The organism is Paraburkholderia phenazinium (assembly GCF_900142845.1).
Taxonomy (GTDB): Bacteria; Pseudomonadota; Gammaproteobacteria; order Burkholderiales; family Burkholderiaceae; genus Paraburkholderia; species Paraburkholderia phenazinium_A.
In genome coordinates, this window is record NZ_FSRU01000001.1 from 858,606 (window position 1) to 916,276 (window position 57,671).

Annotated in this window: 51 protein-coding genes (1 of these 51 only partly in view); 30 read left to right on the top strand and 21 right to left on the bottom strand. The window is 62.4% G+C overall.

The annotated features are described in order from the left end of the window. Nucleotides 1–142: 142 nt before the first annotated feature. The gene (locus tag BUS12_RS03715) at nt 143–1,060 is read left to right on the top strand and encodes a CHAD domain-containing protein (protein ID WP_171991591.1); all 918 of its coding nucleotides are present in this window, start codon (nt 143–145) and stop codon (nt 1,058–1,060) included. A 42-nt stretch (nt 1,061–1,102) separates the two neighbouring features. Here the strand turns inward: BUS12_RS03715 and BUS12_RS03720 are convergent, their stop codons facing one another. The 3 genes from BUS12_RS03720 to BUS12_RS03730 all read right to left on the bottom strand — a co-directional run bounded on the left by BUS12_RS03720 (nt 1,103) and on the right by BUS12_RS03730 (nt 3,536). Beyond that, the gene (locus BUS12_RS03720) at nt 1,103–1,324 is read right to left on the bottom strand and encodes a hypothetical protein (protein WP_074294297.1); all 222 of its coding nucleotides are present in this window, start codon (nt 1,322–1,324) and stop codon (nt 1,103–1,105) included. 224 nt (nt 1,325–1,548) lie between these two features. Further along, the gene (locus BUS12_RS03725) at nt 1,549–2,472 is read right to left on the bottom strand and encodes an NADP-dependent oxidoreductase (RefSeq protein ID WP_074294298.1); all 924 of its coding nucleotides are present in this window, start codon (nt 2,470–2,472) and stop codon (nt 1,549–1,551) included. Further along, nucleotides 2,469–3,536, bottom strand: a complete 1,068-nt coding sequence (locus BUS12_RS03730) for an alkene reductase (protein WP_074294299.1) — start codon at nt 3,534–3,536, stop codon at nt 2,469–2,471. The genes BUS12_RS03725 and BUS12_RS03730 overlap by 4 nt, the downstream gene beginning before the upstream one ends. A 101-nt stretch (nt 3,537–3,637) precedes the next feature. On the opposite strand from BUS12_RS03730, the gene BUS12_RS03735 reads away from it, so the two are divergent. Further along, nucleotides 3,638–4,534, top strand: a complete 897-nt coding sequence (locus tag BUS12_RS03735; RefSeq protein ID WP_074294300.1) for a LysR family transcriptional regulator — start codon at nt 3,638–3,640, stop codon at nt 4,532–4,534. Nucleotides 4,535–4,564: 30 nt separating this feature from the next. Here BUS12_RS03735 and BUS12_RS03740 read toward each other — a convergent pair whose 3' ends face one another. The 6 genes from BUS12_RS03740 to BUS12_RS03765 all read right to left on the bottom strand — a co-directional run bounded on the left by BUS12_RS03740 (nt 4,565) and on the right by BUS12_RS03765 (nt 10,909). Next, nucleotides 4,565–6,049, bottom strand: a complete 1,485-nt coding sequence (locus BUS12_RS03740; protein ID WP_074294301.1) for a M81 family metallopeptidase — start codon at nt 6,047–6,049, stop codon at nt 4,565–4,567. Between the two features lie 135 nt (nt 6,050–6,184). Further along, nucleotides 6,185–6,886, bottom strand: a complete 702-nt coding sequence (locus BUS12_RS03745; protein ID WP_074294302.1) for an ABC transporter ATP-binding protein — start codon at nt 6,884–6,886, stop codon at nt 6,185–6,187. Next, entirely contained in the window at nt 6,883–7,650 is a 768-nt protein-coding gene (locus BUS12_RS03750; RefSeq protein ID WP_074294303.1) for an ABC transporter ATP-binding protein, read from the bottom strand. The genes BUS12_RS03745 and BUS12_RS03750 overlap by 4 nt, the downstream gene beginning before the upstream one ends. Beyond that, nucleotides 7,647–8,696 carry a branched-chain amino acid ABC transporter permease gene (locus BUS12_RS03755; protein WP_074294304.1) on the bottom strand — a complete coding sequence of 350 codons (1,050 nt, stop codon included), beginning with the start codon at nt 8,694–8,696 and terminating at the stop codon, nt 7,647–7,649. The genes BUS12_RS03750 and BUS12_RS03755 overlap by 4 nt, the downstream gene beginning before the upstream one ends. Continuing rightward, entirely contained in the window at nt 8,693–9,553 is an 861-nt protein-coding gene (locus BUS12_RS03760; RefSeq protein ID WP_074294305.1) for a branched-chain amino acid ABC transporter permease, read from the bottom strand. Before BUS12_RS03760 ends, BUS12_RS03755 begins: the two co-directional genes overlap by 4 nt. A gap of 147 nt (nt 9,554–9,700) precedes the next feature. Then, nucleotides 9,701–10,909, bottom strand: coding sequence for an ABC transporter substrate-binding protein (locus BUS12_RS03765; RefSeq protein ID WP_074294306.1), 1,209 nt, complete (start codon nt 10,907–10,909; stop codon nt 9,701–9,703). Nucleotides 10,910–11,119: 210 nt separating this feature from the next. Here BUS12_RS03765 and BUS12_RS03770 point away from each other — a divergent pair, with 210 nt between their 5' ends. The 8 genes from BUS12_RS03770 (at nt 11,120) to BUS12_RS03805 (ending at nt 20,947) form a co-directional block, all read left to right on the top strand. Beyond that, the gene (locus BUS12_RS03770) at nt 11,120–11,965 is read left to right on the top strand and encodes a FadR/GntR family transcriptional regulator (protein ID WP_074294307.1); all 846 of its coding nucleotides are present in this window, start codon (nt 11,120–11,122) and stop codon (nt 11,963–11,965) included. 138 nt (nt 11,966–12,103) lie between these two features. Beyond that, the gene (locus BUS12_RS03775) at nt 12,104–12,550 is read left to right on the top strand and encodes a hypothetical protein (RefSeq protein WP_074297052.1); all 447 of its coding nucleotides are present in this window, start codon (nt 12,104–12,106) and stop codon (nt 12,548–12,550) included. A gap of 49 nt (nt 12,551–12,599) precedes the next feature. After that, entirely contained in the window at nt 12,600–13,298 is a 699-nt protein-coding gene (locus tag BUS12_RS03780) for a DJ-1/PfpI family protein (RefSeq protein ID WP_074294308.1), read from the top strand. Between the two features lie 529 nt (nt 13,299–13,827). Further along, complete coding sequence (locus tag BUS12_RS03785) at nt 13,828–17,373, top strand: type VI secretion system Vgr family protein (protein WP_083640232.1); 3,546 nt, start codon at nt 13,828–13,830, stop codon at nt 17,371–17,373. After that, on the top strand, nt 17,363–18,784 hold the full coding sequence (locus BUS12_RS03790) for a hypothetical protein (RefSeq protein WP_143788249.1): 1,422 nt from the start codon (nt 17,363–17,365) through the stop codon (nt 18,782–18,784). Before BUS12_RS03785 ends, BUS12_RS03790 begins: the two co-directional genes overlap by 11 nt. 1 nt (nt 18,785) lies before the next feature. Continuing rightward, nucleotides 18,786–19,076: a PAAR domain-containing protein gene (locus BUS12_RS03795; protein WP_253189997.1), complete on the top strand. Its 291-nt coding sequence runs from the start codon at nt 18,786–18,788 to the stop codon at nt 19,074–19,076. 12 nt (nt 19,077–19,088) lie between these two features. After that, complete coding sequence (locus tag BUS12_RS03800) at nt 19,089–20,498, top strand: hypothetical protein (RefSeq protein WP_074294311.1); 1,410 nt, start codon at nt 19,089–19,091, stop codon at nt 20,496–20,498. After that, on the top strand, nt 20,495–20,947 hold the full coding sequence (locus tag BUS12_RS03805) for a hypothetical protein (protein ID WP_074294312.1): 453 nt from the start codon (nt 20,495–20,497) through the stop codon (nt 20,945–20,947). Before BUS12_RS03800 ends, BUS12_RS03805 begins: the two co-directional genes overlap by 4 nt. Nucleotides 20,948–21,000: 53 nt before the next feature. Here BUS12_RS03805 and BUS12_RS03810 read toward each other — a convergent pair whose 3' ends face one another. The 3 genes from BUS12_RS03810 to BUS12_RS03820 form a co-directional block, all read right to left on the bottom strand. After that, on the bottom strand, nt 21,001–21,801 hold the full coding sequence (locus BUS12_RS03810) for a family 1 encapsulin nanocompartment shell protein (protein ID WP_074294313.1): 801 nt from the start codon (nt 21,799–21,801) through the stop codon (nt 21,001–21,003). Then, the gene (locus BUS12_RS03815) at nt 21,794–22,867 is read right to left on the bottom strand and encodes a Dyp-type peroxidase (protein WP_143788250.1); all 1,074 of its coding nucleotides are present in this window, start codon (nt 22,865–22,867) and stop codon (nt 21,794–21,796) included. The genes BUS12_RS03810 and BUS12_RS03815 overlap by 8 nt, the downstream gene beginning before the upstream one ends. Nucleotides 22,868–23,126: 259 nt before the next feature. Continuing rightward, nucleotides 23,127–25,118, bottom strand: a complete 1,992-nt coding sequence (locus BUS12_RS03820; RefSeq protein ID WP_074294314.1) for an FUSC family protein — start codon at nt 25,116–25,118, stop codon at nt 23,127–23,129. Here BUS12_RS03820 and BUS12_RS03825 point away from each other — a divergent pair. From BUS12_RS03825 to BUS12_RS03870, 10 genes are all read left to right on the top strand, one after another. Next, nucleotides 25,117–25,530 carry a hypothetical protein gene (locus BUS12_RS03825; protein WP_074294315.1) on the top strand — a complete coding sequence of 138 codons (414 nt, stop codon included), beginning with the start codon at nt 25,117–25,119 and terminating at the stop codon, nt 25,528–25,530. The genes BUS12_RS03820 and BUS12_RS03825 overlap by 2 nt on opposite strands. Before the next feature lie 427 nt (nt 25,531–25,957). Next, a complete protein-coding gene (locus BUS12_RS03830) occupies nt 25,958–27,106 on the top strand; it encodes a porin (protein ID WP_074294316.1) in 1,149 nt (382 codons plus the stop codon). 477 nt (nt 27,107–27,583) lie between these two features. After that, entirely contained in the window at nt 27,584–29,158 is a 1,575-nt protein-coding gene (locus tag BUS12_RS03835) for an ABC transporter substrate-binding protein (RefSeq protein ID WP_074294317.1), read from the top strand. Between the two features lie 111 nt (nt 29,159–29,269). After that, nucleotides 29,270–30,223 carry an ABC transporter permease gene (locus BUS12_RS03840; protein ID WP_074294318.1) on the top strand — a complete coding sequence of 318 codons (954 nt, stop codon included), beginning with the start codon at nt 29,270–29,272 and terminating at the stop codon, nt 30,221–30,223. Between the two features lie 74 nt (nt 30,224–30,297). Further along, nucleotides 30,298–31,212: an ABC transporter permease gene (locus tag BUS12_RS03845; protein ID WP_253189998.1), complete on the top strand. Its 915-nt coding sequence runs from the start codon at nt 30,298–30,300 to the stop codon at nt 31,210–31,212. 1 nt (nt 31,213) lies between these two features. Next, nucleotides 31,214–33,082, top strand: a complete 1,869-nt coding sequence (locus BUS12_RS03850) for an ABC transporter ATP-binding protein (protein WP_074294320.1) — start codon at nt 31,214–31,216, stop codon at nt 33,080–33,082. 107 nt (nt 33,083–33,189) lie between these two features. Next, nucleotides 33,190–35,256 carry a hydantoinase/oxoprolinase family protein gene (locus BUS12_RS03855; RefSeq protein ID WP_074294321.1) on the top strand — a complete coding sequence of 689 codons (2,067 nt, stop codon included), beginning with the start codon at nt 33,190–33,192 and terminating at the stop codon, nt 35,254–35,256. Nucleotides 35,257–35,269: 13 nt separating this feature from the next. Next, nucleotides 35,270–37,264 (top strand): hydantoinase B/oxoprolinase family protein, encoded by a 1,995-nt coding sequence (locus tag BUS12_RS03860; protein ID WP_074294322.1) that lies wholly within the window; start codon nt 35,270–35,272, stop codon nt 37,262–37,264. A gap of 65 nt (nt 37,265–37,329) precedes the next feature. Next, a complete protein-coding gene (locus BUS12_RS03865; protein WP_083640233.1) occupies nt 37,330–37,713 on the top strand; it encodes a cupin domain-containing protein in 384 nt (127 codons plus the stop codon). 167 nt (nt 37,714–37,880) lie between these two features. Further along, on the top strand, nt 37,881–38,336 hold the full coding sequence (locus BUS12_RS03870) for a hypothetical protein (protein ID WP_143788251.1): 456 nt from the start codon (nt 37,881–37,883) through the stop codon (nt 38,334–38,336). A 452-nt stretch (nt 38,337–38,788) separates the two neighbouring features. Here BUS12_RS03870 and BUS12_RS03880 read toward each other — a convergent pair whose 3' ends face one another. The 8 genes from BUS12_RS03880 to BUS12_RS03910 all read right to left on the bottom strand — a co-directional run bounded on the left by BUS12_RS03880 (nt 38,789) and on the right by BUS12_RS03910 (nt 47,001). Then, complete coding sequence (locus BUS12_RS03880) at nt 38,789–39,538, bottom strand: hypothetical protein (RefSeq protein ID WP_074294325.1); 750 nt, start codon at nt 39,536–39,538, stop codon at nt 38,789–38,791. 1 nt (nt 39,539) lies between these two features. Further along, nucleotides 39,540–39,989, bottom strand: coding sequence for a hypothetical protein (locus tag BUS12_RS38010; RefSeq protein WP_143788252.1), 450 nt, complete (start codon nt 39,987–39,989; stop codon nt 39,540–39,542). Between the two features lie 264 nt (nt 39,990–40,253). Beyond that, nucleotides 40,254–41,228 carry a M14 family metallopeptidase gene (locus tag BUS12_RS03885; RefSeq protein ID WP_074297059.1) on the bottom strand — a complete coding sequence of 325 codons (975 nt, stop codon included), beginning with the start codon at nt 41,226–41,228 and terminating at the stop codon, nt 40,254–40,256. 46 nt (nt 41,229–41,274) lie between these two features. Beyond that, on the bottom strand, nt 41,275–42,756 hold the full coding sequence (locus tag BUS12_RS03890) for an NAD-dependent succinate-semialdehyde dehydrogenase (RefSeq protein ID WP_074294326.1): 1,482 nt from the start codon (nt 42,754–42,756) through the stop codon (nt 41,275–41,277). 95 nt (nt 42,757–42,851) lie between these two features. Next, entirely contained in the window at nt 42,852–43,334 is a 483-nt protein-coding gene (locus tag BUS12_RS03895) for an Lrp/AsnC family transcriptional regulator (RefSeq protein ID WP_074294327.1), read from the bottom strand. 182 nt (nt 43,335–43,516) lie between these two features. Next, complete coding sequence (locus BUS12_RS03900; RefSeq protein WP_074294328.1) at nt 43,517–44,896, bottom strand: aspartate aminotransferase family protein; 1,380 nt, start codon at nt 44,894–44,896, stop codon at nt 43,517–43,519. A 276-nt stretch (nt 44,897–45,172) separates the two neighbouring features. Then, nucleotides 45,173–46,108, bottom strand: a complete 936-nt coding sequence (locus BUS12_RS03905) for a 2-hydroxyacid dehydrogenase (RefSeq protein ID WP_074294329.1) — start codon at nt 46,106–46,108, stop codon at nt 45,173–45,175. A gap of 29 nt (nt 46,109–46,137) precedes the next feature. Beyond that, on the bottom strand, nt 46,138–47,001 hold the full coding sequence (locus BUS12_RS03910; protein ID WP_074294330.1) for a GNAT family N-acetyltransferase: 864 nt from the start codon (nt 46,999–47,001) through the stop codon (nt 46,138–46,140). 213 nt (nt 47,002–47,214) lie between these two features. On the opposite strand from BUS12_RS03910, the gene BUS12_RS03915 reads away from it, so the two are divergent. The 10 genes from BUS12_RS03915 to BUS12_RS03960 all read left to right on the top strand — a co-directional run bounded on the left by BUS12_RS03915 (nt 47,215) and on the right by BUS12_RS03960 (nt 56,829). Next, on the top strand, nt 47,215–48,696 hold the full coding sequence (locus BUS12_RS03915) for an aldehyde dehydrogenase family protein (protein WP_074294331.1): 1,482 nt from the start codon (nt 47,215–47,217) through the stop codon (nt 48,694–48,696). A 457-nt stretch (nt 48,697–49,153) separates the two neighbouring features. After that, nucleotides 49,154–49,822 (top strand): haloacid dehalogenase type II, encoded by a 669-nt coding sequence (locus tag BUS12_RS03920; protein WP_074294332.1) that lies wholly within the window; start codon nt 49,154–49,156, stop codon nt 49,820–49,822. A 23-nt stretch (nt 49,823–49,845) separates the two neighbouring features. After that, nucleotides 49,846–51,123, top strand: coding sequence for an NAD(P)/FAD-dependent oxidoreductase (locus tag BUS12_RS03925; RefSeq protein WP_074294333.1), 1,278 nt, complete (start codon nt 49,846–49,848; stop codon nt 51,121–51,123). Nucleotides 51,124–51,211: 88 nt separating this feature from the next. Then, entirely contained in the window at nt 51,212–52,021 is an 810-nt protein-coding gene (locus BUS12_RS03930) for an ABC transporter substrate-binding protein (protein WP_074294334.1), read from the top strand. Between the two features lie 21 nt (nt 52,022–52,042). Next, entirely contained in the window at nt 52,043–52,699 is a 657-nt protein-coding gene (locus tag BUS12_RS03935) for an amino acid ABC transporter permease (protein WP_074294335.1), read from the top strand. Between the two features lie 17 nt (nt 52,700–52,716). Next, complete coding sequence (locus BUS12_RS03940) at nt 52,717–53,523, top strand: amino acid ABC transporter ATP-binding protein (RefSeq protein ID WP_253189999.1); 807 nt, start codon at nt 52,717–52,719, stop codon at nt 53,521–53,523. Next, nucleotides 53,520–53,825, top strand: coding sequence for a (2Fe-2S)-binding protein (locus tag BUS12_RS03945; RefSeq protein ID WP_074294336.1), 306 nt, complete (start codon nt 53,520–53,522; stop codon nt 53,823–53,825). The genes BUS12_RS03940 and BUS12_RS03945 overlap by 4 nt, the downstream gene beginning before the upstream one ends. Next, complete coding sequence (locus BUS12_RS03950) at nt 53,810–55,201, top strand: FAD/NAD(P)-dependent oxidoreductase (RefSeq protein WP_074294337.1); 1,392 nt, start codon at nt 53,810–53,812, stop codon at nt 55,199–55,201. Before BUS12_RS03945 ends, BUS12_RS03950 begins: the two co-directional genes overlap by 16 nt. Further along, nucleotides 55,198–56,352, top strand: a complete 1,155-nt coding sequence (locus BUS12_RS03955) for an NAD(P)/FAD-dependent oxidoreductase (RefSeq protein WP_074294338.1) — start codon at nt 55,198–55,200, stop codon at nt 56,350–56,352. The genes BUS12_RS03950 and BUS12_RS03955 overlap by 4 nt, the downstream gene beginning before the upstream one ends. Before the next feature lie 129 nt (nt 56,353–56,481). Continuing rightward, nucleotides 56,482–56,829 (top strand): helix-turn-helix domain-containing protein, encoded by a 348-nt coding sequence (locus BUS12_RS03960; RefSeq protein WP_074297062.1) that lies wholly within the window; start codon nt 56,482–56,484, stop codon nt 56,827–56,829. Between the two features lie 80 nt (nt 56,830–56,909). Here BUS12_RS03960 and BUS12_RS03965 read toward each other — a convergent pair whose 3' ends face one another. Next, on the bottom strand, nt 56,910–57,671 hold the 3' portion of the coding sequence (locus BUS12_RS03965) for a tartrate dehydrogenase (RefSeq protein ID WP_074294339.1). It continues 333 nt past the right edge of the window; 762 of the gene's 1,095 nt are visible here — the last part of the coding sequence; the start codon falls outside the window, past its right edge; the stop codon is at nt 56,910–56,912.

Below are 57,671 nucleotides of genomic sequence, written 5' to 3' on the forward strand. Positions count from 1 at the left end.
TGCGGGTAAAGCTGCGGACAAAGCGGGGCAGCACGCAGGATTGCGAGGGCCGAATGAAACGGTGCTTTTGATGGTTTCGACTTTACCCAGGTATCGTGACAATATCCTTATCGCGGCATCTTTTCACAAGGCGCACCCCACCATGAGTTTCCGTCCCGGTGTAGCTGAAAGCTCAGAGACAGCCGCGCCGTCCCCAACGTCGGCCCAAGCGCGGGCTGGACTCATCGCCCCTTCGACGAGCGTGGTGGATGCGTTTGCGCTGCTTGCCACGTCGATTGCCGGAGAGGCCGTGGAGCGGGTGCGTAAGCTCGATGGCGGCGGCGCCCCCGAGGATCTGCACAAGCTGCGCGTGGCGCTGCGCCGGTTGCGCACGCTCTGGTGGGCGTACCAACCGCTGCTCGACAAAAAAGATGCGAAGCTGCAACGCCGCGAATTCAAGGCGCTCGCCGACGCAGCCGGCCGGACGAGGGACTGGGATGTCCTGCACGACCTGATCGCCGCGGCCAATCCGTCGAATCAGCACGACGCATTGGCCTTGCTGATCAACGCGATCGACGAACACCGTGCCGAGGCGCTGTCGTTCAGCCTGAAGGCCATCGGCAATGCGGGCGTCGAACGGATACTTGAGCAGGCCTTGACGAGCGCGCGTCAGCAACTCGATTTGCAAGGTGCCGGTCGGCCCATTGCAAGCTTCGCCGAAGAGCGTGTGCAAGCGGCCGAGCAGGCTCTGAAAAAGCGTGTCAGGCGAGCGGTATCGGCGCAGGCCTCAGACTATGCGGCGCTTCACGAGGTGCGGATCGCGGGGAAAAAACTGCGCTACCTGCTGCAGTTCTTTGCGCCGGTTCTGGGTGGCGGTCATCAGGCTGTCATCGAACGTCTCACGGTGGTGCAAGACGAACTCGGAACCTTGAATGATCTGGTGACGAGCGAAGCGTTGCTTCGCGAATATGCATTTCAACTGGGTGAGGCGAAGCGGGTGAAGCAGGCAATCGCGCATCTGCAAAGCGAAACTGCGCACCATATGCACCACGTTCACGAGGTATTGCGAACGGCCGGCTGAGAGTTGAACCCGGCGCCCATAGCCATCGCACGGCCGCCACCTCTACGCGAATTCCGATCGGCGCAGCCCCGCGCCATGTTGCCAGTCGTTAGCGGCCCGTTCCCCTTCGGCGCGTGCCTGTGCCTGCGAGGCAAACATGTCCTCGCTGTATGCCACCACTTTCTTGCCCGTGCCGTGCTGCCGTTCGGTTGTGAGAGCCCAATGCCAGCCACCATCCTGTTCAAACACGTGAAGCGTCAAATCAGATGAGCGCGGATATGTCATCTATGCCTCCGCAGTTAGGGGGCCCGATGGGCAATAAGGCCCCAGGCTCCGCTGAACTCAGCATAGGCGTATAAATGCTGCGTCGCAACATTAATTTTTAGTGACATCCGCCTAATGGGGTGGGACACCGCTCGTCATTGGGCGAGCGAAAGTCCATAGATTTATTTCGGATAACGAATTGAAATCGATCTATGGACTCCCTGCTGCGTGTTCAACCATGTCAATTAGCGGAACTGGACGACCGTTTTGCCGCGCCCATGTCCGGTCTTGTTGCGCTCGATTGCCTCAGCCGCTTCGGTCGGGGCGACGATCTCGGAGACTTCAGCTTTCAAATCACCTCGTGCCACGTCCAAGGCGATTGTCGCGAGCTGTCCGGCGTCGGCACGCATCTGAAACCACACACCGCGTTTGCCCGCCGGCGTTTGCGTCGCAATCTCCGGCGCGGCCGTGCTGACGACCTTGCCGTCCGCCGCGACGATTTGCCAGGACTTCGCGAGTGCTTCGCCGCCCACCAGATCGAGCACGAGGTCCACATGCTTCGCGACGTCCCAGAAGGACTCGGTGCGGTAGTCGATGACTTCGTCCGCGCCCAGTTCGCGCAGATAGCCGGCATGGATACCTCGCGCGGTGGCGATGACCCGCGCGCCGGCGCGCCGCGCGAACTGAACGGCGAAACTGCCCACGCCGCCTGCCGCTCCGTGAATCAGCACGGTCTGCCCGCGCTTCAGCTCACCCGCTTCGAACAAGGCTTGCCATGCGGTCAGCGCGGCGACCGGAGTCGCTGCGGCAACCGTATCGCTCAAACCGGCGGGAATCCCCGTGAGTTTGTCGGCCGCAAGTGCGACGTGATCGGCATAGGCGCCGATGCCGCCCAATGCACCCATCACGCGGTCGCCGACGGCAAAGCCCGTGACGCCGGCGCCTGTTGCGACCACTTCGCCTGCGAGCTCGATGCCCAAGGTGGCCGGAAGCGGCAACCGGAAAACGTCCTGCAGGATTCCGTCGCGAATCTTCCAGTCCAGTCCGTTGACGCCGGCCGCGTGCACACGGACCAGCACTTCGCCGGATGCGGCGTGCGGGGTGTCGATCTGATCGATCGAGACGGCATGGGCGCCGCCATAAGCGTGAATACGAAGGGCGCGGTTCATTGTGCATTCTCCAGAGTGGGATAGTCGATGTAGCCTTCCGGGCCGGCCGAGTAGAACGTATCGCGCTCAGGCGTGTTGAACGCCGCGTTCGCGAGGAATCGCTGCGACAGATCCGGGTTGGCGAGGTACAGACTGCCGAATACGGTTGCATCCGCGCCGCCGTCCGCGACGAGCGCCTGGGCGCTCGCCTGGTCGAGACCGCCGCCGGCCAGCAACGGGCCGTCGAACAAGGGCCGCAAGAGGGCGCGGTAGTTGAACGCGCTTCTGGTGCGGGCGACGTGCAGATAAGCCAGCTTGAGCGGCGAGATGCGCTGCACCAGGTATTGATAGGTCTCTTGCGGTGTGGCGTCGCTCGCGCTGTTGAAGCCCATCTCCGGCGCGATCTTGATGCCGACGCGATCGCTGCCCGCTTCTTCCGTCATGGCCGTCAACACGTCGAGCACGAAGCGCGCGCGGTTTTCAAGCGAGCCGCCGTAGCGGTCGGTCCGCTGATTGCTCCCGGAAGACAGGAACTGTTCCGGCAGATAACCGGAGGCGGCATGCAGTTCGACGCCGTCAAAGCCGGCTTCCAGAGCGTGTCGTGTGGCGAGCCGGTATTCCTCGACGATGCCGGGAATCTCCTGCGTTTCCAGCGCGCGCGGCACGACGAAGTCCTGCGGGCCGGCGGCTGTGAAAACCTTGCCTTCCGCGGCAATCGCCGAAGGCGCGACGGGCGTCGCATGATCCGGCAGCATGCTCGGATGCGAGATGCGTCCGGTATGCATCAACTGCAGGAAGATGAGGCCGCCCTTTGCATGCACGGCAGCGGTAATGCGCTTCCATGCTTCGATCTGCGCCGCGGAATGGATGCCGGGGGTACGCACATAGCCCTTGCCCATCGGCGAGGGGAAGGTGCCTTCGGTCACGATCAGGCCAGCCTCGGCGCGCTGGGCGTAGTACTGCTCGGCGAGGGAGGAGGGCACGCCGGTGGCGTCGTCGGCCCGCGAACGGGTCATCGGCGCCATGACGAGGCGATTGCGCAGGGCATAGCGTCCGAGGCGGGTGCTTGTGTAGAGGGCGTTCATGTCGGTTCCTTTGGTGAGGGTGTAACGACAGGATGGACTGATCCATCTGAGAGATAAAGGCCTATAATTGAATGCAGTGATCCATCAGTGGAGCAATCGACGTGGAATTGTTGAGCTACATGCGCCTGTTTGTCGAAGTGGCGCGGACCCGGAGCTTTCGTCGGGCGGCCGAGGCGCTGGACATGCCGAATTCGACGCTGTCGCGGCATATTGCGGAGCTGGAGAAGACCATCGGGCTGCGGCTGCTGCACCGGTCTACCCGCAAGGTCGAGCTGACCGAGGCGGGGGATGTGTATTTCAAGCGCTGCCAGAGCATTGTTGAGGAGGCGCGGATTGCTCATGAATCGCTGCTGGACGTGGTCGAACGTCCGAGCGGCACGTTGCGCGTATCGATGCCGGCCGATCTCGCCACCGGCTACCTCGCGCCGATTCTGGCCGATTTCGCCACGACCTATCCGCTGATTGCTTTCGAATTCGACCTGACGCCGCGGCGCATCGATCTGCAGGCGGATCCCTTCGATCTCGCGCTGCGCATCGGTCCGCCGCCTACCGCGCCTTCCATGCTGGTGGCGCGGCAGATTGCGCTGCTGCCGCGCTATCTGTATGCGGCGCCTGGCTATCTGAAGAAGGCGCCGCCGCTGACCGTTCCCGACGATCTACGCCATCACGTCATGTGTATTGCACAGGGGACGCTCAGGCAGGGCGATGTGGTGCGAACGCTTTACCGCGGCGACGAATCCGTCGAGGTGACGACGCCCACGCGCTTTGCGATGAACAGCGTCGGGCTGACCCGTTCGCTGGCGGCGCACGGGGTCGGCATCGCGGCGATGGATACCGAACTCGCACGAGACGATGTGGACTTGGGTCGGCTGGTTCGCGTTCTGCCGGAATGGAGCCTGTCGCCCGTTCAGGTGCACGCGATTACGGAGACCCGCTTGTTGCCGGCGAGGACGCGGTTGTTTATCGAGTTTTTGAAGGCGCGCCTCGGTAACGCCTGATGGCGGTTCATGGCGAGGCTTGCATGGTGCTCAGGCTTTCCACTCCGTTCCCGCATCCAACGGATAAACCGGCCGCTCCACATGTTCGAACCTGAAAAGACCATAGTCCGAACTCGTCACGCCGCGGCTATCGCATTCCACCAGTGCCGCGGCGATCGGCACAAACACCGGCCGGCAATACATGCGTGACTTGAGCAGCAGAAAGCGGGCGCGTCTCGGATCGACGCCCACGCTTTCGAACACCCCTAAGTCCCACGGCTCATGCGTGCGCTCCGTCACGACGAGCGTGGCGGCTCCGATATCGAGCACGGCGGCGCGGCCCATGAAGGCGCGTTGTCCGGTATAGGTAGGACCGCTAATGGTGTACTCGCCGTCGGTCAGTGCGTGAATCACGCCGGTCACCGTGAGTGGCCGTTGCGGTTTGACGGCTTCGCTGGCCAGCTTGTTCCCGACCGCGAGCGTGACAGTCGCCCCCGCTCCCGCAGCATGCATGGCAGCCACCGCCTCAGGATCGCACAGCGGCCCGCTCACCACGCCTTCGAGTCCTTGCTTCAGCACCTCTTCAAGCAGATCCATCGTGTCGCATGTGCCGCCCGACATGCAGTTGTCGCCGTGATCGAGCAGCAGCACCGGCTTGTCGGCACCATGAGCGAGCTTGGCCGCCTGCGCCACGGAGTCCGCTAACGGCGCGCTGCGATAGAAGAAGTCGTCGCGCTCGTCCCAGATCTGCTGCGCGATGCGTTGCGCGACCGCATCCGCTGCGGCGCGATCGCCGTCGCCCACCACCACGACGCTGATGCAGGGCGCGGCGATATCCGCGAGCGAGAAACCCGACAGCACCGACACCGCCAGCATCCCCTCCGCTTCAGCCGCGCGGGCCGCATCGACCGCGCGTTTCATCGCGCCTTCGGCGGTCGCACTACGCAGCGTATGCGTGAGCAGCGGCGGTTGCCGCCAGGCGATCACGGGCCGGGCTCGCCGGTGAATCAGGTCGAACAGCAGACGCGCGGCGTGCGCGCCGGTTTCGTACATGTCGACATGCGGATAGGTCTTGAAGCTGACGATCACGTCGGCATGGTCGATCATCTTCTGCGTGACGTTGCCGTGCAGATCGAGTGCCACGGCGATGGGCGCATTGGGCAACACGGCACGCACGCGGGCCAGCAAATCGCCTTCGCCGTCGTTCGAATTTTCCGCGACCATCGCGCCGTGCAGATCGAGCAGCACGGCATCGCAACCGGCCGCGGCGTTGACGATCGCATTGCAGATCGCGTCGTAGGCCGCCGCGGCGACGGGGCCGCTCGGGTTGGCCGACGCCGAAACCGGCGTCACGATCTGCGCATGCTCGCGTTCGGCGGCATCGATAAACGCGGCCATTGCAGTCTGCATGCCCTTGTTCTCGCGCCATGCGGCTTCGCCGTAGCTTGGGCCGTGACGGCCGAAGGCTTCGAGCGGCGTCGCGACGGGCGAGAAAGTGTTGGTTTCGTGATTCATCCGCGCGATCAGGAGCTTCATACGCATGCTCCTTCTACGCCTTGCGCGTCACGCAACGTGAGTGATGACGATGGAAACACGGCGCCGCAGCCCGGCGCATCCACGTTCGAATCATGAGCTTGCATCAGCGATTCCTTGCGATAAACAGCGCGGCGTTCAGACGACACCCACGCCCAGATAGCGGTCCTTGATCGATTCATCGGCGATGAACGCGGCGTTGTCGCCCTCGTAGACAATCACGCCCTGCTCGATGATGTAGTGCCGGTCCGCAAGTTGCGAACATACTTCGAGGTTCTGCTCGACCAGCAGGATCGCGACACCCGCCTGCCTGATCAGTTTGAGTTGCGCGACGATCTCTTCGACGATCACCGGTGCGAGGCCTTCCACCGGCTCATCGAGCATCAGCAGACGCGGATGGTTCATCAGCGCACGGCCAATGGCGAGCATCTGTTGCTCGCCGCCGGACAATTGCGCGCCGCCATTCGTGCGCCGCTCTTTCAGGCGCGGAAAGATGCGGTAGATATCGCCGAGTTGCCACGGCGAATCTTTGCGCGCGCCCAGACGCAGATTTTCCTCGACCGACAGCAGCCGGAAAATGCCGCGATGCTCTGGCACGAAGCACACGCCGCGCGCGGCGATACGATGCGGTGCGAGCTTGTGAATCGGTTCGCCCTTGAAGGTCACTGTGCCGCGCTGAGGTGTCACCACTCCGGCGATGCTTTTGAGTGTGGTGGACTTGCCCGCACCGTTGCGGCCAAGCAGCGTGACGGTCTCGCCTTCGTCGATGCGCAGCGTCACCCCTTGCAGGATATGACTCTTGCCGTAGAAGCCGTGAATCTGCTGGACGTCCAGGATCATGCGCGGCCTCCCGTGATCATGTTGCCGAGGTAAGCGGTTCTGACGCGCTCGTCGCCGCGAATCTCGTCGGGACGGCCTTCGACTAGCACGCGGCCTTGCTGCATGACGGTGATCGTGTCCGAGATATCCATCACGATGCCCATGTTGTGCTCGATCAGCACGACCGTGTAGTCGTCGCGCAGGCCGCGAATCAACTGCTTCATGTCGTCGAGATCGTCGATACCCATGCCGGAGGTCGGCTCGTCGAGAAAGATGGCTTTGGGGCGCGCGGCGAGTGCCATGCCGACCTCGAGCCGGCGCTGCTGGCCGTGCGACAGCGCGGCCGCGGCAGTGCCCGCGAAGCGCTGCAACGCGAGCCGCTCCAGCACGCTATCGACGACGTCGGCGTGTTCGAGTGCACCGCGTGGTGGTGTCCATGCGTTGAGTGCACGTCGTGCATCGACGCCCTGCGCGGCGAGCCGCAGATTTTCGCGCACGCTCAGATTGGCGAACAGGCTCGTCACCTGGAACGAGCGCGCAACGCCGCGGCGCACGCGCTTGTAATCGGGTTCGTGCGTCACGTCGTGACCGTCGAACATGATCTTGCCCGCCGTAATCGGCAAGGTGCCGGTGAGGACATGAAACAGCGTGGTCTTTCCCGCGCCATTGGGTCCGATCACCGAATGTACGGTGCGCGGCAAGATGCGCAGATCGACCTCGGAAAGCGCCGTGAATTTGCCGTAGCGCTTCACGATGCCGCTGGCCTGCAGGATGGCGTCGCTCATGCTTGCTCCTCTGCTGAATCAGCCGGCGTGTCGCGCCGCATGGCTTGCCAGATGCGCTCGCCGAGACCCCATAGTCCACGTTGCATGAAGAGGCTTACGGCGATCAGCACCAGCCCGAGCAGCAGGAGCCAGCGCGGCCATAGGGTAGACAGCCAGTCGGCGAACAGCACGTAGAAAGCCGCCCCCAACACAGATGCAAACAGATTGCCGGTGCCGCCGATCACGGTCATCACCAGAATCATTTCGCTCGTGTGGTAGTCGATGTTCGACAAGGGCGCGATGCCGGTCATCAGCGCATGCAGTGCGCCGGCGAGACCCGTGACCGCACCCGAGATCACGAACGCCATCAACTTGAAGCGCCTCACGTCGTAACCGACTGCGGCTGCGCGCGCCTCGTTGTCGCGAATCGCCAGTAGCGTGCGGCCGAAAACAGAATGCGACACCCGCATCAGCACCCAGAACGCAAGCAGAAACAGCACCGCGACGAAGCCGTAATATTGCCATGGCGAGGTCAGCGGCACGAGTGTCTTGCCGAACAGCGACAGTGCCGGGCGGGGGATGCCGAGCAGGCCATCGTCGCCGCCGGTGAGATTGGGTGTCGTATAGGCGAGAAAGTAGAACATCTGCCCGAACGCGAGCGTCAACATCACGAAGTATGTGCCGCGTTGACGAATCGAGAACCATCCTACGAGCATCGCTGCCGCCGCGCCGACAATCATCGCGGCCGCCAGCGCCACCATTACGGGTGTGCCGTCGAGCTTCGTCAATACGATCCCCGCGGTATAGCTGCCGAGGCCGAAGAAAATCCCCTGGCCGAACGAAAGCAGACCCGTGAAGCCCAGCAGCAGATTGCAACCGAGCGCGGCCAGCGCATACACCAGTACCTCAGTGGCAAGCGAGCCGGAGCGCAACGTGAGCGGCAGGATGCAGACCACCAGCAGTGCGAGCAGGATGAAACGGTAGTGATGCAGCGCCTGTTTGAACGTGCGCCTCGCGTTCGGGGCCGAGGTGTTGTCGTGCACGAGCGTCTTCGCCGGTTCGATCATGTCGCTCTCCCGAGCAGTCCGTTCGGGCGCAGCAGAAGCACAGCGGCCATCGCAACATAGATCATGAGGCTGGCGCCCTCCGGCCACAGCGTGCTCATCACGCTTTGCACGATGCCGACCAGCAGTCCACCGACCAGCGCCCCCAGAAAATTACCCAGACCGCCCACGACCACCACCACGAAGGCGACGCTCAATGCTTCGATACCCATGAACGGATCGACACCGCGAATCGGCGCCGCGAGCACGCCCGCCAGCGCGGCGGTGGCCGCGCCCAGCGCAAACACCAGGCTGAACACGCGCAATACGTTGATGCCGAGCAGCGACACCATCTCAGTCGATTCGCTGCCCGCCCGTACCGCGCTGCCAAGGCGCGTGCCTTCGAGCACCCACCACAACAAGCCGGCCAGCACGGCGGTAAAGCCGATCACGAACAGGCGGTACTTCGGATAAACGAAGCTCCCCCAGATCACCACGCCGTTCAGCGAATCGGGCACCGGCACGTTGTTGCCGAGCGGCCCCCAGATCAGGATCACACATTCCTGCAGGACCAGCGCGAGACCCACGGTCACGAGAATGTGAAACTCGTGCTGCTGTTCGTAGACGTGTCGCAGGATCAGCTTCTCGACCACCCACGCCAGTGCGCCGACCACAATTGGCACGACGACGAGCGCGGTCCAGAAACTCATCGACCACTGCATCGCCTGATAGCAGAAGTACGCGCCGAGCAGGTAGAACGCCCCGTGCGCGAAGTTGACGAAGCGCAGCAGGCCGAAGACGATCGACAGGCCTACCGCCAGCAGGAAATACAACATTCCCACTCCGATGCCGTTGACGATCTGCAGGAGATAAACGTTCATGGCGTCCGTCGCTGAAAGTTCCGGGGCGGGCGGTGCGTGCTCTCAAACACGAAGCACGCGCCCCCGCGTTGCATCGCCGGCACATGCCGGGCGTACACCGTCAGGCGGCACACAGCCGGGCGGCACGGCGGCATGACGCGGGGCCGCTCAGGCCAGCTTGCAGCCGGTTTTGTCGAGCGGCAGGAACGACTGGCCGGAACTGACGATGTCGGCGAAGTCGTCGGCATTCTTCATCTTGTTCTTCGCCTTGCCCTTGAGCAAATAGTAATTCTTGATGACCTGATGGTCGCCTTTGCGGACTTCTTCCGGTCCCGTCAGGCCAGCGTATTTCATGCCTTCGAGCGCGGCGACGACTTTTTTCGGATCGGCCGAGCCGGCCTTGACGATGCCGTCGAGCAGGATCTTCGTGCAGATATACGAGCCCGCCAGGCTGTAGTTGGGGTTCTCCTTGAACGCCGCGTTCGAGCGTGCGACCAGATCGTGATTGAGCGGGGAGTCGATGCCGTGCCAGTACTGCGCGCCGAAGTACACGCCGTCGCAGAGGTCGGCGCCGAGCGCCTGGAATTGCTCGAGACCCGAGGCCCACGCAATCAGGATCGTGCAGTTGTTCTTCATGCCGAAGCTGATGGCCTGGCGCAGCGTATCCGAGGACTGCGAACCGAAGTTGAGGATGAGCAAGACGTCGGGCTTGGCGGCCACGGCGTTGGTCAGATAGCCGCTGAACTCTTTCTCCGCGAGCGAGTGGTAGCTGTTGCCCACATGCTCGATACCCTTTTCCTGGAACACCGCTTTCGCCGCCGACAGCAAGCCGTCGCCGAACACGTATTGCGGCGTGATGGTGTACCAGCGCTTGGCCTTGGGCAGCATCTGGATCAGCGGACGCACCGTCTGATCGATGGCGCCGAAGGTCGGCACCGACCAGCGGAAGGTGGCGCTATTGCAGTCCTTGCCGGTGATTTCATCGGCCCCCGCGGTGGTGATGAAGATGCCGCCGTCCTTTTCGACCTCGTTGCCCATCGCCAACGCTTCGGAGGACAAAATACCACCCGCGAAATAGCGCACGTTCTTCTGTTGAGCGACTTCCTGCACGCGGCGCACGGCGGTGGCGGGCTTGCCTTCCGTATCGAGCACGGTGTACGAGAGCGGCTGGCCGAGCACCTTGCCGTACTGCTCGATGGCGAGCTTCATGCCGAGATCGGCGTACTTGCCGTTGGCCGCAAAGGCGCCGGACATCGGCACGGGGCAAGCGAACTGCAGCGGCGCGCCCTGGGCAAACGCGTTGCGCGCGACCAGCGAGCCGAGCGTTCCTGGGACGGCCGACAGAGCGGCCAGCTTCAACATATTTCGGCGATTCAAAATGACGCTCCTTGGGAGAAAGAGACACGCATGCAACCGACTGCGAAACCGGGCTGGCCGCCCGCGGTCTTTTTTGACCACGCTGACGGGAATCTATTTATCATGATAAATAGAATGATCCCGATGCTAGGTACAATAAATTCGGGTGTCAATAAGGCAAAATTCCTGTCTCGCAGCGAGCCAGGGTTTTCCTAAATGGGAGCATCGAAGATGGTCATGGACCGAGCCAAGGCCGGTGTCGCGGTCGAAATCAAGCAGCAGAAGCGTCCCGATCTGGTTGCCGAGGAGATCAAGCGGCTCATCACCGAGAAGGACCTGAAGCCGGGCGACCGTCTGCCGCGCGAGGTCGAATTGCAGGCGCTGTACTCCGTGAGCAAGAGCACGATTCGCGAAGCGCTGAAGTCGCTGGAGGTGCAAGGCCTCATCAAGGTGACGACGGGGCCCAACGGTGGCGGCATGGTGGTGGAGGTGCCGCTGGATCGCACGCTGCAGTTGCTGCAGAACTATCTGTTCTTCAAGGACGTGACGATCGACGACATCTACACCGTGCGCAAACTGCTCGAACCGGAACTCGCGGCGGGTGCGGTGCCGCATCTCACCGAGCAGGATTTCGTCGCGCTCGAGGCGAGCATTGCCTGTTGCGATCGGCCGGCGTCGGGGCATGGTGTGGGCGGTATCCTGAAGCAGCGCCAGGAGGACGTGAATTTCCACGACATCCTTGCAGCTGCGAATCCGAATCCATTTCTGCGCTTCAGTTGCGAGCTGATCAACGAAATGATCCGTCAGTTGATCGAGTTTCGTAACGATACTCCGGAGTCCGAACATCAACGGTTTGGCGAGGCCAATGTGAAGATTCACAAGGCCATTACCAGGGCGGCGCGTGCCCGCGATGTCGAGAAGGTGCGCGAACTGATGGTCACTCATATGACCGAGGCGCCGCGCTACGTCAAACGTATGAAGGGTAAGCTGCGCGGCAGGCTGATTCTCGACTCGGAAATCCGCAAAAAGCTGCGAACGCGAAGCGCTGCGCCGGTAGTGGATGCTGAGGAGGATTGACGGCGTGGGCGGGGAGTCGTGTGAGTAGTGACTTTTGCGACCTGTGGGGCACGAATCGTGCTGGTAGACGGTGGCAGGATGGCCGCGCTGCGTCCGGCGGCCTTCCATCTGCTTTCCCATCAGGAAGGAGCCGTATCCATGAAACGCCCAATACAGCCGCTTTTATGCATTGCGATGGCCCTGGCGGCGATGGCCGCCTTCTCGCCCGTCATCGCAGTTGCCGATGATGCGCCGTCCCCGTGCGCGGCCCTGAAACGAATCGTCGCCGCTGCGCCGGATGGTTTTACCGGTCTGAGTCCGGCGGAAGTGAATGGCGTTGCCCAGCCATACGGCGACGACGCGCAGTGCAACGCGAGCCACGATAGTTACCAGTGCCTGTGGACGCCGCATCACGACGCTGGGTCGAGCGCGGACGCGCTGCAGTCGGTCGCAGCGGATGTCGCCTCCTGTTTGCCCGAGGCAACCCACGATCTGAATACGCCCGCTCGTCAGCATTTCTATGTGGGTCCGCGCGATAAACGTACGCAGATCACCGCGACCACCGCAGGTCCGAACAAGCTCAAGCTGACGGTGTCGGGCAAGTGACGGGCTGAGTCCGCTAGACTGTATGGGTCAAGTTCCGGAGAACCGCTCGATGACCCAGCCTTTTACCGTCGTGATTCCCATCTATCCGCGCGTGACCCACCTGGACTTCACCGGTCCACATCAGGTGCTGGCGTTCACGCCGGGCGTCAACGTGATCGTGGCGTCGGCCGGCGGCAAGCCGGTCAATGCGGACGGCCTGACGTTTAGCGACCTCGCGCGTCTTGAAGACATCGAACGTTGTGACGTGGTGTGCGTACCCGGTGGCGGCGGTGTCACCGATGCCATGCAGGACGACGTCTTTATGCATCACGTGCGGCGCCTGGCGCTCGGGGCGCGCTATGTCACCTCCGTGTGTACAGGGTCGCTGGTGCTCGGCGCGGCGGGGTTGCTGGAGGGCAAGCGTGCCGCTTGCCATTGGGCGTGGCGGGACATGCTGTCGCTGTTCGGCGCGATCCCTGACGATGCGCGCGTGGTGCGGGACGGCAACGTGATCACAGGAGGCGGCGTGACGGCGGGGATCGACTTTGCACTGACGCTGGCTGCCGAGCTGACCGATGAGCTCACGGCCCAGTCCGTGCAGCTTGGGTTGGAGTACGCGCCGCAGCCGCCGTTTCAAGCCGGGCGTCCGGAGACGGCGCCGGCTGCGGTGCTTGAGCGGGTGAAGGCGCGCAACGCGCAGAACCATGCGGCGCGTCGGCCGGCTGCGGAGAAGGTGGCGGCGGAGTATCGGCGGGTGGGGCCGCGGTAGGGGGTGGGTGTGTGGTGCGGTTGATGCAGCACGCTAGAACTCCTTTGCATCAATGGGTTGGTGCGCTTGCTCTTGGGTTATCCACAGGCTTATGAACGTTATCTGTGGATAAGCTTCGCGGCTCACGTGCTGTATGAGGCTGACAGGATGCGGCGCCTGCAATCAGGCGCGGGTCCTGGTTTCTCCTTGGTTCGGTTTTGTCGGGTACTTTTGTTATTGGGCGGCTTCGGTCGCCCATTTTTTTATCTGTATTCCTTAACGTTCACGCTGCTTGGTCTTACGATAACCGCGGTGTTGCCGTAGCACGGCTAGACCCTACTCTCTTGGGGCGGCGTTCGCCGCCCTCTCTTTTGCAAGTCACTTGATGAACCAGGGTGAATCTGGATTTTAGAGATGCCCGACGGTACTACCATGCGGGACGTGACGCGTCATCTATCTACACATCTATCTTTGGAGGGCCTTTTCGGCGCTCCTTTTTTTTGACAGTCGGCGCCTTGGATTTTTCGTAACGTTTCGCAAAAAGACAAACATGAATAGGGCGGAATCTGATCGTTTGAGGGTGTATCTGACAGGACGGCAATCTGCGCACCTGAAACTGATGCCACGCAAGCCGCAGACTGACCGGGAGACCGGCAAGTCTCCCATGCCTGTGGTGTCGGTCGTATCGTGGGAGGTGCACGAAGAAGTCTGCGAGCCGTACCGTATCAAGGCTGTGCTTGCAACATCGGGACCTGTCAGCAGGAAGAAGGTACTCGGACAGATCGCGGAGTTCTCCATCCAGCCGGAAGACGGGCGTGGACGGCGGCAGTTCAACGGCTTTGTGTCGCGCTTCGATCTGGTATCGGAATCGCGTGACGGTTGCACCTACTGCGTGGTGATCCGCCAGCGACTCGCTGTCCTCGACGGCCCGAGCAACTGCGTGACGTACCAGCAGAAGGCGTCGTGGGAAATCATCAAGTCGATTCTTGAGCGCCATGAAATCCGCTTCTGGATGCAGGTGGAATTTCGCCTCAGGCGTGAACATCCGAAACACGACTTCCGGTTCCAGTTCAACATGGGGGATTGGGATTACATCAGGCTTGAAATGGAACAGGCTGGCCTGTTCTGTTTTACGACGACCGGCAAGCATGGCGAAGTGCTGGTGATTGCCGATGACATCGACGGCTACGAGCGTCCTCCCATGGTGGTGCCTGACCGTCCCACTGCGGGGTTGTCGACGTTCGAGGAGGCGATCTTCTCCTTTAGGATCCGCACCCGGACCGTGCCGGAGTCCTTTGCCGTTGCCGATTACAACCCGGAAAGTGCGTGGGAAGTTCTGCGCAACGAAAGCCGTGTTGTACCGGACGACGGGACGATGGTTGGTGCGCCTTACGTGTGGGGCACACATCACGGAGATACGGCAGGTGCGAAGCGTGAAGCGCTGTTGCGGCACGAGTCGGCGCTTGTCCGGCAGGTCCGTTACAAGGTCAAGTCAACCGTGCTCGCGATCCGGCCCGGCTGCATCGTGCGGTCGGACAGACTACTTGAAGATGCACCCCGTGGCATGTTTGTCACGAAGGTTGTGCATAGCGGTGCGCGTTCCGACAGCTACATGAACCGCTTCACCGCCATTCCTGCCGACCGTCCCTACCGGATGCGTATGGACGATGGCCGGTGGCCAAAAATACACGGGACATTGGGCGCGACGATCTGCTCTCCTGACAAATACAAATTCGCCTACCTGACCGACAAGGGCGAGTATATCGCGCGCTTTCACTGCGACTTCGGCACCTGGCCCAAAGGCGCGGAGAGTGTGCCGCTGCGGCTGGCGAAGCCTTTTGCCGGCAAGAACCATACGGGCCTGCATATGCCCGCAGTGGATGGGGATGAAGCCCTGGTCGGCTTCCGTGAGGGCAACCCAAACAAGCCAATCCTGGTGGGATTCGTCCACAACAGCCAGCGTCCTGATCTCGTCAACTCGTCGCGGCGGCGCATGTCGCGTAACGAAATCCGCACGCAGTCCGGCAACAAGCTGTGGATGGATGACTGGGACAACCAGGAAGGCATTGAACTCAGCACGGAGCATTCGGGCCGTTCGCAGCTCAACCTCGGCTTCATACCGGACCGTGAACTGAAGGAGCGTGGCGCGGGCGCAGAACTGCGGACGGCGGGACACCTGGTCGGGCGCGGCGGAGCAGGCGTGATGCTGTCGGCCTATAACCAGGCCGGTGGTAACGGCAAGGTGCTCGACACGTCGGAGACGCAGGCGCAACTGAAGAACCATCAGGCGCTGTCTGAATCTCTGGCGAAATCCGCTAGCGCCTCAAAGGCGGCGCCGGCCGATACCGTTGCACAGCGGGCGATCAGCAATGCCTTGGACGAGTTTAGACAGCCGGGTGCGCTCGTCACCGCGCCTGGGCCGGCTGGCGTCGTATCAGGCGACGGAGTGCATCTTGCCGCCGATGGTTCGATTATCGGCACCGCAAAGAAGGGTGTGCATTTCAGCACGCTCAAGCGATTCACCGTGGCTGCGCGTGATCTGGTATCCGTCTTCTCGCAGAAGGGCATGAGCCTGATTGCGGCAGCGGGCGCGGTTGTCGTGCAGGCCCAGCGCGGATCGATGCAGCTTGCGTCACAGAACGACATGACCGTTGAGACGGTGGATGGCGTGCTGCAGATGAAGTCTTCGAAGGAGATCGTGCTGAATGTGGGTGGCTCGTATATGCGCATGACGCCGGATGGGATCGAATTCGGTTCGCGGGGTCGCGCCGTGTTCAAGACAAGTGGCTTGAAGAAGGTGGGTCCCGCACAGATGGACCTGGGTGGCGCGGCGTTCGCGCCGGTCTTTGTGCCGTTCACGACTGGATGTGAAGTGTGGAGGACCAACCCGGACTTCGTATCGCCGCCAGCACCGGTGCCCGAGGTCAATGAGTCGCTTTGGGAATCGCTGGGTAATACGGTAGGTGTTGTACCTGCGCCTGCTCCGCCGCTTGCTGGGAGCAAGATAAGCGGTTTCTCACCATTTGATGGAAAGTCGTCAAATGTGGATTCAAACGTGCCTAAGGCCAAGGTCACGTTAAACAGTCCCGACGATCAGACGCAAAGTTACGTTGCACCCGATCCAATCAAGCTCGCAAATGCGGCTCCCTGCGACTGGAATATCTCGGACGTAAAGGCCGATGTTAGTGAGCATATCGAAGCCAAGTCGTATTGGGGCGTGCTGGGCAACCGGAGTCCGTGGAAGGATGGTCGCGGAAACCAGATCAGAGGTGGTGGTTCAAGGGATTCGAACTTCGAATTTGCGTACAGCGAGCAGGACAAGGCGATCACCTGCACTGTCAGGGTGATGCTAATCCCGATGGATTTGTTTCCGGTCGATGCCACTGGAAATCGTGATCTTACGGTTGTGCCGCAAACTGTCCCATATGAGACGACCACTCACTGGAAAATGATGCCCGGTTCCACGGTCAATGGTGTGAAGATGGACTATCGCGATGCAGTCGGGGATCAATATGATGTCGGCGCGCTAAAGAGTCGTATTGAGGCTGTGCTGAACCACGGTGGCTACAAGTTGATCCTGGACGGTTGCTCCAAGGGCGCTGCATGCGGATGCCGGGTAAAGGTTAATTTCAGGGTTGATCTCCGCGTATCGGTCAAGGGTGTGTCCATTGCTGGATTTAATCCGCATGTTTCGAATCACCTTTTTCCGACCGTTCTTCGGGCAGATACGTCATCCTGGGGGGAGAGGCATAAATATGAGTACAACAATAAGATTTTCGACTATCCGCAGGCGAATGTTGAGGCACATGAATGCGGGCATTATTTTAATTTCCCCGATGAGTACTACGACCAGGGTGGCTGGCTTCACGAGTCTTATATAAAGGACGAGCAGATCGATTTTTCGCTGGTCGATGCGAAAGCAGGAACCATGGCATGGCAAGCGCATTCGCCGACAAATCTGATGGGTGACGGTGCCAATGCACCGTTGCAATCGGGCAGTGTTACGGCAAGTATCAAGCCTTATTACCTGGAATATGTGCGACGTCAATTTTCGCTTTCTACAAGCCGGTTGTGGAGGGTTGGCCATGATTCGTAATTTTTGGCGTATCGCATTGGGCATCCTGGCAATCTCCCCGTTGGTTCTGGTGGGGTGTGCAAACGGAGGGAGTGTGAATATGGAGAAGCACGCTATGCAATTTAGCTACACGACAAATGGCGCGGCGGATGGCAGTGTTAATACCTATGGAAACAATGAAATATCTGTCTTGGGTGAGATGTTGCGGGTCCAGATTGGTGATTCAATTAACAACCGGAATGCAAGCGGAATCGGGATATATGAGTTGAAACTGTCAAACCAGAATTTGGAAGAGGCCAGGAAGCTTGCGGAGCTGCTGTGCTCACCGAAAGATCCGAAAAGCGATGTACCGATCCCCGATCTTTACGTCGCAAAATGTGGTGGAGAGATCAGGAGCAGTTACGTGAAGGATTTTAGTCGTCCTGTTGCTATCAAGATTGCTGATCTGGTGGATTCGCTAAGAAATGCAGGCGTTCAGGATGGACGGAAGCTCGTGAAGCTCGACATTTCACTCTTTTCCATTGAGCGCGCCACGGATGGATTTCTGGTGTCCGTCAGGTTTATCAATAGCGGAGACCACCCGATCAGGTTTAAGACGCCGGATAAGTGGGATACCAAAGTTGGCAGGCGTATGGATATGTTGGGTGTTAGCGGCTCGCGTGCAGGTTCCCGTGAACCTGAATTTGGTCTTGGGCTGGCCGGCCAGCCTCTTGTCGATCCAAAGCAATTTCCTGATGATCAGGTCAATCTTGCGCCGCACAGCTCCGTGGTTTTGAAAGTGAAGGCCGGTTCCATCGATAAATTCTCTGCTGGTGACTACAGTTTGGATGTCGGTGTATTTATGAACATGGAGGTCACTGGAATCCAGTCCAGCCTTGTGCGCGTCGATTTTCAGTCGGACTCCAAGAATCCAACTCACGTTACCTTCGACCGCGACTATCCTTCGACGCCGCAGGAGCGCGAGCGGTGGGAAGCGTACCAGAGGACCCGCCTGTCATATTTTCCGGTCAACCCCGGCGAGACTTTCGCCGAGGACGGCCTATATCGCGCGGTACGCACCGGTGGAGATTCCCGCAGCCTGCAGCTCGTACCCTTCAAGGCCGGGGACGTTGCCACGAGAGACAACGTGAAAATGCTGATGGCGTCCGCCAGCGGCACCGAGTTCGACGGTCCAGTGCAATGGATATGGGAGGGCAGCGCACCGACGCCAGTCAGGCAGTGGTCGTTCGACATGACTGAAGGTACCGAACACTTCTGCAAGCCACGCACCGTTTGCCCGCGCAGTGGCCGCTGGCTTGCACGTGTCTATTCACGCAGTTTGTCCACCGGCGAGTCGTACCGCTACGACCTCGCGGGCATCGTCACCCGGCGACGTGGCGAAAGCATGCCTGCCGCAGCCGAAGGGACCGAGTGGGAATGGCTGGGAGTCTGACGTGAGCGAACGCGCCTGCATTCTCCGCCTGGACCGCACTACGGCAAACGGCACCGTACTCGACGGCATCGACGGCGTTGGCCCCGATGAACGCGGCATGAGCTACCTCGGGGCGCGCGTGCAGTGTCCCGCGTGTGGCTCGATCGGACTCATCGCCGCGAGTGGCCCGCGTTCAGAAGATGACGCGATGGACGGCAAGCTGCCTGCGCTTGAGGGCGACTTCTGCCGTTGTCGCTGCAGTCCGCCTCCGACGCTGATTGCCTCGCAGCGCGTCTGGACCTACGGAAGCTGACACGGAGGAAGGATGAAGTTTCGCTGGGATCAGGTGATACCGGACGAGAAGGAGGCGAGCGAGCCGCCACCTATCTGGATTTATCTCGTGCTGTTCATTGCAGTGGAGTGCGTTGCGCTAGCGCTTACCGTGGCTACGTGGCCCACGGGCAAGCCAATCGCGCCAAAGGAATTTTTACGAGGAGTCCTGCTGATCGGGCCGGTCTTCTGGGGGGCGGTATGCGCGTTCGTCTACTACGGTGCCCACGGAATGTACGCGTTCGACGCAGCCGTTTTCAACCAGGAGGGCTGGCGACTGCGCAGGTCGTGGCAGTACGAAAGCCGCTCCGGCGTCGCCGTGCTGGACAGTGTGGTGCTCGCACCAGAACCTGATCTGGCGGAACGCATGCTGAGCCTGGACGGTACGCCGCCACAGAATCCCGGCAAGGTCATGGCGCTCGACATGAATGAGACGGGCGCCGAATCCAGGTTGTATGCCGTGCTGAAAGAGTTGCTGATGCCGCTCGCACCCAAACTGGCCGCAGCCATGCACAGCAATTCGTTTCAACTGATGATGCAGGGCGACCGGGACGAATCGTCCGACATCATTCACGCCGTATGGAAGAAACTGGAGCTGCCGGGCGCACCGGATATCGTGTGCATGCGGCCTACGACGGAACCGAAGTTCGCGGAAAGGTGGTTCCCGGCTGACTGTGGGCCGTACCACCGCCTCGTGCTGGCGTGGCATCTGAATGATGCTGGCCCGGAGGTGGCAGAGGACTATTCGGAATTCGCCGTGGCACTACTGCTCGGGTCGTCCCAACTCATGTACGACAAACGTGACAAGCTCCGGGCGCAGGCGTGGCTGCTACGAGGGATCGCAACGGAGGCCGATCAGGTCGAGGACGCGCTAACGCTGCTGCTTCAGGCCGGGCAGGTGGAGACGAAACGCATCCGCCATTTCTGGCATAGCCGTCTGAAAGGTCTCGCGCGGCACGCAACCTTGGGTGCGATCCGGGACAGCGGTCTGGAAGTCTCCGGGCATGCACTTGAGCCGGCCATCGGGCCGCAGGCTCCAATGTCGCGGTGGCTGCTGTATGCGCTCGCGGCACGGATGGCGTATTTCGGACAGGGCGCGCAGCTCGTGGTGCAACCAGGGGAGAAGGGCGTCATGCTTAGTCTCGCTGTGAGGGAGCCGCAGCCGGTGAATGCACCATGGAAGGACAGCTATGGGTACTGGATCATCCCGACTGCCGAGTTTGTCTTTATCTCGCTGTCGATGATTGGCCTGTTGCTGCTCGACAGCGGCAGCGGGTCAAGCGGTCCCGATACCACGATCGCCGTTGCGTGGCCGCTTCTGATCGCCGCATTTTTTGTGGAGAGATACTTCCGGTCCAGGCGTCTTGTTGAAGACTTCTGGAGCCTGTATCGCAGGGAGGCATGATGGCGCGCTCCCGGCAACTGAGGCGGATGCGCATTTTGCTGGTCCCGCCTTTCGTCAAGTTCGCGTGGGCAGGCATGCTCATACTGGCCATCTACATCAATGTGGTGGGATGGTTTGCTGCGGAGGACCTGGGTGATCCGGCATGGGCGCAATACCCGCTGATCCTGCTGGGTTTCACGGTGGGGTTCATCGCGGACGACCTGTGGTGTCGCTGGCAGCATGGCGTTGCCCATGCGCTGCACTTCGAGGACGTGATTGACGGGGTATGTCCCGACACGGAACACGAAATCTGCGAAGCAGCAGTGTGGCGTTGGTATGTGAAACAGGGCAGGCCGTGGCGGATCAGGGCGAACCGCGAGCGCCCGCAGGTGCGCTTCGCTGATGCGTGGCAGCGCATGGAAGCGTACCAGCGGGCGATGGAGCGTGCCGTAAGGAATCACAGGGTGTGATTTGCCCACACCCTTGTGAACGATTCCCGTGAAGAACTTCGCCTAGCGCTCCCTCACTCCGGCAACACCGCCACCGAAGCCTCACTCGTCAGCAACAGGAACGTCAACGTCTCCTGCAGATACAGCTTAACCACCTGATCCGTATGGCTAAGATAGCCAATGGACAGATCCTGTCCAATATGCAGATCGAAGTCCCCACCGCGCGTGGACAGCACACTCCCGCCGTCAATCGCCGGCGCCCAGATAATCTCGCCGTTCACCAGCCGCTTGATATGCTCGAGCACCGGGTAACCCTGATCGCTCGCTTCGCTAACCGCGGTATAAGCATCAGCCCCCAGCAAAACCGAATAAGGACCATCGACCCCCGCAAGCCGCAACTGCTCGAGCGCCTTCGCGATCACAGCCGGATAGCCGCTCACGTCAGCCGGTAAGCTCAGCTTAGGATTCGACGACCCTTCGCGGATCCCAACAATATTCGCCGCCTTATAGCCATCGAAAATCGCGCGGTCCTCGGCATACGCCAGTTGTTGCGCGGCATCTTTCGCCGGCTGCCAGTCCGAGTCTTCCGCGCCATGCTCCACGTCGTCGATCGCTTCGCGCGTCAATTCAAACGGCACGCGCAGTTCCACCAGCGCTTTCACTTCGCGTTGACGCGCGCTGATGCCGGCCTGCGGCGGCGCGATGGTGGATTGATGACCCGTGCCCACGGCGGACAGACTCGCGCCCCCAGGGCCTTGCAGATCGACCACGCGGCGACCCGCCACCGAGCGCTTGAAGGTTCGTGCGACTTCTTCCTCGATCTGCGACCAGGCGGCCGAGGATATGGGGGCGAGTTCGCGATGCAGGTTATTCATGTTGAGGTGCTCCTTTGAGAGAGCCGATGTTCAGCGAACCATCGCTGAGAGCCTCGGCAGACGGCAGGGATTCGGACGTATCGGTTGCGCTCGCAACCGTCGAGGGACTGCGCTCGGCCAGCGCCTCAAGCAGGGGCGCCGAAGGCACGAAGAACAGGCCGCCCGTGACAGCGCGGCTAAAGTCGAGCAGGCGGTCGTAGTTGCCGGGCGGACGGCCGACGAACATGTTCTCCAGCATCTGCTCGATCGGCGCAGGCGAGCGTGCATAGCCGATGAAGTAGGTGCCGAACTCGCCGAAGCCCGGCCGTCCAAACGGCATGTTGTCGCGCAGGATCTTGACCTCTTCGCCGTTCTCGTCGAGCGTCGTGAGCGAACTGTGCGACGAGCTCGGCTTCACCGCGGCGTCCAGTTCGATATCGGCGAGCTTGGTGCGGCCAATAATGCGCTCCTGCGTTTCCACCGAGAGCGCATTCCAGCCCGTCATATCGTGCAGATACTTCTGCGTCAGCACGTAGCTGCCGCCGGCAAACCCGGGATCTTCCGCACCGACCACCGTGAACGTGACAGCCTCGTGACCGGTCGGATTCTCAGTACCGTCCACGAAGCCGATCATGGCGCGTTGATCGAAATTACGGAAGCCGTGCACTTCGTCGATCGTGGTCACGGCGGTGGCAAGCCGGCCCATCAGCTGCGTGGCCAGTTCAAAGCACAGGTCCATCTGATTGGCGCGGATGTGCAGCAGGATGTCGCCGGGTGTCGCCACCGCGAGCCGCTCGCCGGAGCCGAATTCGCGGAACGGGTGCAGACCGGCCGGGCGCGGGGCGCCGAACAGCGCGTCCCAGGCCTCTGAGCCGAACCCGCATACACAGGAGAGGCCGCCCGCCGGCACGCGCTTGCCGACCGAGCGCACCAGCGCGGCGATATCGGCGCACCACGCGCGCACGGTTTCGCGACTGGCGGGGTCGGGGTTGACGGTTGCAACAATGAAGATGGCACTGGGGGTTACCTGCACGGACACGGCTTGCGGTTCGTGGGTGACAGCAGCAGGGATCGGAGTATCGGACATCGCTTCGGCCTTTCAGGGCTGACAGGTCAGGGAGGGGTGGCACAGGACGCGCTCGGCAACAGCATAGCTCACCCAAGGCGCCGCAGAACGCCAAGGGTAGCAGGGAGCGGGATTTAATGCGTGGCGGATCCAGGCGCTGAAGCCGATCGGGTCTTCGGGAGAACGTCGATGGCGCTATGCGGTGCGTGCTGTGAGGGATACGCGGCGGGGCGCCAGTCGCAAATCTGGTCGCCTCCCGCGCGTTGAGCTTGGTCTGGTCCTACGCGCTTCGGGTTCTTAACGCCCAGTTCAAGCGCTTTTGCATGCTGGCGTTCGGATGAGCGAGGCGGTCGGCGAGCTGGGCCACGGCGCCGTCCAGTTGCGCCAGGGTTTGCGCATGCTGATGGCCTTGATGAGCCGTCACACTCGCTGTATTGCCCGCTGTCTGGATCGGGTCGTCCGTGACAGACGACACAGCGGCTCCGTCGTAACGGGCAATCATGGCGTCGAGCCGCGCGAGAATCGACGCGGCGTGCGCGGCGCCGGCATCCTGCGACGCAGTATCGTCATCGTGTCTCGCCGGATAGTCTGTATCGTCCGGTCGGCTCAGCACGCGTGCCCAATGCAGACAGCTCAACAGGGAACCGGTCGCGAGTTCGACGCCAGGATTCCACACGAACACTCGTTGCGTTTGCAACGGTCGCAATGCGACGCGCAGGTCATGCCAGCTTCGGTCCAGCGTGCGCATCGCCGTACTCGCGTTGGCGGCGTCCGGTTGGGCGCCGGTTTCCGTGGCGAGCCGCACCACTTGCCGAAGCGCCGCGAGCACGGCGGCGATCCGCGCTTCGACGTGGCGCGTGGCCGCGAGCGGCATCATCAGGATCGCGACCGCAAACGAAACGATGCAGCCTACCATCACTTCCTCGATGCGCAACTGCACGAGCGGTCCCATTGCAAAGCCCAGTTGTCCGTAGACGAGCCCGACCAGCACCGTGATAAAGAACACCCCCGGCGCATACGCATTCAGGATGTAATAGGCCCAGCCGAACACGCACACCACCATGGCCGCGATCATCAGCAGCGGGGCGTCGTGCAGGGTGGTTGCCAGCAGCATGCTGGCGAGCGCGCCGGCCAGCGTTCCGGCAAGCCGTTGCGCGCCGCGATAGACGGTGTCGGCGCGCGAGCGGGTGCCGAGAAACACGACGAAGGTCGTGATGACCGCCCAGAACCAGCGCTCCGGCGAGAGCGAGTGGCCGATCGCCATGGCGAGCAAGGCCGCCGTGGTGGCGCGCGCCGCCGGTAGCCAGGCGAGCCTTGCGCGGATCTCGGCGAACCATGCGGCGGCGCTGTTCATGCTGCGTGTCGCAGGCTGCGTCCGCGAGATGCGCCTCGGTCCGGCAGCTTGCCTGAGCCGTTCGATGGCACGGCGTAGCGGTTCAGTACTCGCCGTTTCCGAGGGGGCCGAGCCGAACGTCATCTGCCCGGCTGCCACTTCCAGTTCGACGAGCCGTTCGCGTAGCGTGGCCGCGTCAGGCGGATTCAGCAGCGCGAGTTGTTCTTCGAGCGCGAGCGCTGCCGCGTTCAGTTCGGAGACTTCGGCGACTTCAGAGACTTCGGCGACGCGAGCGGCCGTGGCCATGCCCTGCGCTGGCGATAGCGCTTGCACTTGCGCAGCGCGAACCGCGGCGGCCAGCACGCGCTCCGCTCGCAGCGTGACGGTGTGGATCGCCAACTGCAGAGTCCGCGCCGCCCGCATGGGGACGATCACGCGTCCGACGAGCGCCACCATCGCAGGACCGACCATCGACAAGGCAACGGATTGCGCCGCTTCGACGGCAGTCGGGTGCAGATACAGCCCGAGATAAAACATGACGACGCCGATCATGGCGCAGCCGAGCGCGCGCGGACCGCAAGCCTGGCACAGCATGCCGCTGAACATGACGAGCAGAAAGCCGGCGTCGCCCGCAAGCGGATAGCGGCTCAAGGCAGCGGCCACGGCAAAGTTCGCGCAGCCGCACAGATAGAGGTAGAACAGGGTGACGAACCACGCGCTGCGGCGTGCGTCGCGCACGAACAGTGGCGCGATCATGCTGAACAGGACGCCGAGGGCGGCGAGGGTGATTGGCTGGTGATGACCGGCCGTCCATGCGACGCAGGCGATGCCGCTCAACAGGCTGGCAAGGGCGACGCGCAAGGCGATGTGGAGGCGTACGAGTCCCGGGTCCGCAACCAGCAGGCGGCCGGCGACGCGTGAGAACGCGACAGCAATCATGATCGATGATATCCAGGCTAATAGTCCAGACCGGCTTTTGGCCGACTGCGACAGGGCGGGCATCAAGCCCGCCTGCTTCAGATCGCCGAGCTGGACTGTTAGCCGGGATCACCAGCTAACAGCCCGTTCGACGACGAACGACAACCCCGCGCATGACCGCATCGGCCGCAGCGAAAAGCTCCTGCGGAGCGGCGGCATGTTCGGGTTTTCCCGGATCATATCTGGTCAAAATTCGCTGTGTCCAGCAAAGCAAGTCAAATTAGCCGTATTTTCCGTAGGGATATTGAAAGTAACGGCAGCCCGGGACCGGACGCATGACTACATGCAGGACGGCGTGACGGGCCCCGAAATGCGTCAGAAGACCCCAACCCACGCACGTCTCCCGAAGGGCGCGTCGCAGTCGCGAGCGTGAATCGCAAAAGCGAAAGTTCGTCGCTCCGCAAGAGTATTTAATATGCTTTCCTAATCAAATAAACCACTCCGGTTTCACGTCGGCATGATTTCCGGTTTCTTTGCATGTTGCGCTGCGCCAGCGGCTAAACTACGCGCCTTCCATGCAAAACGTTGCGCTTTCAACGAGGGTGGCAAAGCGGGGAAATGACTGCATTTAAGGCCTTGCCGCGAAGTCAATCCTGAGTATTGCATCGCTCCAGGTTGGCATTTCACAACGCTTTTCCCACTTCGCGTCCACTCCCAATGGACGACCTGGAATCGGCGTGCAAGCATCCGTCCCGTTGTGTGTTTCCGAACCCGAAACTGCCCACCAGGTTCGCCGTTGAACCTGTAATCGCAGTTCGAAAAAATGCCTCGTTTGAATATTTAAAAGCCCGGAGATCGTAATGAAAAAGCAACTCATCGCATTGGCTGTATCCGCAGCATTTGCCGCCCCTGTATTCGCCCAAAGCAGTGTCACGTTGTATGGCGTGATCGATCAAGGCATTAACTACACGAGCAACGTCGGCGGCAATCATGAGTTTGAGATGGCGAGCGGCTATGCGCAGGGCAGCCGTTGGGGTCTCAAGGGTTCGGAAGATCTGGGTGGCGGCCTGAAGGCCATCTTCCAGTTGGAAAACGGCTTCAACGCGAGTAACGGCGCACTCGCCGAAGGCGGCCGCCTGTTCGGCCGTCAGGCTTACGTCGGGCTGGCGGACAACACGTACGGTACGGTCACGCTCGGCCGCCAGTACGACTCCGTAGTCGACTACTTCGCGCAAACCACGGCTAACGGCAACTGGGCCGGCTACCTGTTTGCCCACCCGTACGATAACGACAACTCCGACAACTCGTTCCGTCTGGACAACGCCGTCAAGTACGCGAGCCCGAATATCGGCGGCTTCCAGTTCGGCGGTGCGTATGCGTTCAGCAACGACACCAACTTCGCCAACGACCGCGCCTATAGCTTCGGCGGCCAGTACACCAACGGCGGCCTGCTGGTGGCCGCCGCGTATATGCAAGCCGACAACCCGGGTGTGACGACCGGCGGTGCGATCACGACCAATGACGCGAGCTTCATCGCCGAGCGCATGCGCGTGTGGGGCGCCGGCGTCAACTACACGTTCGGTCCGGCCACAGTGGGTCTCGCGTACAGCAACTCGAACTACAAGAATCCGACGGCGAACGGTTACATCAGCACGACCGCTCCCCTTGTGACGGGTGCGACGCTCAACACCCTCAAGTTCCAGAACATCGAAGTGAACGGCAAGTACCAGATCACGCCGACGTTCTACGTGGGCGCGGAGTACGTCTACACGATCGAGAGCTTCGATGCGTCGACGGGTAACCTGAAGCCGAAGATTCAAACGGTGGGCCTGATGGCTGACTACAACCTCTCGAAGCGCACGGACGTCTATATCCAGGGCGTGTACCAGAAGGTCGGCGGCGACAAGACCAACTCGGTTCTGGACGATGGCTTCGTGCTCGGTACCGACGCACCGTCGTCGACCTCGAGCCAGACTGTGGTCCGGGTTGCCCTGCGCCACCAGTTCTAAGTTTTTCGCACGACCACGCGGCATCACGTGATGCACTACGTGTGACGTGATGTCTTTTGTTGGCTCATCGGGTATCGCGAGGTACTTGATGAGCTTTTTTTTGCGCAGCACAAAACGCTGACCTTCAATCCGGCGAGCGTTTAATTCTGCTGTACGCGCTTCGCGGCCACCGTCCTCAAAGGCGCGCGGCCTGCCAAACCGGGCTCACGACGCCTCGTCGCCCGTCCATCCGCCCGCCGCGGACGCTGCAAAGCCCATCCCACCGGCCTGACAGCCGCATGCCGCCACGCGCGCAGCAATTCATGCTGTGAAGCGCCCTCAAAACGATTCGTTTCGCTTGCGCGCGATGCCGAATCAGGACATTCCGTTAATTTTGCGGTGCTTAAATTCACTCAACCCGCAACGTTCTCGCTTTGACGGGTGAAGCTGCCTACACAAACCGTATTCATTCTTCCCTTGGTCCCAGGAGTAGATTCCATGAACGACGACGAAATCAAACGAGCCGGTTTCAGCCGCCGCGACATGATGCGTGTATTGGCAGCGGGCGGAATGCTCGCCACGGGGGCCACCGGTATGCTTGCAGGCGCAACGAGCGCCTTCGCCGACACGCCGAAGAAGGGCGGCAAGATTCGGGCTGCCTACGAATCCAGTTCGACCGCGGACACGCTGGACCCGGCCAAGGGCTCGACCGGCGCCGACTACATCCGCTTCTTCATGTTCTATAGCGGCCTCGCCCAGTTCGATGCCAGCCTGACGCCGCAGCCGGCGCTGGCCGAATCGTTCACCAGCAGCGACGCGAAGGTCTGGACGCTCAAGCTGCGCAAGGGCGTGACCTTCCATGACGGCAAGGCGCTGACGCCGGCTGACGTGGTGTACTCGCTGATGCGCCACAAGAACCCGGCGACGGCGTCGAAAGTGAAGTCGGTGGCGGACCAGTTCGATGAAGTGAAGGCGAGCGGCCCGGATGAAGTGCAGGTCACCTTGAGCTCGCCGAACGCCGACCTGCCGGCGATTCTCGCCACGCCGCAACTGGTCATCATCAAGGACGGCACCACGGACTTTTCGACGGCCGTGGGCACCGGACCGTACAAGGTGAAGACGTTTAAGCCCGGTGTCAGCACGGTCGGCACGCGCAACGACAACTACTGGCGCCCGGGTAAGCCCTACCTCGACGAGGTGGAGCTGATCGGGATTGGCGACGATTCGGCGCGCGTGAATGCGCTGCTTTCCGGCGACGTCCATCTGATCAGCGCAGTCGATCCGCGTGCGACACAGCGCGTGGCGGCGACGCCCGGCTACGCGATCAAGGAAACCAAGTCGGGTCTCTATACCGACCTCATCATGCGGCGCGACAACGCGCTCACCGGCAACCCGGACTTCGTGCAGGGCATGAAGTACCTGTTCGACCGCGAGCAGATCCGCACGGCAGTGTTCCGCGGCTATGCAGTGATCGGCAATGATCAGCCGATTCCTCCTGGCCATCGCTACTACTTCGCCGGATTGCCGCAGCGTCCGTACGATCCGGACAAGGCCAAGTTTCATCTGCAGAAAGCGGGCGCCGTGGGTCTGACGCTGCCGCCGATCTACGCGACCTCGGACGCCAACGGTTCGATCGAAATGGCCGAGATGATGCAACTGTCGGCGCAGAAGATCGGCGTCAACCTGACGGTGAACCGCGTGCCGCCCGATGGCTACTGGTCGAACCACTGGATGAAGCATCCGCTCGGCTTCGGCAGCATCAACCCGCGTCCGAGCGCCGACGTGCTGTTCACGCAGTTCTTCAAGTCGGATGCGCCGTGGAACGAATCCGGCTGGAAGAATCCGCAGTTCGACCAGTTGCTGATCTCGGCACGCTCCGAAACGGACGACGCCAAGCGCAAGCAGATGTACGCTGACATGCAGACCATCGTCAGCAACCAGGGCGGCATCGGCATTCCGTCGTTCATCAGCCTGCTCGACGGTTACGACAAGCGTCTCAAGGGTCTGGGTTCGATCCCGACCGGCGGGATGATGGGCTTCTCGTTCGCCGAAAACGTATGGTGGGACGCCTGACCTGCCTGCACCTGTAGATCCGCCGGACAGGTCACGCGTTGACCCGGCTTGCCGGTGGCGAACCCCAGGGTTCGCCACCGGCCTTTGCAATCCTCGTAGGAGGCCCGTGCGATGAACCAGACCATTGCAGCGCTGATTGTGAAGCGCATTGCGCTGACGCTGCTGATTCTGCTGATCGTGTCGATGATCATCTTCACGATTACCAACCTGCTGCCCGGCGACGCCGCGCAACAGGCGCTCGGCCAGGCGGCGACGCCGGAGACGGTCGCGGCCTTGCGGCTGCAGTTCGGCCTCGACCAGCCAGCCTACCTGCGCTATCTGCACTGGCTCGCGGGCCTCGTGCGCGGCGACTTCGGCCTCTCGCTGTCGAGCAATCTGCCGGTCAGCGAGATGATTGCCGGCCGACTGCCGAAGTCGCTGGAACTGGCTGCGATCACCACGCTCGTCTCGGTGCCGATTGCCATTTCAATGGGGATTCTCGCCGCCGTGAAGCGCGGCTCGCTGCTCGATCGCATCATCAGTCTCGGCACGCTCGCGCTGGTCGCGACGCCCGAGTTCCTGATCGCGACGTTCGCGGTGCTGGTGTTCGCGGTCAAGCTGCATTGGCTCTCGGCCCTCTCGTATGGCGGCGAGATCGACAGTTTCCATGACTTCATGCGTGCCTATGCGATGCCCGTCATCACGCTGTGCTGCGTGATCGTCGCGCAGATGGCACGCATGACGCGGGCCGCGGTGATCGAACAGCTCGGCTCTTCGTATGTGGAGATGGCGATCCTCAAGGGCGCCCGCCCGGCACGCGTGGTGCTGCTGCATGCGCTGCCCAACGCGATCGGCCCGATTGCCAATGCGGTGGCGCTGAGCCTGTCGTATCTGCTGGGCGGCGTGATCATCGTCGAGACGATTTACAACTACCCGGGTCTTGCCCGCCTGATGGTGGACGCGGTCAGCAACCGCGACATGCCGCTGGTGCAAGCCTGCACGCTGATCTTCTGCCTCGGCTATCTGATTCTGGTGCTGCTCGCGGATCTGTGCGCGATCGTTTCCAACCCGAGGCTGCGGACATGAACCTCCATCATCCGTCACCTGTCGATCCTCGCTCGCCGACGCAGGCCGACGCGGCGCTCATAAGGAGTCCTGCCATGCCCGCCTCTCATTCACCCGCACCGTCCGGGGGCGGTGGCTCTGTCCCGCCGCCGCTGGCCAAACGCGCCGCGCGCCGTCGTGTGCCTTCGCTGTCGTTGAGCGGCTGGATCGGCGCGGCCATGGTGGCGCTGGCTCTGCTGGTGGCGATTCTCGGGCCGTGGCTCGCGCCGAATCCGGTGGGCGCGATCGTGACGCAGGACGTGTTCGCGCCGTTCAGCGCCCACCTGCCGCTCGGTTCCGACTACCTGGGGCGCGACATGCTGAGCCGCATCATGTACGGTACGCGCCTCACCGTGCTGCTCGCGCTGGCGGCGGCGCTGTTCGCCGCCGTGTGCGGCACCGGGCTCGGCTTGCTGGCGGCGGTCGCGGGCCGCGCGGTCGACGAGACCATGAGCCGCGTGCTCGACGCCGTGAGTTCGATTCCCACCAAGATGTTCGCGTTGATGATCGTCGCGGCGTTTGGGTCGTCGCTGACCTTGCTGGTCCTGACCGCAGGAATCAGCTACACGCCTGGCGCGTATCGCATTGCGCGTTCGCTGGCTGTGAACATCAGCGCGCTCGAATACGTGCAGGTCGCCAAGGTGCGCGGCGAGAACGCGATCTATATCTGCTGCGTGGAGATCCTGCCGAACATGATTCATCCGATGCTCGCGGATCTCGGCTTGCGTTTCGTGTTCGTGGTGTTGTTGCTGAGCAGCCTGAGCTTCCTCGGGCTCGGCGTTCAGCCGCCGTATGCGGACCTCGGTTCGCTGGTGCGGGAAAACATCGCGGGGCTGGGCGACGGTGCGCCAGTCGTGCTGATGCCGGCCATCGCCATTGCGATCCTGACGGTCGGCGTCAACCTGCTGATCGACGGGCTGCCTGGGCGCGGCAAGCGCCTGCGTTTGCGCCGTGCCGCGGAGGCTCGTTGAGATGAACAGCACACCTGCCAATCTGGTTGAAGTGCGCGGTCTGCGGGTGGTCGGCAGCAGCGAGGGCCGCCCGGAAACCACCATCGTGAACGATATCGACTTCACGGTCGCTCGTGGCGAAGTGCTCGCGCTGATCGGCGAATCCGGCTCGGGCAAAACGACCATTGCGCTCTCGCTGATGGGACATGCCCGCACCGGCTGCCGGATCGCCGGCGGTTCGATCCGCGTCGGCGAGTGCGACGTGCGGGCATTGTCGCCTGACGCACTGGCTTCGCTGCGCGGCCGCAAGGTGGCCTATATCGCGCAAAGCGCGGCGGCGGCCTTCAATCCGGCTCGCACGATTCTCGATCAGGTGATCGAAAGCGCGCTGATCCATCGGACCATGAGCAAGGCCGCGGCGCAGGCGAAAGCCGTCGAACTGTTCCGTGCGCTGGCATTGCCGGAGCCGGAGCTGATCGGCAAGCGTTATCCGCACCAGGTGTCGGGCGGGCAGTTGCAGCGGCTGCTGGCGGCAATGGCGCTGATCACGGACCCCGAGCTGGTGATTCTCGACGAGCCGACCACGGCGCTCGACGTCACCACGCAGATCGACGTGCTGCAGGCGTTCAAGCGGGTCGTGAAGGAACTCGGCACGACAGCCGTGTATGTGTCGCACGATCTGGCGGTGGTCGCGCAGATGGCCGATCGCATCGTGGTGCTGAGCGACGGCGCGATCCGCGAAGTGGGCAGCACGGCGCAGATTCTCCATGCACCGGCGCATGCCTATACACAGAGCCTGATTGCAGCAGTCATGCCGACGCCGCGCGGGGCGCGTCCCGAAACGCGCGCTGTTACGAGTGCGGAAGCGCGCCCGTTGCTGGAGGTCAAGCGTCTCGTCGCCGGTTACGGCAAGGTCGACGCCAAGGGTTTCCCGGCCGCACGCATTCTGGATGATGTGGATCTGGTGATTCATCGCGGCAAGACCGTGGGCGTGATCGGCGAATCCGGATCGGGCAAGACCACGCTGGCGAAGGTGATTGCGGGCCTGGTGCCGGTGGCGAGCGGCTCGTTGCTGCTGGATGGCGAGCCGATGCCCAAGCGTCTGAACCGGCGCACCAAGGAACAATTCCGCCGCATCCAGATCGTGTTCCAGAACGCGGACACGGCGTTGAATCCGGTGCATACCGTCGAGCGGATTCTGTCCCGCCCGCTTGCGTTCTATCACGGCATGAAGGGCGAGCGCGCGCGTCAGCGCGTCGCCGAACTGCTCGATCTGGTGCGTCTGCCGGCTGCACTCGCGACGCGCCGCTCAGGCGAACTGTCGGGCGGTCAGAAGCAGCGGATCAACCTGGCGCGTGCGCTCGCTGCCGAGCCGGATCTGATTCTCTGCGACGAGGTGACGTCCGCACTCGATACCGTGGTGGGCGCGGCGATCCTCGATCTGCTCGCCGATCTGCAACGCAAGCTCGGCGTGTCGTACCTGTTCATTACTCACGACATCGGCAAGATGCGTGCCATCAGTGACGACATCGTCGTGCTGTATTCCGGTCATCGTGTCGAGGCGGGCGACCGTGCGGCGCTGTGCGCGCCGCCGTTCCATCCGTATGCGGATCTGCTGATCTCGTCGGCGCCGGAACTGCGCACGGGCTGGCTCGATGAGGCCTCCATCCGCTGTCACAGCGAGTTGCCGCCAATCGGGCCGCGTGCGGAACACTCGGAACTGTGTACGTTTCTCGGACGCTGCCCGTTGCGTGTCGATGGCTTGTGCAACACCACGGCGCCGGCGCGCCGGCAATTGTCGAATGGTGCTGAAGTACTCTGCCATCGCACGGAGGTCGATCTGACCAGCCTGCAGCAGATCCCGGCGTTGCGGGAAGGCACGGTAGTGTGAGAAGGGACGCCGTGCGTTCATGCTTGAGCCGGATGTGCGACATGGATTGGCGTTACGCATCGAATGGCAAAGTGCAGCGGGCAGCGCCGAACTAAAGGAAAAACTTCATGGGCTTGAGAATCGGTGTGGACATCGGTGGGTCGTTTGCCGACTTCGCAGTACTGAATGACGAAACGGGGGAGCTGAAAACGCTAAAGGTGTTTTCCCGGCCCGACAGCCCTGGCGCCGAGGTGTTGCGCGGCATGGAAGGTCTCGCCGAGCGCTATGGCGTCGATCCGCATGAAGTCGACTATTTCACGCATGGCACCACCGTCGGCGTCAACGCCGTCGTGCAACGCAAGGGTCTGAAGCTCGGCCTGATTACGACGCGGCACTTCGAGGACGTGCTGGATATTGCCCGTCTGAAAGGTCCCGACATGTACAACCTGATGTCGAAGCGACCCGCGCCGCTGGTGCCGCGTGAGCGCGTCTTCGGCATCGTCGGGCGGTTGACGGCGGACGGCACGGTCGAGACACCGGTGGACGAAGCCAGCGTGCTCGACGCGCTCGACAAGCTGAAGCGCGCGGGCTGCGAAGGCGTGGTGGTGTCGCTGCTGCACTCGTATCGCAATCCGGTCCATGAGCACGAGGTCAAGGCGATACTCGAGCGCGCGATGCCGGGCCTCTTCGTTTCGTGTTCATCCGACGTATGGCCGATCATTCGCGAGTACGAGCGCACCTCGACGGCGGTGATTGGCGGGTATGTGCAGCCGAAGGTGTCGCACTATCTGTCGTCGCTGCAACATGCACTGCGCGAGACCGGAATCGCGGCGGACATGAAGGTCACCAAGTCGAACGGCGGCGTGATGAGCGCTGAGACCGGCAAGACCAACTGCGTGCAGATGATCCTCTCAGGCACCGCATCCGGCGTGATCGGCGCCGCTTACGTTGCACAACTCTGCGGGCTGCGGCACTGCATGAGCCTCGACATCGGCGGCACGACCGCGGACGTTGCGCTGATCATCGACGGCGAGCCGCAATACGCCACTGGCGAATACATCGGCGATTTCCAGATTCATATTCCTTCGGTTTCGGTGTCGTCTATCGGCGACGGCGGTGGCTCGATTGCGTGGGTGGACGACTTCGGCGTGCTCAAGGTCGGACCGGAGAGCGCCGGTTCGAACCCAGGACCCGTGTGCTACGGTCGCGGCGGCACGCGCGCCACCATCACCGACGCCTTTGCTGTGATGGGCGTGATCGGCAACGCGAGCCTCGGCTATAACTCGGTGAAGGTCGATCACGACGCGGCCTGCCGCGCCATCGACGCGCTGGCCCAACGGCTTGGCTCGGATATCTACAAGACGGCGGAAGCGATCGTCAACGTGTCGGTATCCGGCATGTATGCGGGCGTGAGCCGCATTGTGTCGCGCTTCGGGATCGATCCGCGAGCCTTCTCGCTGTTGCCGTTCGGCGGCGCTGGGCCGATGCTCGCGTGTTATTTTGCGCGGGCGCTCGGCATGGAGCAGGTCGTTGTTCCCACGACGCCAGGTGTGCTGAGCGCACTCGGCGGCCTGATTGCCGATACGAAGAACGATTTCGTCAAGACCACCTACTACGACCTCGACGCAGCAGCGCTCGATGCGCTGCGTGACGATGCGCACTCGCTCGAAACGGCCGCACGCGCGTGGATGGCCGCTGAAACCGCCGCGCCCGGCCATGCCGGTAATGACCGCGCGGCGCGCATCACGGTCTCGGCGGACATGCGCTACAAGGGCCAGTCCTTTGAGATCGACACGCCGCTCGAACTGGCATGGCTGCAGAACCGCGACATTGGCGCGCTGAGCGAGGCCTTCCACCGCGAGCATGCACGACTCTACGGCCATAGCGATCTGAAAGCGAAGATCCAGGTGGTCGCGTTGCGTCTCGTGATTGCATCGGTGACGCCCAAGCCGGCATTGCGGCCTATCGAAGCAAGCGAGCAGCCTCCGGTTCCGGATGCCACGGTGAAGGTCTGGATGGACGGCGCGTTCCGCGATGCGGCGCTGTTCCATCGCGCGAAGCTGCTGGCCGGCCAGCAACTTGCGGGACCGGCCGTGATTGCGCAGGACGATTGCACGACCTGTGTGCTGCCGGGTTTCTCGGGACGTATCGATGCCTACGGCAATCTGATCCTTACCTATGTTGGCGCGAACTGATACGGAGCGGGGCATGCAATTCGACAAGGCAGTACTGCAGATTTTCGCCAACTATTGCGTCGCGGCGGCGGAGAGCATGGCGTACACGCTGGTGCGCACCGCACACTCGACCTTCGTGAAAGAGACCGAGGACTTCTCGTGCGCGATCACGACGCCGGATGGACTCACGTTTGCGTCGCCGAAGACGTTGGGCGCGACCTGGTATGTCGGCCTCGACTACGGCCCGGTGATTGGCATGATCGACCACTACGAGCCGGGCGACATCGGCATGACGAACGATGCGTACAGCGGTTTCGTCGCCACGCACACGCCGGACATCGTGCTGTGGAAGCCGGTGTTTTACGAAGGCGAGATTGTTTGCTTCGTGGGCGGCCACATCCACAACACCGACATGGGTGGCGCCGTGCCGGCTTCGTTGTCGCGCACGCTGACCGAAATCGAGCAGGAGGGCATCCGCTTTCCGCCCACCAAGATCGTGCGGGGCGGTGTGCTCGATGAAGAGCTGCTGCGCATCATGGCGGCCAATGTGCGTGTGCCGGACCAGAATGTCGGCGATCTGCATGCGCAACTGGCGTCGCTGCATACCGGCGAGCGACGCGTGCTGGAGATCATCGAACGCTTTGGCATTGACGGCTTCAAGGCGGGCATGCAGGCGTTGCTCGATTACTCGGAGGAACAGGCGCGCACCATCATGCGCGGCATTCCCGACGGCGAGTACTTCTTCGCCGAGTATGCGGATGAGGACTCGGTACGCGGCAAACCGATGCGCGTCGCGCTGACGCTGCGTATCCGCGATGGCAGTGTCGAGTTCGACTATACCGGCAGCGATCCGCAACTGCAGTCGTCGCTGAACATCCCCACGGGTGGCCGCGAACGTCATGCGCTCGCGCTGGTGGGCTTCGTCTATGTGCTGTACACGCTGAATCCGGAGATTCTGCTTAACAGCGGCATGCTGCGGGTGGCGCATTGCGTGCTGCCGGAGGGCACGGTTGTCAATGCGGAGCGGCCGGCGGCGGTCGGCATGCGCAGCCTCACCTGCAAGCTACTGCACCTGCTGACATTCGGCGCATTTTCGCGCGCGATTCCGGAGCGACTCGCGGCGTGCCCCGCCGGCGGCCTGTCGATTCTCAGCGTGAAGACGATGGACCGGCAGGGCGGTACGGTGATGGCGTCGATCGGACCGATTGGCGGCGGCGCGGGGGGCATGTCATTCGACGACGGCGAGGACGGCTCCGGCGCAAACAATGCGTTTTTGCGCAATACGCCGGTGGAGATCAACGAGGCGGAGGTGCCGATTCGCATCACACGCTATGGCGTGGCACCAGGTTCGGGCGGCGCGGGCCAGTTTCGCGGCGGCCAGGGCCTGGTGATGGAGTTCAAGGTATTCGCACCGAACACGCTTGTGACGGCGCGCAACCGCGACCGCACGCATTTTGCTTCGTGGGGCGTGCGCGGCGGTCATGCGGGCGCGAATGCGCGCTTCACGAAGAACCCGGATACCGCGCATGCGGAGCAACTGGGCAACACAGACCTGGTGATCTGCAATCCGGGGGACGTAATTCGCCTGGTTGGCGCAGGGGCTGGCGGTTACGGCAGACCGATTGATCGCGATGTCCAACGGGTATGCGACGACGTGCGACGGGGTTATGTCACCGAGCAGGAAGCGCGCGAGGTCTATGCGGTGGCGATTGTCGACGGCGAGATCGACGCACGCGAAACGGCGGCGCTGCGCGAGCAGGCGCAGACGCTGGCGCGCGATATCGAAGTGTTGCCATTCGAGTTCGGACCATACCGCGAGGCCTTCGAAGCGAAGTGGACGCGCGAACGTTACGCGGCCCTCACGCGCATTTTGTCGGGCGTACCGGTGCAATGGCGCTATTTCATCAAGCACCGGATCTTCGATGCGCTGGACGCGCATGTTGAAACGGAAGGCGTGAATGCCGAGGCGATCGACCTGATCTTTGCTGACCTCTGTGCATCGTGGCCCGAGTTGCGGCGCGCGAGTTGAGGGGGAGTCGAGAGAGTGGGCCGTCAGCAGAACAAAATTCGTACTACTTCAAAGAGAGTCAGTTGATGTCACAAAGCATTTCCACGCATGCTGTACAGAGCGAGTGTTTTAACGAACCGCAGGGCGAGGGCACGTTGCTGTCGTTGAGTCCTGAGCGGCTACTGCGCGGTCAACCCGAGCGCCGGGACTGGCCGGTATTCGAGCGTGCCGATGGCAAGGTCAGCACGGGTATCTGGAGCGGCACGGCGGGCGCATGGCGGATCGACTTCCCGGAGGGGCAGTTCGAATTTTTCCACGTGTTGTCGGGAATCGGCGCAATCGTGCCGGACGAGGGCGAGCGCAAACCGTTTGGGCCGGGCGACGCGGTGATGGTGCCGGAGGGCTTTCGGGGCGTGTTTGAAGTGACGGAGAAGGTCACGAAGCAGTATATGTTTGTGCAGAATATCTGAGCGCGGGCCGACATGAAGTAGAAGCAGCCTGTGATGGCGTTGCGTGCGCGCGGCATTCGATCATGAGCGATTCGCCTCAGGGAACACAGCTAATACGAGATGCTGTAGCGGTTATATTAGCTCTCCCTGAATCAATGCCTGTCGCCCCGGTTGGCGACCCGTTTCCCATGACCTATCACGCCGTCACAGTCACGTTTGAAAACATTGGAGGAGTCGTTATCCAAAGAGACAGAAACGGTGCTGCAAGGACATCGTTCAATGTCACCGTCGCGGGCAAACGTCAGTACGCGGTACAGATGCGCGGTGAACCACGGCTTGAAAACGGCATGGTCGTGACTGCGGTATTGCGTGACACGGACAACTGGCAAACGTTGGTGGGCTGGCTGAATCACGCGACGGGCGAGATTTGCGGTATCGATTCGCCAGCGAGGTCTTTCACGTCATTCGTGATTGCTCTTCTGATATCGGTTCTCCTTTCTATCAGATGGTTGGGCGAAGCTGTTGGGGAAAAACACGGTGCCACCGGCCCTGTCATCTGGATTCTCGCGGTGATGGTCATCGACGCGTGGTTGCTATTCTCCTGGCGGAAGTCGGCGACGGTGTACAAACTTCTGAAACCCTAGGAGAGATGCCCACACGAAGCGGGCGTCACTCTTCATCTTTCATCTGTGCGGATCTGCGACCTATATGCTGCGTCCGACAGTCGCTGTGTCGACCCAATCTCTTGCTGCTTTGCGCCGCAGGATCAGCACTGCACCGAGGCGTAACCACACGCAAAGCGCAATCAGCGCGATAGCCCATAGTCCCAATGCGTGCAGATATGGGCCGCCGGATAGGGTCCACACAAGGCTGAAGGCTGCAATCCACTTAAGAAGATCAAAGGCCCATCTTCTGCGCTTCAAGCCATATGCGAGTGCCAGGGGATTGGCCGCAAGACTCGCTATCACGGCCATCCATCCCACCCCCGTGACAGACCAGGAAAGGAGTAAAGCGGCTTCGACTGAGGCCTCACACAGGAAGGCAAGAAAGAACCCGATAAGTGAAGTCTGGATACAACGCGGCATTGCTGTCATGGTTATCTAACCATCTCTGTCTTGCAGTAAGGCAACCAGACATCAAGATCGGTAGTTGGTTGAGCCAGAGATCGACAATAGGCTTCCTTGTACTGATCCTCATTAATGGGTGTGTAACTGCCCGGAACCGGTGTTGCAAGGGGCACCAAGGATGCACCCGTAACGCCCTTGTCGCTCAAACAAACGAATAACGAGTTGGTGCCCATGATTTCGTCGTAGGTGGCAAGTGTATATCCTGTGTATGTCGACGGGGCTGACCAATAGAGCGACGAACTGGCAACAGAGGCTGGGTTCGATACCTGCAAAAAATTGGACATGTAGTTACCCAGCCAAATCCTGGCGGCGCTCATATACGGCTGAAAATTGGCTTGGAGGTCAGCGGCCAAGGCGACTGCACCAATTGCTGCTGCTGCGCCCGGACCAATTTCCGCCCATACGAGCAGTGTGATAGCAACCGTTCCGGCCGCACTTACTAGGGTTAGTACGTCGCCTGGTTGGACCTTTTTGTTTGGGTCCTGCCAGTCCGTCACAATTCGCATCAGAGCAGACGTCGCGACCAATCCATTTGTCATGATGCGTATCGGTTGCAACATGGGAGAGACATTTGATACAGCAGCCACCAGATTTGAGCCATTCTGAAAAAGCGATAGCGCGTCATTTGGGCTAGTTGCCGCAGATTGAATCGCCTGAAACGTACTCATCGAGTTGGACCCGGACTCGATGACGTGAAAAATCAATTCGACCTTAGCCATTTCATTCAGCCTTTGATTCTGTATTCCATGGGGCAATCGAGTTCACAACCGAACTCACCGACGGTGCAACTGACGGATTAGAGTCGATCACATAGCGGTAATAGAGTTGCGTGTTTCTTGCTTTGGGGGTGTACACGGGCTGGGCAATAAATGATTTCGCTTGCGTAAGCGTTACTGGGAGAACGTCAACGATCTGTGAAAAGCTTCTGTCTGTCGCAATCTGGAGGTTCGCCTTAATATCGTGGCTCGAATCATCTGGGTTGATAATGCGCACCCAGAAGACCCATGTTCCATCTTCACGTTTCAACGCAGTCGCGCCATTTGTCAGCGCGTAGCCATGCAACGAAGTAACAGGATGTTGAGGGGTTCTTGGTGTCGCGATTGCGATTTGAGACGCGATGCCAACAAGGGAGAACGCGCTGCTTCGCAAGAATGCTCGTCTGGTATTCATCGTTATTTTGGACTGAGTGGCTTTCGCCGTTAGCAAATGTAGTACTCACTGCATTGGCGAACTTATCACCCTCATGGAAGCACCAGGCATCAGAGAACTCCGAAAACTGGCAAAAAAAGAGGCGCGATTGCTCGCGCCTTTCTCCTTGCTGCGGCTCAGTGGCCGCGATGATTTGCTATCGCTGCACAGTCACGGTCAACGCCCGAGGAAAACAACCAGGGCGCGCGCAAGGCAGACCAAAAAACCTAACCCGGCCACATATCCCTACAGCAACTGCCCAAGCCGAACCACGGTCACCCCTGGTCTAAGCTGACGCAACGACGGCATCACCAGCACGCAATTGTCATAGGGCGTAACAACAGCCTCACCTTCATTCCAGCCAATAACAGTCCCTGCTTTAGCAAACGTTTCCAGACCGGTAAACGCATCGGCAAACCGAAAATCGAAACTCTTGGCGACAACCGGCTGCGTAACCCGAATCACGCGCATCGCATCGGGCTTAGGCGAGAACCAATCAGCCGGAAGATCACCAACATCAAGCGCACCAGCGAGCACGAGAAACCGCGCAGTACAGTCCTTCGCCACAACAACAGCCGACGGCTCCCAATGCTGCCCACACTCCACGAGCAGCGCATTCCGCGAGCTAAGCGGATCACCAAATCCTTCATAGTCCCGCATGCGCCGCCCTTCCGGATGCCCTTCATCACTGATGACAGTACCCGGAGCCCCCAAAGCGCGAGCGAGTTCAATCCCCTTGTCCAGCGGACCCGAAACGATCAGCGGGGCGCTGCGCTCATGCATGGAATGCAGATCAAGCAGGAAATCCACAGTATCGATCACCGGACGTAGAGCGCGAGCCCGCCTAAGCTCGCTGGAATCGACGCTAGCGTCATCAAGCTTAGCCGCGGTCCAAACGCGATTAAAATCCTGATCGACAAAGCGCGACGCATCCGGCTTCGCCGCATCAAAGCTCAGGTAAGCGTCGACATTGGAGAAGCCAAGCGTGAGCTTGCCACGCCGCGGCTTGACACCCAGATCGAGCAACGCCTTAACCGCAATAGCGCCGCACACTTCATTGCCGTGCGTGAGCGCGTTGATCATCACATGAGGGCCGTCCACACCGCTGTCAAACGTGTAGACATACGGAATACCGGTGTTACCAGCGGCATAAGGGCTGAGGTCGGGGAATTCGACGTCGACCGGGTAGGCATGGTCCTGCTGCGGGGAAGGGGTTGTCATGAGCGTGTCCATTCGCAGTCGATAAGAAAGTGGCCTTCGCCGAAGCTCAAACCAGGCCACCCTGGCAAAGATATTTGATGTGCTGGTAATCGTCGAGCCCATAGCGCGACCCTTCGCGACCATAACCCGATTCTTTCACACCGCCGAACGGCGCCGCCTCGCTGGCGACGGCACCCTCGTTGATGCCGATCACGCCGCTTTCGAGTCGGCCGGCGACGCGCCAGATCCGGCGCACATCGTTCGAATAGAAGTATGCCGCGAGTCCGAACGGCGTGTCATTCGCTTCGCGCAGCACATCGGCGTCGCTTTCGAAGCGGAACAACGGCGCGACCGGGCCGAAGGTTTCCTCATGGAACAGGGCCATGTCGCGGTTGGCGTCGCCCAGAACAGTGGGTGCGTAGTAATACGGACCGTCGAGACCGTCACCTTGCAGACGACGCCCGCCGGTCAGCACCACAGCGCCATGTGCTAGAGCGTCCTGTACGTGACGCTCGATCTTGTCGACAGCACGCGCATTGATCATGGGGCCGATCTGCGAATCGTCGCGCGTGGCAGGGCCCACCCGCAGCGCCGAGACCCGCTCAACCAGCTTGCGCGCGAACGCATCGTACACGCTGTTCTGCACGTAGATCCGATTCGGGCACACGCAGGTCTGGCCACCGTTACGAAACTTCGACGCCATCAAACCGTCGACCGCAGCGTCGAGATCCGCGTCGTCGAAGATGATAAACGGCGCGTTGCCGCCCAGTTCCAGCGAGAGCTTCTTGAGCGTGCCGGCGGACTCGCGCGCCAGATGCTTGCCGACCGGCGTCGAACCGGTAAACGTGATCTTGCGTACACGCGAATCGGCCAGCCAGTTCGAGACGGTGGCGGGCGTGTGCTCGCGCGAGGCGCTCACCACATTCAGCACGCCAGCAGGCAGCCCCGCTTCCTCAGCCAGCCGCGCGAGGGCGAGCGCCGTGAGCGGCGTGTCCTCCGCGGGTTTGGCGACCACGGTACAGCCTGCGGCCAGCGCTGGCGCAATTTTGCGGGCGATCATCGCCAGCGGGAAATTCCACGGCGTGATGGCAGCGACCACGCCGACCGGCTCCTTCACCGCCATCATCCGCTTGCCGGGCATCAAGGCGGGGAGCATGTCGCCGTAGCTGCGCACGGCTTCTTCCGCGAACCATTCCACATACGACGCGCCATACGCCACTTCGCCGCGCGCCTCGGCCAGCGGCTTGCCCTGCTCGCGCGAGATGATGCGCGCCAGGTCCTCGGTATTGGCGACGATCGCCGCATGCCAGCGCTTGAGGAATTGCGCGCGTTCGCGGGCCGTGCGCTCGCGCCAGCCGTCGAACGCGGCGTGGGCGGCATCGGTGGCGGCCCGGGCGTCGGCTTCGCTGCTGTCCGGCACGCTCGTAAACTCGACGCCGGAGGCCGGATCGCTGACGGGGTAGCGGGCGCCGTCGACGGCATCGCGCCACTCACCGGCGATGAAGTTGTGTGTGCGAGAGAGTTCGGGACGCTTTAAGGTGAGTGGCATGACGACCGCCGGAAGGGGAGTTAAGGATAACGAAAGGATAGGTTGATGCCCTGAACCCGGCGCGGTCGACACAGACCCCCGCAAGGCTACGCCGCTCAGTCTGTCAACGGAAACAGGCTCTCAATCGGGTAATGATTCTTCACGAACGGCGACTTGATCACGACATAGCTGAAGTACTTCTCAATGCCGATATTGCGTTCCAGCAGATCTTCCATCACGGTCTGGTAATGCACGACGCTGCGCGTGACGAACTTGAGCAGATAGTCGTAGCCGCCGCTCACGAGATGGCACTCGGCGATTTCGTCGACGGTGCGAATGCTGGCCTCGAACTTGGCGAAATCCTCGCGGCGATGATCCTGCAAGGTCACTTCGGTAAACACGAGCTGGATGTCGCCGAGTTTGTTCAACTGCAGATGCGCGCCATAGCCCGCGATATAGCCCGCCTTCTCGAGTCGCTTCACGCGAATCAGGCAGGGACTAGGCGACAGGCCGACCGCGTCCGCGAGGTCGACATTGGTAATGCGGCCCTTCTTTTGGAGCTGGGACAGGATGCGCAGATCGATGCGGTCCAGCTTCATTGAACTAGCATTGGTTGACACGGAGGCGATGACCTATGGAAGCGCAGTGACGGGACTATCGTAGCACGCCCCGTCACGGAAAAATTTCACGGCAAACCCTTACGCAGCAAGCCTTTCGGCGGGTTACACGGCGCGCTGCAAGGCCGTTGGGCGAGGCCCGGGGCAAAATCCCGGGCACTGCTTCAGGCAAGGCTGGCCCGCACCTCGGGCGCTTCCAGCACCGTATCGAGCGTTTGACGCAGACGCTCGAACAGGATGTCGAATTCCTCGCGCTGGTAGCACAGCGCGGGCGCGAAGCCGAGGATGTTGTCGTTGAAAGCGCGGAAGATCAGGCCGTTGCGATAGGCGGTCTTGGCGATCCGCTCGCTCAGGTTCAACGCGGGATCGAAGCGGCGCTTGGTGGTTTTGTCCGCCACCAGTTCGAGTGCGCCGAGCAGGCCGCGGCTGCGCGCATCGCCCACCAGCGGATGATCGAGCAGGTCGCGCAGGCCAGCTTCGAAGCGCGGCGTCTGAGCCACGCCGTTCGCGAGCAGCCCGCCTTCGTGATAGAGCCGCAACACTTCGAGGCCAATCGCCGCGCTCACCGGATGCGCCGAATACGTCTGGCCGTGACCCACGGCCGAACCGGTACCCGCGCCATCGGCGATGCCGTTGTACACGGCATCGGACATCAGCACGGCGCCCATCGGCGCATAGCCGGCGGTGAGTCCCTTGGCCACCGTCATCAGGTCCGGTTCGACATCTTCGGCGGCACACGCAAACAGCGGACCGGTGCGGCCAAAGCCGGTGATGACTTCGTCGGCAACGAACAGGATGTCGAGTTCGCGGCACGCATTGCTCATCGCTTTGAGCCAGCCCTTCGGCGGCACGATCACGCCGCCCGAGCCCTGCACCGGCTCGCAGAAGAATGCGGCTACGCGTTCAGCGCCAAGCGCTTCGACCTTCGCACGCAGTGCGGCGACCGACGCGTCGATCACCGCCTGCGGATCGTCGCCCACCTCGCTGCGATACAGATACGGCGACGGAATGTGATGCTGGTTAGACAGCGGCACATCGAAGTTCTGATGAAACGAGCTCAATGCGGTCAAGCCCGCGCCCACCGACGACGAACCGTGATAGCCGCGCTCCAACGCAATGAACTGCTTCTTCTGCGGGCGGCCCGTCGCGTTGTAGTAGTTCGTGATGTAGCGGATTGCGGCGTCCACCGCGTCCGAGCCGCCCAGCGTGAAGTACACGTGACGCAGCGAGTTCGGCGCCAGCTCGACGAGTTGTTCGGCGAGCCTGATGGCCGGTTCGCAGCCGAAGTGGAAATAGCCGGTCGCGTAGGGCAAGCGGCTCATCTGCTCGGTCGCTACCCGTACGATGCTTTCGTGACCGTAGCCGGTATTCACGCACCAGAGGCCCGAGAAGGCATCGAGCAGTTCGTTGCCGTCGATATCGCGCAGCCAGGCGCCGCGCCCCGACTCGAGAATCGTGACGCCGCGCTGCTCATGCGCGCGCAGGCTGGCTACCGGATGGATCAGATGTTTGCGGTCGGATTCGATCAGTGAGGACGTGGACATGGTATGGAGTGCGTGAGTTGTGCGCGCAGCAATGCACGAAGTGCCGGGAAGGTGCGCGCAACGCGTGTCGCGGGCGCGAACCGCATGCAAACCATGGTAGCGGGACAGAAACAACGAAGACGCGGGGATTCGTCGCTGCTGGAAGGCGGGAATTGTGTTTTTGCGGGCGGCGCAGCATTTTGTGCTGCGCGCGATAGAGGGATGGATGCGGGCACAACGGTTTGAGACGCGCACCTCCATGGCGGCGCAGCGTGCCTGATGCACGCTGCGGGTGCGTCAATATCCGCGGGCGCGGTCCACCAGACCGACCAACGGCTGGCCCGCACGGTGACGACGCAGATTGTCGAGCACGACTTCGACCGCGCTGTCCGGCTGGGTCATGCTGGCAACGTGCGGCGTCAGCATCACGCGAGGGTGATGCCACAGCGGATGATCCGCTGCGAGCGGTTCGGGGTCCGCCACATCCAGCACGGCCGCGCTGAGTTGCCCGCTTTCCAGCGCCTGCAGCAGATGATCCTGCTGCAGATGACCGCCGCGTCCCGTGTTGATCAGCGCCGCGCCGCGCGGCAACTGTGCAAACAACTCGCGGTTCAGGATATGGCGCGTGGCGTCGGTGAGCGGCAGCAGGCACACCAGAATGTCGGTGCGGGCCAGAAATGCCGGCAGCGTTTCCGCGCCGGCGAAGCATTCGATCCCATCGAGCGTGCGCGGCGAACGGCTCCAGCCGGCACATTGAAAACCGAAGCTGGCGAGACGCGTCAGCACGGCCTGGCCGAGGACGCCAAGCCCCAGCACCCCGACGCGCCGTTCGCTCGCGACGCGTGTGCGCAGCGCCTGCCAGCGGCCCTCGCGCTGCTGCGCGGCATAGGTGAGCCAGTCGCGGTGCAGTGCGAGCGTGGCGAGGGTCACGTACTCGACCATCCCCGCTACGATGCCCGGTTCGATCATCCGCACTACCGGCAGATGCGCAGGGATTGCCGAAAGATCGAACTGGTCGATGCCCGCGCCGACCGAGAACACCACTTCCAGATTAGGGAAGCGCGTGGCGAGGTCATGCGGTGCTTCCCAAACCGCGAGGTAACGCACTGCTTCGGCGTCGGCCGAGGCACTGCCGTCCGGCCAGATGCGAAACGGAATCTGCGGCGCTTTTTCGGCAAAGAGGCGCGCCCACTGCGCGCCGCGCACCGGGTCGGCCTTGTAGAGGAAGGTCATTCGCGGCGTCCGTAGAGGTCGGGTAGCGCTTAACCGAGCGCCTGGTTGGTGATGGCGAAGACTCGCGCTACGCCCTCGGGTTGTGGCGCGTCGCCGCGCACCATGGTGACGACGGCGTCCACCTGTTGCAGGCCGAGGTCGTCGAGCCAGTCGGAGAGGCCGGAATCGCCGGTGACGTCGATACGCACGAACTTTCCTTCGTTCGACCCAACCAGGTGACTGATCAACGCCTGGGCGCCTTCGATATGCGGCGCCACCAGCGGCCCGATCACCTGACCGCGGCCGAAGCGGCGCAGCAAGGCGAAGCCGACCGGCTCGCCATCGCGATCGAGTACCACGCCCTCTGCGACGTTCAGCAGCGCGGCGAGCACCTGGGTGCGGTCGTAGCCGGCCGCGCGGTTCAATAGGGCGGAGAGCCGATCTGGGTCGCGTGCGCCGAGCGGACGGATGCGCTCGCCGGGAGCCAGTTGCACGGCCGGCGGATGCGCACCGCCCGTCCCCTGGTGTTGATGGATGCTGCCGACCGCCTTGAAGCCGAACTTTTCGTAGAGCGGCTGGCCGGCGCGGGTGGCGTTCAGGAAGGTGGTGCGCGTGCCGAGCGCATCCATGGTGCGCGTCATCAGATCGCGGCCGATGCCGCGGCCTTGCTGCTCGGGCGCGACGATCACCATGCCGAGCGAGGCGTGGTCCGCGCCGAATTTCCAGTGCAAGGCCGTGCCGAGGAGGCCGTCGTCGTCCTCAGCGCCGACGCCCGAGCCCAGATTGAGCGCGAATTCCCAGTCTTCGCGGCGATGCGGCCATTTGACCGCCACCGACAGTTCGTGCGCGGCGGGCAAATCGCCCGCCGTCAGCGGCCGAAACCGGACGGGTACTCCAGCAAGCGGTTGAGTCACTTTCCACTCCTCTTCAATATGCCTGCGTAATGTCGCACTGCGTGGACGTGGCGGCTAGGACGATCTTATTGCGGGAGGGATACGGCATCCTCCACTGCGCCCGCCCCCCACAACGCACACATCGCACGGTCGCCCCCGGCCATCATGGCAGCAAATGCTGCGGCATCGCCCGTACCATGATTCGCATCTCGTCTGCGAACTGGAATGGACACAATGGACAGCTTCGATCCCGCTCTGATTGCCGTGCGCAGCGCGCACTTTATTGGCGGCCGCTACGTGGATGGCGCCGCCGCGCTCGATGTGCTGCGCCCGTCGGACGGCGCGGTGTACGCCGATCTGCCGGTGGCCGACGCCGAACTGGTGGATCGTGCTGTCGAAGATGCGTGGCACGCCTTCAAAACCAGCGACTGGGCCTGCCGCGCGCCGCGCGAACGGGCCCGCACGCTGCGCCGCTGGGCCGATCTGATCGAGGCGGATGTCGAGACGCTGGCGCGTCTGGAGTCGGTCGGCTCCACCCGGCCGATTCGCGATGCGGCGCAGTGGGACGTGCCGTTCACCGCCGAAGGCATCCGCTTCTACTCGGAGTTCGCCGACAAGATCGGCGGCGAGGTCGCGGCGACGCGCCCGGACCATCTCGGCATGATCGTCGCCGAGCCGTACGGCGTGATCGGCGCCATCGCCCCGTGGAATTTCCCGCTGGTGATGGCGTCGTGGAAGATCGCCCCGGCGCTGGCGGCAGGCAACGCGGTGGTGCTGAAGCCTTCGGAGATGACGCCGTTCTCGGTGCTGCGGCTCGCCGAACTGGCTATCGCTGCCGGCATTCCGCCGGGCATCTTCAACGTCGTGCAAGGCGATGGACGCATCACCGGCGACGCCCTGGTGCGTCATCCGAAGATTGCCAAGGTGACCTTCACCGGCTCGAGCCAGACCGGCGCGGCCATCATGACGGCGTGCGCGCAAACCGGCACCAAGCCAGTCACCCTCGAACTCGGCGGCAAGAGCCCTCAAATCGTCTTCGCGGATGCCCCCGACCTCGATCTGGTGGCACGCCGCGTCGCTGGCGCGATTGCGGGCAATGCCGGGCAGGTGTGCGTGGCCGGCTCGCGGCTGATCGTCGAGCGCTCGGCCGCGCCGCGCCTGATCGACGGCATCGCATCCGCGTTCGCCGCGTTGAAGCCTGGCCACACCTGGGCCGCCGGCACCACGCTGCCGCCGATCATCTCCGCCAAGCAGGCGCAACGTATCGAAGGCATCGTCGCACGCAGCGTCGAGCAGGGCGCGCAGATCGCAGCGGGTGGCAAGCGGCTGCCCGTCGATGGCGAAGGCGCTTTCTACGCGCCCACTATCCTGACCCATGTGAGCGCGACGTCCGAAGCGGTGCGCGAAGAAGTGTTCGGCCCGGTCTTGACCGTACAGACCTTCGACACCGAAGACGAAGCACTCGCACTCGCCAGCCACGAAAAATATGGGCTCGCCTCGGGTGTGCACACGGCGGACCTGAGCCGTGCGCTACGGGCGATGCGCAGTATCGAAGCGGGCACGGTGTGGATCAACCGCTATGGACGTACCGCCGATTTCGTCATTCCCACCGGCGGCTACAAGCAGTCCGGGCTCGGCAAGGATCTGGGGCGCCAGGCGTTTGAAGCGAATCTGCGTTTCAAGAGCGTGCTGATCGATCTGAACCAGGGCGCTTGAGCTTGCTACATCTCTTCGCGCTGGAGAGCCTGGCGCGCATGCTTGCCAAACCTCATACATAAGCCGGCGCAGGTGCAGCACGATCTGCTGCTGAAAGCGCCGTTTCCAGCGTGCCAATACGGTCGCGTCGCTTCCCGACGCGGCCGTTGTCGTTTCTGCCGGCCGTTGCGCCGCCCCATCGGACGCCCCGCAAAGCCTTGCATCGTCTCGCTCCGGACGTCCGCACCAGGGCATACCCGCACCATGGGAACGCATCGCGGGCACCCCCTGAGTGCCGCCGCATAGTGTGCTGAGTGAGCAGCAAAAAACGGCGGATTGTGTGTTCAGCGGCGTCCATAACACGACAACCCCGATTTTTTGGGGTGGTGTAATTCATTTCAGTAGCCGTTGCGGCGCCAGCAACGACCGCTTCTTCGCTCTGCCCAACGCTGATACTTGCCGACCACAGGACATAGACATGACCCGCTTCAGGCCCAAATACATCACCTTCGATTGTTACGGCACGCTGACCCGCTTCAGGATGGGCGACATGGCCCGCGAAATCTTCGCCGATCGCGTCAACGCCGAGCAAATGGATCAGTTCGTGCGCGACTTCGCCGCCTTCCGCTTCGACGAAGTGCTCGGTGCATGGAAGCCGTACCAGGAAGTCGTGAAGAATGCCGTGCGCCGCACGCTCAAGCGCTGGAAGCTCGCCTACGACGACGCCGAAGCCCAGCGCTTCTACGACGCCGTGCCGACCTGGGGTCCGCATGCCGACGTGCCGGAAGGCCTCGCGAAGGTGGCGAAGGAAATCCCGCTGGTGATCCTGTCGAACGCTTCGAACGACCAGATCCAGAGCAACGTGGACAAGCTCGGCGCGCCGTTCCATGCGGTGTACACCGCGCAAATGGCGCAGGCCTACAAGCCGCGTCTGCAAGCCTTCGAATACATGCTCGATAACCTCGGCTGCGGCCCGGAAGACATCCTGCACGTGTCGTCGAGCCTGCGCTACGACCTGATGTCGGCCAACGATCTCGGCGTGAAGAACAAGGTGTTCGTCGCCCGCGGTCACGAGCCGTCCACGCCGTACTACAACTACACCGAGATCAAGGACATCGGCGGCCTGGCCGGCGTCGTCGGTCTTTAAGCAACGAAGCGCGAAGGCACCTGATGAAGCTCGATTCGTACTGGCTCGATACCGCTCCGCCGTTTTTGCACGGGCAGCAAGGCCCGGTTGAGGCCGGCTCCGATGTGGTGGTGATCGGCGGCGGCTTTACGGGCCTGTCCGCGGCGCTCGAGCTTGCGAAGCGCGGCATTCCGGTGACCGTGCTGGAGGCCGGGCGCATCGCCGGTGAGGCGTCGGGCCGCAACGGCGGCCAGTGCAACACCGGCCTTGCTCACGACTACGCAGCGTTGGCCGCGCGCATCGGCGCCGACCACGCGCGCGATTTCTATCGTGCGTATGAAAGCGCCGTGGCGACGGTGGCCTCGATCGTCAGCGAAGAGAAGATCGATTGCGACTTCGTGCGCGGCGGCAAGATCAAGCTGGCAGCGAAACCGCAGCACTTCGACAAGCTCGCGAAGACCTACGAATCGCTGCTGAAAAACGTCGATTCGGAGGTCGAACTGATTCCGCCCGAGCGGATTCGCGAAGAGGTCGGCTCGGACGGTTTCTACGGCGGCCTCGTGCAGCGTAACGGCGCGCAGATGCATATGGGCAAATTCGGCGTGGGTCTCGCCACGGCTGCCGCCCGACACGGTGCGCGCATTTTCGAGCACACGCCGGTGACCGGCCTGAAGCGTCTCGAAGACGAGCGTTACGAAGTGACGACCGAGTTCGGCACGATCCGCGCCGGACGTGTGCTGGTCGCCACAGGCGCTTCGCAGATCGGGCCGTTGCAATGGTTTCGGCGGCGCATTGCGCCGGTGGGCAGCTTCATCGTCGTCACCGAACCGTTGACGACGGCCCAGCTCGACGAGTTCGTGCCGAAGCGGCGCGCCTATGTGACTACGCGCAATATCGGCAACTACTTTCGGGCGACGGCGGACAACCGTCTGTTGTTCGGCGGCCGGGCGCGCTTCGCGATGTCGAACCCCCGCTCCGACGAAAAGAGCGGCCGGATTCTGCGCGCCGGACTCGCCGGCTATTTCCCGAAACTGGCCGACGTGCGGCTCGATTACTGCTGGGGCGGTCTCGTCGACATGACGGCCGACCGGCTGCCGCGCGCGGGTCAGCACGAAGGACTGTTTTACTCGATGGGCTATAGCGGCCACGGTGTGCAGATGTCGGTGCACATGGGTCGCGTGATGGCCGACGTGATGTTCGGCGCCGCGATGCGCAATCCGTGGCGCACGCTCGAATGGCCTGCGATTCCAGGCCATTTCGGTCACGCGTGGTTTCTGCCGCTCGTCGGCGCGTATTACCGCTTGCAGGACATTCTGCATTGAAGCGATGCAGGGGCAATACCCGTTGTTGGCTGCTACGCGCGCGGCGCCGTAGCAGTTGCAGTGTTCACTACCCACTCTGAGGATGACCATGTTGCGTTTCACCCGTGAGCTTCGCCCCGCAGCACGCCTGCAAGCCGTTCAACGCTTCGCTCTCCAGGCCGGCGTCGCCCTCTCCGTCATGCTCGGTGCCAGCCTGAGCCACGCTGCCGACACGCCGACGCTCACCGCCGGTTCGCCGCCGTCGAGCGCGCCGACCACCTTCATGGATGTGAAGACGCAGAAGATCGAAGGCTTGATGCCCGATGTGGTGGACGCCATCGGCAAGCGCGAAGGCTTTAACGTCTCGTTCGATGCGGTGCCGTTCTCGGCGCTGATCCAGTCGGCGGTGTCGGGCAAGATCGACATCATCGTGGCCGGCATGACGCCGACCGAGAAGCGCGCTGAAGTGGTCGATTTCTCGCAGCCGGTCACCGCGTTCGGCGAAGGCATCATCGTCAAGGACTCGAACAAGACCAACTACAAGTCGGTGCAGGACCTGAAGGGCACCGTGGTCGGCGCGCCGACCGGTACCGATTACGGCGACCAGTTGGTCAAGCTCGGCATCTTCAAGGAAGTGAAGATGTACGACAGCCCCGCCGACATGACGCGCGACGTGGTGCTGGGCCGCATCACCGCGGGTTTTAGCGACTATCCGATCCTGAAGGCGCAGGAAGCCTCGGGCGGTTTGCGCGGCGCACGCGTGGTGGACGATTACGTGCCGATGCAGAAGTTCGACATCGCGATTGCCGTGAAGAAGGGCAATGCCGCGTTGCTCGCCAAGATCAACGACGCTCTGACGAAAATGAAGGCCGACGGCTCGCTCAACGCGATCCTGAAGAAATGGAATCTGGCGAGCTGATCGCGTTCTGAAGAGCACACTATGCATTGGCGCGATATAACTGATTTTGTTCCGATTCTGTTCAGCGGCGCCCTGATGAGCATTGTCATCACGCTGGGCTGCCTGGTGTTGAGTACCGTGCTCGGGCTGGTCTGGGCGCTGTTGAAGATGTCGCGCCACCCGGGCGTGGTCACGGTGGTCAGTGCCATGATCAACGTGGTGCGCGGTTTGCCGATGATCGTGCTGCTGTTTTATATCTACTTCGTGCTGCCCGACGTCGGCATTCAGATGACGGCGCTCGAAGCGAGCGTCATCGGCCTGGGGTTCGGCTACTCGACCTATGTGGCGGAAATCATCCGCTCGGGGATCGAGGCCGTCGACCCCGGTCAGTTCGAAGCGGCCCAGTCGATCGGCATGGGCCGCGTGAAAACGATGTACCGCGTGATCCTGCCGCAGGCCGTGCGCGTTGCCTTGCCGCCGTATGCGAATACGCTGGTGATGATGTTGAAGGACTCGTCGCTGGCCTCGACGATCACCGTCGCCGAGATGACGCGCGAGGGTCAGTTGATCGCCGCATCCACGTTTCAGAACGTGACGGTGTATACGCTGGTGGCGCTGGGTTATCTGGCGATGAGCCTGCCGCTGATGAGCCTGACGCGCCGGCTGGAAAAGCGTTTCGGCAAGCACAAGGCCAAATAGCCTTAAGCGAGGATGCCATGATCGAAATCGTTGATGTGCACAAGAGCTTCGGCGCCACCCCGGTGCTGAAGGGCATTTCGTTGAATATCAAGCAGGGCGAAGTCGTGTGCCTGATCGGCGCATCGGGTTCCGGCAAGTCGACCCTGTTGCGCTGTATCAATGCGCTCGAGTCCTACGACACCGGCGAGATCAAGCTGCTGGACCAACGCGTCGAACAGCGTTCGCGTCAGATCAACCGCTTGCGCACCCAGGTGGGCATGGTGTTCCAGCGCTTCAATCTGTTTCCGCACCGCACGGCGCTCGAGAACGTGATGGAAGGCCCCGTGCATGTGAAGGGCGAGCCGGCGCAAGAAGCGCGCCGCGACGCCATCGAGCTGTTGGGCAAGGTGGGGCTGGGCGAGAAGCTGCATGCGTATCCGCATCAACTGTCCGGCGGACAGCAGCAACGCGTGGCCATTGCACGCTCGCTGGCAATGAAACCCAAAGCCATCCTGTTCGACGAACCCACCTCGGCGCTCGATCCCGAGCTGGTCGGTGAAGTCCTCGCGGTCATGCGCACCCTGGCGCGCGAAGGCATGACCATGCTGGTGGTCACGCATGAGATGGGCTTTGCGCGTGAGGTGGCGGATCGTGTCTGCTTCCTGCATGGCGGCCAGATTATCGAAGAGGGTAGCGCGCAGCAGGTGTTGTGTACGCCGCGCGAGGCTCGTACGCGCGAATTTCTGCGCCATGTGCTGACTAACCGTATGGACGAGCGTATGGACGAGCGAGTCGACAGCGCGGCGGTTACGGACCACAGCGGCGCGCACGGAGCAACAGCATGAATGGACGATTTATCCGGCTCGGCGAGACCGGACGCAAGACCGTCGCGATTCGCGTGGACGGCAAGGATGTCGAGGCGCTGGCGGGCGATACGCTGCTGGTTGCGATGCTCTGCTCGGTGGATCATGTGCGTCAGTCCGAATTCGGCAACGAAGTGCGCGCGGGCTTTTGCCTGATGGGCGCCTGCCAGGACTGCTGGGTCTGGACCGCGGAGGGCGAGCGGCTGCGCGCCTGTACGACCGTGGTCAGCGAAGGCCTGCAGATTGTCACCACTCAAGCGGAGGCGCAATGGGCCAACCTGTGACGGGTCAACCGCGCGTCGTCATCGTGGGCGCCGGGCCGGCCGGCGTGCGCTGTGCGCAGACGCTGCTGGCCGCCGGCATCAGCCCGATCGTGATTGACGAAAGCCGTCGCGACGGCGGGCAGATCTATCGCCGGCAGCCGGAGAACTTCGGGCGTCCCTACGCAAAACTGTACGGCACCGAGGCGGCTCGCGCCGAAGACCTGCATACGACGTTCGAGCGGCTGCGCCCGAAGATCGACTACCGGCCCAACACGCTGGCGTGGAATGTGGCTGAACGCAAGCTGCATCTCGTGCACGAAGGGCATGCGAGTGCGCTGCCCTACGACGCGCTGATCTTGTGCCCCGGCGCCACCGACCGCCTGATGCCGGTAAAGGGCTGGCAATTTGCCGGCACCTACAGCCTTGGGGCGTCGCAGATTGCGCTGAAATCGCAGGCGGTTTCGATCGGCCGCAAGGTGGTGTTTATGGGTTCGGGGCCGCTGCTGTATCTGGTGGCGAATCAGTATGTGCAAGCCGGCGCGCAAGTGGCGGCCGTACTCGATACCTCGAAGTTCGCTCAGCGCCTGCGTGCGTTGCCGAAACTGCTCGCGCGTCCCGATGTGCTGAAGAAGGGCGCGGCGCTGGTGTCGTCGTTGAAGAAGGCGGGCGTGAGCGTGGTGAACGGCATCGAACCGCTGGAGATCGTCGGCACTGACGCGGACGGTGTGCAAGGCGTGACGTATCGCGACGCGAGCGGCCGCGAGCAACGGATTGTCTGCGATGCGGTGGCGCTCGGCTATCACTTGCGCCCGGAAACGCAACTGGCCGATCTCGCGCGCTGCGCGTTTCGCTTCGATGAACCGACCCGTCAATGGTTGCCGCAGATCGACGAACTGGGTCGCAGCTCGCAAGCGGGCGTATATCTGGCGGGAGACGGCGTTCGTGTGCTCGGTGCGGATGGCGCGGAGCTGGCAGGGCGTCTTGCCGCCTATGCCGCCTTGTCCGACCTCGGCCACACAATCGACGCGTCGACCCTGGACGAATTAAAACGCCAGCAGCAGAAGATGGATCGTTTCCGCCTGGGCCTGGTGGAGGCCTTTCCGTGGCCCGCCGCGCAGGCGGCGCGTTTGTCGGACGACACGGTGGTGTGCCGTTGCGAAGGGATTACCGTGGGCGAATTGCGCCGCGTCACGCGCGACGAAGGCGCTTGCGAAGCGAACCGCGCGAAGGCCTTTAGCCGCGTCGGCATGGGACGCTGCCAGGGACGTTATTGCGGCCACGCGGCCGCGGAAATCATCGCGGATGCGGCAGGCGTGCCGGTCGAAATGGTCGGCCGGTTGCGCGGACAAGCGCCCGTCAAGCCGCTTTCGATCGCGACTGTTGAGGAGGTCGAATGAGCCGCTCACAAGCAGATGTGGTCATTGTCGGGGGTGGCTTCATGGGTGCGGCCACCGCCTTTTTCCTGCGCCAGCGTGGCCGTTCGGTGATTCTCCTCGAGCGCGGTCTGATAGGGCAGCAGGCCAGCGGCACCAACTTCGGCAACGTGCGGCGCCAGGGGCGCTTCCTGCCGCAATTGCCGCTGGCGAATCGTTCGCGTGAGATCTGGGGCAAGCTGCCTGAACTGATCCAGCACGACGCGGAATTTTTGATGTCCGGTCATATTCGCGTGTGCTATCGCGACGAGCAGGCCGATCAATTCGAAGTCTATGCAAAAGAGGCCAGCCAGTACGGCCTGAAACTCGACCTCTTTCGCGGCGCGGAAATGAAAGCGCGCTTTCCGTTTCTTGGACCCGAAGTGCTGTCCGCATCGTATTCGGAGAAGGACGGTCACGCGAATCCGCGACTCGCGGCGCCCGCATTCGGCCGCGCTGCTGCGCGTCTTGGCGCGCAGATTGTCGAGAACACCGAGATTGCCACCGTCGAAAAGGAAGGCGCGGAGTTTCGCGCCACCAGTACGGACGGCCGCACGTTTCATGCGCCCGTGTTGCTGGTGACGGCGGGGGCTTGGGGCAGTTTGCTGAGCGAACAGTTCGGCGAGCCGGTGCCGATTGCCGTGCACGGTCCGCAAATGGCCGTGACCGAACCGACCACGTATGGGATTCAACCGGTGGTGGGCGTCTCGTCGCCAAATATCGAGGAAGTGCTGTATTTCCGCCAGGTCACGCGCGGCAACATCGTGATCGGCGGCTGTGCTCGCGGGCCGGCTTATCCGGACGTGCGGCGTGCGTACGTCTTGCCGCAGAACACGTTGCTGCAGTTCAAGCAGATGCATCGGCTGGCGCCGGCGCTCGCGAAGCTCAATATCATCCGTGTGTGGAGCGGCATTGAAGGCTATATGCCGGACGACCGGCCCATCATGGGCGCGAGCGGCAATGTCAGCGGCCTCTACTACGCGTTTGGTTTCTGCGGACACGGTTTTCAGCTTGGACCGGGCGTCGGCGATACGATGGCCGAGCTGATCGATACCGGCGCGACCAGCACGCCGCTGGAACCCTTCGATATTCGCCGCTTCGCTGCGGTCGCTACCCAGGCGCAGCAGGCCGCATAGGGAATCGAGATCATGCTGACCGCTCAACTGGACGCTGATGTGGCCCATTTTGCAGGGCTGTTTGCAGACGAGGACGAAGACGCAGACACGCACGATACGACCGGCGACGCGCCGGCCGCATCGCTCACGCTGTCCACGGCGCTCGGCCAGCCGCGTCGCGCGACACGGCCGATCGAGCGGGCGATCGAATTCATCGAAACCTCGTTCTCCCAACCCGTGACGCTCGCGACGCTGGCTGCGAAGGCAGACCTGAGCGTATCGCGCTTCGCCGCGCTGTTCCGTGCGGAGGTGGGGATCTCGCCGCATCGCTACGTGTGCCTCGTCAGGATTCGCCATGCGCAGCGGCTATTGCGCCGGGGCTTGCCGCCGTCCATCGTGGCGACGGAGGTGGGCTTTTTCGATCAAAGCCATCTGGGGCGGCATTTCAAGCGCACGGTGGGGACCACGCCGAGTGCGTATCTTGCGGCGAGTAGCTGAGACCACGCGCATCCTGCACGCGGTCATGGCTTAAGCAAGGCGACCGGCTCCATCAGAAAGAAGCCGGCTCCTTTGCAGCCTCAAACGTGGTTCCCAACCCGCTCCGCAATCGCCGCGCCAATCTCGTCCGTCGACGCCGTACCGCCCATATCGCGCGTATGCGGTCCCTGTTTCAACACCTCGGAGATCGCGGCGACAATCGCTTCATGCGCGTCGTGTTCAGCGCCCGCGCCTTCGCCGAGGAAATCGAGCATCATCGCCGCCGACCAGATCATGGCCACCGGATTGGCAATCTGCTGTCCGGCGATATCCGGCGCCGAGCCATGCACCGGTTCGAACAGGGACGGAAAGCGCCGCTCCGGATTCAGGTTCGCGGACGGTGCAATTCCGATCGTGCCCGTGCAGGCCGGACCGAGATCCGAGAGGATGTCGCCGAACAGGTTGGAGGCCACCACGACGTCGAAGCGCTGCGGCTGTAACACGAAACGCGCGCACAGGATGTCGATATGCTGCTTGTCCCACGTGATGTCCGGGTAGGTGGCCGCTATTTCGGCCGCGCGTTCGTCCCACCACGGCATGCTGATGGCGATACCGTTGCTCTTGGTGGCGACCGTCACGTGACGGCGCTCGCGGCGTTGCGCGAGATCGAAGGCGAACTTCAGGACGCGATTCGTGCCATGGCGCGTGAAGATGGACTGCTGCATCACCACTTCGCGCTCGGTGCCTTCGAACATCGTGCCGCCCACCGATGAATATTCGCCCTCGGTGTTTTCGCGCACGACGAAGAAGTCGATACCCTGTGCGTTGTGGGCGGCGAGCGGCGAGCGCACGCCTTCGAAGGT

Excerpts from the sequence above, each read along its gene's own strand:
- BUS12_RS03715 (WP_171991591.1), top strand. The coding sequence starts at position 143 with ATGAGTTTCCGTCCCGGTGTAGCTGAAAGCTCAGAGACAGCCGCGCCG.
- BUS12_RS03720 (WP_074294297.1), bottom strand. The coding sequence starts at position 1,324 with ATGACATATCCGCGCTCATCTGATTTGACGCTTCACGTGTTTGAACAG.
- BUS12_RS03725 (WP_074294298.1), bottom strand. The coding sequence starts at position 2,472 with ATGAACCGCGCCCTTCGTATTCACGCTTATGGCGGCGCCCATGCCGTC.
- BUS12_RS03730 (WP_074294299.1), bottom strand. The coding sequence starts at position 3,536 with ATGAACGCCCTCTACACAAGCACCCGCCTCGGACGCTATGCCCTGCGC.
- BUS12_RS03740 (WP_074294301.1), bottom strand. The coding sequence starts at position 6,049 with ATGAAGCTCCTGATCGCGCGGATGAATCACGAAACCAACACTTTCTCG.
- BUS12_RS03745 (WP_074294302.1), bottom strand. The coding sequence starts at position 6,886 with ATGATCCTGGACGTCCAGCAGATTCACGGCTTCTACGGCAAGAGTCAT.
- BUS12_RS03750 (WP_074294303.1), bottom strand. The coding sequence starts at position 7,650 with ATGAGCGACGCCATCCTGCAGGCCAGCGGCATCGTGAAGCGCTACGGC.
- BUS12_RS03755 (WP_074294304.1), bottom strand. The coding sequence starts at position 8,696 with ATGATCGAACCGGCGAAGACGCTCGTGCACGACAACACCTCGGCCCCG.
- BUS12_RS03760 (WP_074294305.1), bottom strand. The coding sequence starts at position 9,553 with ATGAACGTTTATCTCCTGCAGATCGTCAACGGCATCGGAGTGGGAATG.
- BUS12_RS03770 (WP_074294307.1), top strand. The coding sequence starts at position 11,120 with ATGGTCATGGACCGAGCCAAGGCCGGTGTCGCGGTCGAAATCAAGCAG.
- BUS12_RS03775 (WP_074297052.1), top strand. The coding sequence starts at position 12,104 with ATGAAACGCCCAATACAGCCGCTTTTATGCATTGCGATGGCCCTGGCG.
- BUS12_RS03780 (WP_074294308.1), top strand. The coding sequence starts at position 12,600 with ATGACCCAGCCTTTTACCGTCGTGATTCCCATCTATCCGCGCGTGACC.
- BUS12_RS03785 (WP_083640232.1), top strand. The coding sequence starts at position 13,828 with ATGAATAGGGCGGAATCTGATCGTTTGAGGGTGTATCTGACAGGACGG.
- BUS12_RS03790 (WP_143788249.1), top strand. The coding sequence starts at position 17,363 with ATGATTCGTAATTTTTGGCGTATCGCATTGGGCATCCTGGCAATCTCC.
- BUS12_RS03800 (WP_074294311.1), top strand. The coding sequence starts at position 19,089 with ATGAAGTTTCGCTGGGATCAGGTGATACCGGACGAGAAGGAGGCGAGC.
- BUS12_RS03805 (WP_074294312.1), top strand. The coding sequence starts at position 20,495 with ATGATGGCGCGCTCCCGGCAACTGAGGCGGATGCGCATTTTGCTGGTC.
- BUS12_RS03810 (WP_074294313.1), bottom strand. The coding sequence starts at position 21,801 with ATGAATAACCTGCATCGCGAACTCGCCCCCATATCCTCGGCCGCCTGG.
- BUS12_RS03815 (WP_143788250.1), bottom strand. The coding sequence starts at position 22,867 with ATGTCCGATACTCCGATCCCTGCTGCTGTCACCCACGAACCGCAAGCC.
- BUS12_RS03825 (WP_074294315.1), top strand. The coding sequence starts at position 25,117 with ATGATCGATGATATCCAGGCTAATAGTCCAGACCGGCTTTTGGCCGAC.
- BUS12_RS03820 (WP_074294314.1), bottom strand. The coding sequence starts at position 25,118 with ATGATTGCTGTCGCGTTCTCACGCGTCGCCGGCCGCCTGCTGGTTGCG.
- BUS12_RS03830 (WP_074294316.1), top strand. The coding sequence starts at position 25,958 with ATGAAAAAGCAACTCATCGCATTGGCTGTATCCGCAGCATTTGCCGCC.
- BUS12_RS03835 (WP_074294317.1), top strand. The coding sequence starts at position 27,584 with ATGAACGACGACGAAATCAAACGAGCCGGTTTCAGCCGCCGCGACATG.
- BUS12_RS03840 (WP_074294318.1), top strand. The coding sequence starts at position 29,270 with ATGAACCAGACCATTGCAGCGCTGATTGTGAAGCGCATTGCGCTGACG.
- BUS12_RS03845 (WP_253189998.1), top strand. The coding sequence starts at position 30,298 with ATGCCCGCCTCTCATTCACCCGCACCGTCCGGGGGCGGTGGCTCTGTC.
- BUS12_RS03850 (WP_074294320.1), top strand. The coding sequence starts at position 31,214 with ATGAACAGCACACCTGCCAATCTGGTTGAAGTGCGCGGTCTGCGGGTG.
- BUS12_RS03855 (WP_074294321.1), top strand. The coding sequence starts at position 33,190 with ATGGGCTTGAGAATCGGTGTGGACATCGGTGGGTCGTTTGCCGACTTC.
- BUS12_RS03860 (WP_074294322.1), top strand. The coding sequence starts at position 35,270 with ATGCAATTCGACAAGGCAGTACTGCAGATTTTCGCCAACTATTGCGTC.
- BUS12_RS03865 (WP_083640233.1), top strand. The coding sequence starts at position 37,330 with ATGTCACAAAGCATTTCCACGCATGCTGTACAGAGCGAGTGTTTTAAC.
- BUS12_RS03870 (WP_143788251.1), top strand. The coding sequence starts at position 37,881 with ATGACCTATCACGCCGTCACAGTCACGTTTGAAAACATTGGAGGAGTC.
- BUS12_RS03880 (WP_074294325.1), bottom strand. The coding sequence starts at position 39,538 with ATGGCTAAGGTCGAATTGATTTTTCACGTCATCGAGTCCGGGTCCAAC.
- BUS12_RS38010 (WP_143788252.1), bottom strand. The coding sequence starts at position 39,989 with ATGAATACCAGACGAGCATTCTTGCGAAGCAGCGCGTTCTCCCTTGTT.
- BUS12_RS03885 (WP_074297059.1), bottom strand. The coding sequence starts at position 41,228 with ATGACAACCCCTTCCCCGCAGCAGGACCATGCCTACCCGGTCGACGTC.
- BUS12_RS03890 (WP_074294326.1), bottom strand. The coding sequence starts at position 42,756 with ATGCCACTCACCTTAAAGCGTCCCGAACTCTCTCGCACACACAACTTC.
- BUS12_RS03895 (WP_074294327.1), bottom strand. The coding sequence starts at position 43,334 with ATGAAGCTGGACCGCATCGATCTGCGCATCCTGTCCCAGCTCCAAAAG.
- BUS12_RS03900 (WP_074294328.1), bottom strand. The coding sequence starts at position 44,896 with ATGTCCACGTCCTCACTGATCGAATCCGACCGCAAACATCTGATCCAT.
- BUS12_RS03905 (WP_074294329.1), bottom strand. The coding sequence starts at position 46,108 with ATGACCTTCCTCTACAAGGCCGACCCGGTGCGCGGCGCGCAGTGGGCG.
- BUS12_RS03915 (WP_074294331.1), top strand. The coding sequence starts at position 47,215 with ATGGACAGCTTCGATCCCGCTCTGATTGCCGTGCGCAGCGCGCACTTT.
- BUS12_RS03920 (WP_074294332.1), top strand. The coding sequence starts at position 49,154 with ATGACCCGCTTCAGGCCCAAATACATCACCTTCGATTGTTACGGCACG.
- BUS12_RS03925 (WP_074294333.1), top strand. The coding sequence starts at position 49,846 with ATGAAGCTCGATTCGTACTGGCTCGATACCGCTCCGCCGTTTTTGCAC.
- BUS12_RS03930 (WP_074294334.1), top strand. The coding sequence starts at position 51,212 with ATGTTGCGTTTCACCCGTGAGCTTCGCCCCGCAGCACGCCTGCAAGCC.
- BUS12_RS03935 (WP_074294335.1), top strand. The coding sequence starts at position 52,043 with ATGCATTGGCGCGATATAACTGATTTTGTTCCGATTCTGTTCAGCGGC.
- BUS12_RS03940 (WP_253189999.1), top strand. The coding sequence starts at position 52,717 with ATGATCGAAATCGTTGATGTGCACAAGAGCTTCGGCGCCACCCCGGTG.
- BUS12_RS03945 (WP_074294336.1), top strand. The coding sequence starts at position 53,520 with ATGAATGGACGATTTATCCGGCTCGGCGAGACCGGACGCAAGACCGTC.
- BUS12_RS03950 (WP_074294337.1), top strand. The coding sequence starts at position 53,810 with ATGGGCCAACCTGTGACGGGTCAACCGCGCGTCGTCATCGTGGGCGCC.
- BUS12_RS03955 (WP_074294338.1), top strand. The coding sequence starts at position 55,198 with ATGAGCCGCTCACAAGCAGATGTGGTCATTGTCGGGGGTGGCTTCATG.